Here is a 56,543-nt window from a genome sequence, read left to right as displayed (position 1 = left end):
TATCGTGCCTCAACAATTAATTAATATTCGTCCTGTAATTGCATCGATTAAAGAGTTCTTTGGTAGCTCTCAATTATCTCAATTCATGGACCAAACAAACCCACTAGCAGAATTAACGCACAAACGTCGTCTTTCTGCATTAGGACCTGGTGGTTTAACACGTGAACGCGCTGGTATGGAAGTGCGTGACGTTCACTATTCCCACTATGGCCGTATGTGTCCAATCGAGACTCCTGAGGGTCCAAACATTGGTTTAATTAACTCACTTTCATCATTTGCGAAAGTAAATAAATTTGGTTTCATTGAAACTCCATATCGCCGTGTTGATCCAGAAACAGGGCAAGTTACAGAACAAATCGACTACTTAACAGCTGATGAAGAAGATAACTACATCGTTGCACAAGCAAACTCACCATTAAATCCAGATGGTACATTTGCAAAAGAAGAAGTTTTAGGACGTTTCCGTGGTGATAACACAGTATTTAAAAGAGACCGTGTTGACTATATGGACGTATCTCCTAAACAAGTAGTTTCTGCTGCGACAGCATGTATTCCATTCTTAGAAAACGACGACTCAAACCGTGCGTTAATGGGTGCGAACATGCAACGTCAAGCTGTTCCGTTATTAAATCCTGAAGCGCCGTTCGTTGGTACTGGTATGGAACATGTCAACGCTCGTGATTCTGGTGCAGCTGTAGTAAATAAATACCACGGTATTGTAGAACATGTTGAAGCACGTTCTATTCATGTGCGTCGCATAGAAGAAATTGATGGTAAAGAAGTTAAAGGTGAGTTAACGAAGTATAAACTTCAAAAATTCACTCGTTCTAACCACGGTACTTCGATTAACCAACGTCCAATCGTAAAAGTTGGCGATCGTGTTAAACCGAAAGATATTTTAGCTGATGGACCATCTATGGAAAAAGGCGAACTTGCCCTTGGACGCAACGTTTTAGTTGCCTTCATGACATGGGAAGGTTTCAACTACGAAGACGCCGTTATTATGAACGAACGTCTAGTAAAAGATGATGTTTATACTTCTGTTCATATTGAAGAATATGAATCAGAATCTCGTGATACAAAACTTGGACCTGAAGAAATCACTCGCGATATTCCAAACGTTGGTGAAGATGCGCTTCGCAACCTAGATGACCGAGGAATTATCCGTATCGGTGCAGAAGTTCGCGACGGTGATATTCTTGTAGGTAAAGTAACTCCTAAAGGGGTAACAGAGCTAACTGCTGAAGAAAGATTGTTACATGCAATCTTTGGTGAAAAAGCTCGTGAAGTTCGTGATACTTCATTGCGTGTGCCTCATGGAGCGGGTGGTATCGTTCTTGATGTTAAAGTCTTCAATCGTGAAGATGGCGATGAGCTGCCTCCAGGTGTTAACCAATTAGTTCGTGTTTATATTGTTCAAAAACGTAAAATCCGGGTTGGGGACAAAATGGCCGGACGTCACGGTAACAAAGGGGTTATCTCTCGTATCTTACCAGAAGAAGATATGCCATTTATGCCAGACGGAACTCCTGTTGATATCATGTTAAATCCACTTGGGGTACCATCTCGTATGAATATCGGACAAGTTTTAGAGCTTCACTTAGGTATGGCTGCTCGTTACCTAGGCCTTCATATGGCTACACCAGTATTTGATGGAGCAAATGAAGAGGATGTTTGGGAAACAATGGAAGAAGCGGGTATGAACCGCGATGGTAAAACAATTCTTTATGATGGACGTTCTGGGGAACCATTCGACAACCGTGTATCTGTAGGTATCATGTACATGATCAAATTAGCACACATGGTTGACGATAAACTTCATGCTCGTTCAACTGGTCCATATTCACTTGTTACACAACAACCACTTGGAGGTAAAGCGCAATTCGGTGGTCAACGTTTCGGTGAGATGGAGGTTTGGGCACTTGAAGCTTATGGTGCTGCGTATACACTTCAAGAAATCTTAACAATTAAATCCGACGATGTTGTTGGTCGTGTGAAAACATACGAGGCAATTGTTAAGGGTGAAAGTGTTCCAGAACCAGGTGTTCCAGAGTCTTTCAAAGTATTAATTAAAGAGCTTCAATCATTAGGTTTAGATGTAAAAATGTTAACAATCAATGACGAAGAAGTTGAGCTTCGCGATCTTGATGATGAAGACGAACTTCAGCCAACAGATGCATTAAACATCTTACCTCCTAGTGATAAGGAAGAAGACGCAGTAGAAACTTTTGAATAATGTTTCATAAATTTGGGCAGGTATAAATATCTGCCTGCCCTTCTTTTTTTAAATATTTAAGCAAACCGTTACTTTAAAATTAATTGTTGAGCTTCGGAAAGTCGTTAGAGGACTTATACTAAAGGGAGGTAGGCTCCTTGATAGACGTTAATGAATTTGAATATATGAAAATTGGTTTAGCTTCACCTGATAAGATTCGTTCTTGGTCATATGGGGAAGTTAAAAAACCAGAAACAATCAACTATCGTACTTTAAAACCAGAAAAAGATGGTCTGTTCTGTGAACGCATTTTCGGACCTACAAAAGACTGGGAATGTCACTGCGGTAAATACAAACGTGTACGTTATAAAGGCGTAGTTTGTGACCGTTGTGGTGTTGAAGTAACACGTGCAAAAGTTCGTCGTGAACGTATGGGTCACATTGAATTAGCTGCTCCTGTATCACATATTTGGTACTTCAAAGGTATTCCAAGCCGCATGGGACTTATTCTTGATATGTCTCCACGTGCATTGGAAGAAGTAATTTACTTTGCTTCTTATGTAGTAATCGATTCAGGTGCTACATCGTTAGAAAAGAAACAACTTCTTTCTGAAAAAGAATATCGTGCATACCGTGAAAAATTCGGCAATGATTTTGAAGCTGCTATGGGTGCAGAAGCGATTAAAAAACTTCTAGAACAAATTGATTTAGAAGATGAAACAAATGTATTAAAAGAAGAGCTGAAAACTGCTCAAGGTCAACGTCGTACTCGTGCAATTAAACGTCTAGAAGTAATCGAGTCATTCCGTAACTCTGGCAACAAACCAGAATGGATGATTTTAGACGTACTGCCAGTTATTCCGCCAGAGCTGCGTCCAATGGTGCAATTAGATGGCGGACGTTTTGCAACTTCTGACTTGAACGACTTATATCGCCGTGTAATTAACCGTAACAATCGTTTAAAACGACTACTTGACCTTGGTGCACCAAGCATTATCGTACAAAACGAAAAACGTATGCTGCAAGAAGCGGTTGATGCTTTAATAGATAACGGCCGTCGTGGTCGTCCTGTTACAGGTCCTGGTAACCGTCCGTTAAAATCACTTTCACATATGTTAAAAGGGAAACAAGGCCGTTTCCGTCAAAACTTACTTGGTAAACGTGTTGACTATTCAGGTCGTTCCGTTATCGTAGTAGGTCCAAACTTAAAAATGTATCAATGCGGTCTTCCAAAAGAAATGGCTATCGAATTATTCAAGCCTTTCGTAATGAAAGAGCTTGTTGAACGTGGTCTTGCTCATAACATTAAAAGTGCAAAACGTAAAATTGAGCGTCTGCACAACGAAGTTTGGGACGTTTTAGAAGACGTAATTCGTGAGCATCCAGTGTTGTTAAACCGTGCACCGACATTACACCGTCTTGGTATTCAAGCATTTGAACCTACATTAGTAGAAGGTCGTGCAATTCGTCTTCACCCATTAGTATGTACAGCTTATAACGCTGACTTTGATGGTGACCAAATGGCGGTTCACGTTCCATTATCTGCAGAAGCGCAAGCAGAGGCCCGTCTATTAATGCTTGCTGCTCAAAACATCTTAAACCCTAAAGATGGTAAACCTGTTGTTACTCCATCTCAGGATATGGTATTAGGTAACTATTACTTAACTCTTGAGCGTCAAGGTGCTCGTGGGGAAGGCTCTGTTTTCTATGGTCCAGACGAAGTGCTAATTGCATACCAAACTGGTAAAGTGCATTTACACACTCGTATTGCGGTTAAAGCAAGTTCATTAAACAATCAAACGTTTACAGAAGAACAAAATAAAATGTTCTTATTAACTACAGTAGGTAAGGTAATTTTCAATGAAATTCTTCCTGAATCATTCCCTTACATTAATGAACCAACAGCAGTTAACCTTGAGCAAAAAACACCAGAGAAATACTTCACAACTTTAACGATTGATGAAGAAACATTAAAAGAAGTAGAGGCTTCTGAAGGGTACAATGCGCTTTCAGATGCTGAAAAGGTTGAAGCACAACGACAAGCAGTGTTGAAGAAACATTTTGCTTCTGTTGCTCCAATCAGTCCATTCCGTAAGAAATTCTTAGGAAACATCATTGCGGAAGTGTTTAAACGATTCCATATTACAGAAACGTCTAAAATGCTTGACCGTATGAAAGACCTAGGATTCAAATATTCTACAAAAGCTGGTATTACAGTTGCGATTTCAGATATCGTCGTATTACCGGAGAAAAATGAAATCTTAGACGAAGCACAGAAGAAAGTAGATAAAGTAATGGTTCAATTCCGTCGTGGTTTAATTACGGAAGAAGAACGTTACGACCGCGTAATCTCAAGCTGGTCTGCTGCAAAAGATGAAATTCAGTCTAAACTGATGGACTCTTTACCAGATACTAACCCAATCTTCATGATGAGTGACTCTGGTGCCCGTGGTAACGCATCAAACTTCACTCAACTTGCAGGTATGCGTGGTTTAATGGCCAACCCAGCTGGTCGTATCATCGAACTTCCAATTAAATCTTCATTCCGTGAAGGTTTAACTGTATTGGAATACTTCATCTCTACACACGGTGCTCGTAAAGGTTTAGCCGATACAGCTTTAAAAACTGCCGATTCTGGTTACTTAACTCGTCGTTTAGTAGACGTAGCACAAGATGTTATTGTACGCGAAGATGATTGTGGTACAGACCGTGGTTTAACGATTGGTGCTTTAATGGAAGGTACAGAAGTAATCGAAACATTGGAAGAACGTATTGTTGGCCGTCATACAAAGAAAACAATTCGTCACCCTGAAACAGGTGCGGTTATTTTAGAACGCGATCAATTAATCACTCAAGATATTGCACGTGAAATTGAAGACGCTGGTATTGCTGAAGTGACAATTCGTTCTGCATTCACATGTAATACAAAGCATGGCGTATGTAAAAAATGTTATGGTATTAACCTAGCAACAGGTGAAGAAGTAGAAGTTGGGGAAGCGGTAGGTATTATCGCAGCTCAATCGATCGGTGAGCCTGGTACACAATTAACAATGCGTACATTCCACACTGGTGGTGTTGCTGGTAACGATATTACACAAGGTCTTCCACGTATCCAAGAAATTTTTGAAGCTCGTAATCCAAAAGGGCAAGCGGTTATCTCAGAAATTTCAGGTGTTGTATCTGAAATCGAAGAAATTCGTGAAGGCTTAAAAGAAATTACAATTCAAGGTGAAATTGAAACACGTAAATATCAAGCACCTTATAATGCACGCTTAAAAGTACAACTTAACGATTCAATTAAACCTGGTCAGATTCTTACAGAGGGCTCTATTGATCCAAAACAATTATTAAAGGTTAAAGATGTTGCCACTGTTCAAGAATACTTATTAAAAGAAGTGCAAAAAGTATACCGTATGCAAGGGGTAGAAATTGGCGACAAACATATCGAAGTAATGGTACGCCAAATGCTTCGTAAAGTACGTGTAATCGAAGCAGGTGATACAGATGTACTACCAGGTTCATTACTAGATATTCACCAATTCTCAGAGGCGAACAAAGAAGCAATTCTAGGCGGTAAAAATCCTGCAACATGTCGTCCTGTAATCCTAGGTATTACAAAAGCATCTCTTGAAACAGAATCATTCTTATCTGCTGCATCATTCCAAGAAACAACTCGTGTGTTAACGGATGCTGCAATTAAAGGTAAACGTGATGAGCTTCTTGGTCTGAAGGAAAACGTAATTATCGGTAAACTAGTTCCTGCAGGTACTGGTATGCAACGCTACCGACAAATTCGTATTGAAGAAGACGCTGTAGAAGCTACAGAAGAATTTTCTTCTGCTGAATAATAATAGTAAAATCACTCGGGGGAGCATCCTTCTCCCGAGTGGATTTTATAAAAAATATTGACAGTTTAAATTGATAGTGATAATATACTAAAGGTTGATAGTTAACTGTCTGTGCTTCGGAGGATATGAAAATGTCTTATGAAAAAGTAAAACAGGCCAGTAAAACAATCATAGGTACAAAGCAAGCAGTGAAAGCAATCCGTGCTGGTCAAGTGACAGAGCTTTTTGTAGCACTTGATGCAGACAGTTGGGTAACCGATCCAGTCATTATTCTTGCAAAAGAAGTCGGCGTACCAGTGAGTCTCGTTGAGTCTAAAAAAGAACTTGGCAAAGCTTGTGGTATTCATGTTGGAGCTGCGGTTGTTGCAATCGCTGTAAGTTAGTTTTTGTGTGTGAAACACAAAGACTTTGTTTTTACCCTAAAAATGAACCACCTGGATGTGTGGTATTACAAGGAATAAATGAAGGGAGGAAAAACCGATGCCTACAATTAACCAATTGGTACGTAAGCCTCGTAAATCCAAAGTAACGAAATCAAATTCACCAGCGTTAAACAAGGGATATAACAGCTTTAAAAAATCTTTAACAAATGTTAATTCTCCTCAAAAACGTGGTGTTTGTACTCGTGTAGGTACTATGACACCTAAAAAACCAAACTCAGCGTTACGTAAATATGCTCGTGTACGCTTAACTAACCAAATCGAAGTTACAGCTTACATTCCTGGTGAAGGTCACAACCTACAAGAACACAGCGTAGTATTAATCCGCGGTGGACGTGTAAAAGACTTACCAGGGGTACGTTACCATATCGTTCGTGGTGCTCTTGATACTGCTGGTGTAAACGGCCGTATGCAATCACGTTCTCTATACGGTACAAAACGTCCAAAAGAGAAAAAATAATCTAGTTTCCTGAAATAACACATGCCTTTGTAATTCATATTTGTTTTTGAATTCATATGAAATGTGCGCACGATTCGAAAGTGAATATAGAATGCAAATGGCAACTTGATTAGATAAAAGAGATAATTACTTGAAAGGAGGAAAACACATGCCTCGTAAAGGTCCTGTTTCCAAACGTGACGTGTTACCAGATCCAATTTATAATTCAAAACTAGTAACTCGTTTAATCAATAAAATGATGATTGATGGTAAAAGAGGTACTTCTCAAAAGATCTTATACGGTGCGTTCGAATTAGTTAAAGAACGTTCTGGTCAAGATCCATTAGAAGTATTTGAAGCTGCATTAAATAACGTAATGCCAGTTCTTGAAGTACGTGCTCGCCGTGTTGGTGGTTCTAACTACCAAGTACCAGTTGAAGTACGTCCAGAACGTCGTATTACTTTAGGTCTTCGTTATTTAGTTAACTATTCTCGTCTTCGTGGTGAAAAAACTATGGAAGAACGTTTAGCTAACGAAATCTTAGACGCATCTAACAACACTGGTGCATCAGTTAAAAAACGCGAAGATATGCACAAAATGGCAGAAGCAAACAAAGCATTTGCACACTATCGTTGGTAATTTAAACTACGTGCTAGCTGCGTGCTAGTACGTAGATTTAAATATATAATCAACAAAAAAAGTCTATACCCAATATGGAAGGAGAAAATTTCCTATGAAACGCGAATTCTCACTAGAGAATACACGTAATATTGGGATCATGGCTCATATTGATGCTGGTAAAACAACAACAACTGAGCGTATCCTTTATTACACTGGTAAGATTCACAAAATCGGTGAAACTCATGAAGGTGCCTCTCAAATGGACTGGATGGAGCAAGAGCAAGAACGTGGTATCACTATCACTTCTGCTGCGACAACAGCTCAATGGAAAGGCAACCGAGTAAACATCATCGACACACCAGGACACGTAGACTTCACTGTTGAGGTTGAACGTTCATTACGTGTACTTGATGGAGCGGTAACAGTACTTGATGCTCAATCTGGTGTTGAGCCACAAACTGAAACTGTATGGCGTCAAGCTACAACTTATGGTGTTCCACGTATCGTTTTTGTTAACAAAATGGATAAAATTGGTGCGGACTTCTTGTACTCAGTGAAAACTCTTCACGATCGTTTACAAGCAAACGCTCACCCAATTCAATTACCAATCGGTGCTGAAGATGCATTCGAAGCAATTATCGATTTAGTTGAAATGAAGGCTACATTCTACGGAAACGACCTAGGTACTGATATCGAGGTTCGTGAAATTCCAGAAGAACACAAAGCACAAGCTGAAGAATACCGTGAAAAATTAATTGAAGCGGTTGCTGAATTAGATGAAGAGCTTATGGAAAAATACTTCGCTGGTGAAGAAATCACGAACGAAGAATTAAAAGCTGGTATCCGTAAAGCTACATTATCAGTACAATTCTACCCAGTTCTTTGTGGTACTGCATTTAAAAACAAAGGTGTTCAATTAATGCTTGATGCTGTAATTGACTATCTACCAGCTCCAACTGACGTAGAAGCAATTAAAGGTGTAGATCCTGATACAGGTGAAGAAATTGTTCGTCATTCTAGCGATGAAGAACCATTCTCTGCATTAGCATTTAAAGTTATGACTGACCCTTATGTTGGTAAACTAACTTTCTTCCGTGTGTACTCTGGTATTTTAGAATCAGGTTCATACGTACAAAACTCTACAAAAGGTAAGCGTGAACGTGTTGGACGTATCCTTCAAATGCACGCTAACTCTCGTGAAGAAATTACAAAAGTTTACGCGGGAGATATCGCAGCTGCTGTAGGTCTTAAAGATACTACAACTGGTGACACTCTTTGTGACGAGAAAAACCTTGTTATCTTAGAGTCTATGGAATTCCCAGAACCAGTTATTGATTTATCATTAGAACCAAAATCAAAAGCAGACCAAGATAAAATGAGTCAAGCTTTACAAAAGCTTCAAGAAGAAGATCCAACATTCCGTGCATATACAAACCAAGAAACTGGTCAAACAATCATTTCTGGTATGGGTGAACTTCACCTTGACATTATTGTTGACCGTATGAAACGTGAATTCAAAGTTGAAGCTAACGTAGGTGCTCCACAGGTTTCTTACCGTGAAACATTCCGCGGTTCAGCTCAAGTTGAAGGTAAATTTGTTCGCCAATCTGGTGGTCGTGGTCAATTCGGTCACGTTTGGATTGAATTCTCTCCAAACGAAGAAGGTAAAGGATTCGAATTCGAAAACGCAATCGTTGGTGGGGTTGTTCCTCGTGAATATATCCCAGCAGTTGAAGCTGGTCTTAAAGATGCACTTGAAAATGGTGTACTTGCTGGTTTCCCAGTAATCGATATCAAAGCGAAATTATTCGATGGATCATACCATGATGTTGACTCTAACGAAATGGCATTCAAAATCGCTGCTTCTATGGCACTTAAAAACGCAGTTTCTAAATGTAACCCTGTTCTTTTAGAGCCTGTGATGAAAGTAGAAGTAGTAATTCCTGAAGAATACCTTGGAGATATCATGGGTAACATTACTTCTCGTCGTGGACGTGTAGAAGGTATGGAAGCTCGTGGTAACGCACAAGTTGTTCGTGCAATGGTTCCACTTTCTGAAATGTTCGGATATGCGACTACATTACGTTCTGCTACTCAAGGTCGTGGTGTATTCTCAATGGTATTCGATCACTATGAAGAAGTGCCTAAATCAATTGCAGAAGATATCATCAAAAAAAATAAAGGTGAATAATTGAAATTTCATCTTGTATCAAGTATAAATAATTTGTAAGCTATGATTGACTGGCTGAGAAGGGCCCTTATCAGCCAGCAGTTGTAACATAAAAAAATAATAAAAACACATATTAGGAGGCTAACTCTAATGGCTAAAGAAAAATTTGACCGTTCGAAAACGCATGCTAACATTGGTACAATCGGACACGTTGACCATGGTAAAACTACATTAACTGCTGCAATCGCAACAGTTCTTTCAAAACGTCTTGGTGGGGAAGCAAAATCTTACGACCAAATCGATAACGCTCCAGAAGAAAAAGAACGCGGTATCACAATCAATACTTCTCACGTAGAGTATGAAACTGAAACTCGTCACTATGCACACGTTGACTGCCCAGGACACGCTGACTATGTTAAAAACATGATCACTGGTGCTGCTCAAATGGACGGCGGTATCTTAGTAGTATCTGCTGCTGACGGCCCAATGCCACAAACTCGTGAGCACATCCTTTTATCACGCCAAGTAGGTGTACCTTACTTAGTAGTATTCTTAAACAAATGTGATATGGTTGATGACGAAGAGTTATTAGAATTAGTAGAAATGGAAGTACGTGACTTACTTTCTGAATACGATTTCCCAGGTGACGATGTTCCTGTAATCAAAGGTTCTGCTCTTAAAGCTCTTGAAGGTGAACCAGAATGGGAAGAGAAAATCGTTGAATTAATGGATGCTGTAGATAACTACATCCCAACTCCAGAACGTGACACTGAAAAACCATTCATGATGCCAGTAGAGGACGTATTCTCTATCACTGGTCGTGGTACAGTTGCAACTGGTCGTGTAGAACGCGGTCAAGTTAAAGTTGGTGACGTTATCGAAATCATCGGTTTAGTAGAAGAACCAAAATCAACTACTGTAACTGGTGTTGAAATGTTCCGTAAATTATTAGATTATGCTGAAGCTGGTGACAACATCGGTGCTTTACTTCGTGGTGTTGCTCGTGAAGAAGTACAACGTGGACAAGTATTAGCTAAACCAGGCTCAATCACTCCACACACTACTTTCAAAGCTGAAGTTTACGTATTATCAAAAGAAGAAGGTGGACGTCACACTCCATTCTTCTCAAACTACCGTCCTCAGTTCTACTTCCGTACAACTGACGTAACTGGTGTTATTAACTTACCAGAAGGCGTAGAAATGGTTATGCCTGGTGACAACATCGAAATGAACGTTGAGTTAATCTCTCCAATCGCTCTTGAAGAAGGTACAAAATTCTCTATCCGTGAGGGTGGCCGTACTGTAGGAGCTGGAGTAGTAGCTTCTATCCAAAAATAATTTAGCTTTTAGCTTTCTAAACCAATTCGTGGGGACGCCTACGAATTGGTTTTTTTTCTTATAAAAGTGATCACCTTATTTCTTCCATCTATTTCTATTCAGGTGTTACAATTGGATTTGAGGGGTGATTTGATGAATACAAAAATTCTTTTAATAGAAGATGATCGATCAATTTTTGAAATGATTCAAGAACGTTTTGAAGGATGGGACATGCATGTAGTTGGACCACCTGATTTTCAAAAAGTGATGGATTATTTTATAGAAGAAGAGCCGCATTTAGTCATAATTGATATACAATTGCCTGCCTTTGATGGGTTTCATTGGTGCAGAGAGATACGTGCAGTTTCCAAAGTCCCTATTATATTTTTATCTTCACGTGATCATCCATTGGATATGGTTATGGCAATGCAGATGGGTGCTGATGATTTTGTTCAAAAACCATTTCATATGGAAGTTCTTTTAGCAAAGGTACAGGCTATTTTGCGTAGAACATATGATTATATCGAAGAACACAAGGAGCTGATTCGTTGGAACGGTGCTACAATCGATTACGGAAAAGGAATAATTAGTCTCGGAAGCAAAACCTGTGAATTAACAAAAAATGAACTATTTATTTTACGTATATTGTTGCAGCAAGTTGATAATATCGTTTCAAGAGATGAACTCATGCGAAAATTATGGGATGATGAACGATTCGTCAATGATAATACACTATCGGTCAATGTAAATCGATTGCGTATTAAGCTTGAAGAAATTGGATTGGAGAATGTAATCATTACTAAAAAAGGTCTTGGATATATGGCCATTACTTCATAGAGGTGAAATATGCTTATTTTATTCCTAAAAGAACGCAGCTCGTGGATAATATTCATTATTTCATTTCTTCTTTGCATCAATCTTTTCTTTTATCTTGATGAGGGATTTTCGGGAATATCAGTAAGCTATTTTAATATAGTCACTATTACTTTATTCACTTTATTCGTAGTATGGCGTTGTATAAAAGAAATATGGCTGCTTAAAAATTTCCTGGGAAATTTGTCGAATCGGGCTGATTTGTTATTTCCAGAAAACATATCGTTATCCCCCTTCCAAAGAAAATACATTGAGGAAATGCTTGAAATAATCGAAAAAAAAGAACTGATGTTAAATCAATCAAAGGTCCAACTTCAGGAGGATACAGAAGACTTGTTGGCTTGGGTACATGAAATGAAAACACCATTAACTGCAATGAAACTAGTAATTGAACAGGTAGAGGATGTAAAGGTACGCAAAAAGCTTGAAAATGAGTGGATGCGTATTCATTTATTATTGGACCAGCAGCTCCATAGCACAAGATTAGCTTCCATCGAGAAAGATAATCGACTTGAAAAAGTAGAATTACGTCCTATTGTTTATAAAGAAATAAAGGATTTTCAATCTTGGTGCTTAGAAAAGGGGATAGGTTTTGAAATTGACGACCTTGAAGAAGTTGTAGTATCGGATAAAAAGTGGCTGGCATTTATCGTTCGACAGATACTGTCCAATGCAATTAAATATAGTCATAATAACAGCGAAATTAAAATCTATACAGAAACCAATGAAAAGGGAACGCAACTTCACTTTCAGGATTATGGCGTAGGAATTCCCCAGGAAGATTTGCCGCGTATTTTTAATAAATCCTATACGGGTACAATTGGTAGAGAATCAGTTCAGTCTACAGGGATGGGACTTTACTTAGCCAAAAATGCCGCTCAAAAACTTGGAATTCAAATTTTAGTAAGGTCATCACCCAATGAAGGGGCATGTTTTACATTAAAGTTTCCCAATCGAAATGAATATCAAAATATATTAGGTAGATGACAAAATTGTCACCTACCATTTTATTTTGTCATCTAAATCGAAGGCAGTTACAGAACTACCACTGTACAATGTAATTGTAATGAAAGGAGCGGAAAATATGGCTGTTTTAGTTGGAAGAAAAATAAGAAAAACATATGGTAAAAAAACGAATTCGCAAGAAGTTTTAAAAGGCATTGATATAGAAGTAAATAAAGGGGAATTTGTCGGCATTATGGGTCCTTCTGGCTCTGGCAAGACGACTCTATTAAATGTCCTATGCTCAATTGACCACCCAACAGAAGGAATTATTGAAATTAACGGTCAAAATTTACGTTCAATGAAAGAAAAAGCGCTGGCAAACTTTAGACGAGAACAGCTTGGATTTATTTTTCAGGACTATAATTTGTTAGATACTTTAACGGTTAAGGAAAATATTCTATTGCCATTTTCGATTAGTAAACTGCCAAAAGCTGTTGCTGAAAGTCGTTTGAAAGAAATTGTTGAATTGCTTGGGATAAAAGATATTTTAAATAAATATCCAAATGAAGTGTCGGGAGGCCAGAAGCAAAGAACTTCCGCAGCAAGAGCCCTAATCTCAAATCCTTCTCTAGTATTTGCAGATGAGCCTACTGGAGCACTCGATTCAAAATCGGCTACCGCATTATTAACAAATTTAGAAAATATCAATAAGGAAAAATCTGTGACAATAATGATGGTAACGCACGATTCTGTTGCGGCAAGCTTTTGTTCTCGTGTGTTATTTTTGAAAGATGGTGTGATCTACACAGAATTATATAGAGGAGATAAAACGCGCCAACAATTTTTCCAGCAAATTTTAAATACGCAAAGTGTACTAGGCGGTGATGGCTATGACGCTTAGTAAATTAGTTTTAAGAAGCATGCGTAAAAATTTAAAGCATTACTACTTATACTTCTTTGCTTTAATTTTTAGTGTAACATTATGCTTTTCATTTACTACGCTAAGGTACAACCCGACTGTTCAGGAAGCACTTAAAGAAAGTGGTACAGCATCCGCAGGCTTTGGAGCAGGGGGTTATATTTTATATTTTATTGTTACGTTCTTTGTTCTGTATGCAAATCATTTGTTTATGAAGCGGCGAAGCAAAGAATTTGGTTTGTTTCAATTGATTGGAATGACAAAAGGGTTAGTTGTTAGATTGATTGCACTAGAAAATATTATTTTATTTGTCTTGGCCATTAGTCTTGGGATGATTATTGGATTTTTTAGCTCTCGTCTTTTTGCGATGATTTTAATAAAAATGTTGGAAGTTGATATGATTGTGCATTTATCGTTTTCTCAGGAGGCATTTAAACAATCTGTAATCATCTTTTCAATTTTGCTTGTCGTCATATTGCTGCAAATGACATGGTTAATACGTAGTGTTTCTTTATTATCGTTATTTACTGCAGCTAAGACAACAGATGAACGAGTGAAACGCTTTAGTATTTTCCATATGGTAATGGGGTTACTAGGGTTGCTTCTAATTGTTTATGGCTACTACCAATCTACACTTTTATTTGATGCAGGAAAAAGCGATTTATTTAATAACCTATTTTTGCATATGCTAATTATTCTTGGGACTACTATTTTAGGGACGTATTTTGTTTTCCGTTATTCGGTTGCTTTAATCATGAATATGCTGCGTGGAAGCAAGAAAGGGCATTTAAACATAACAGACGTATTAGCTGTAACTCCTATTATGCATCGCATGAAGGGGAATTCGAAGTCATTAACACTAATTACTGTTTTAACTGGATTGTCAGTGGGTATTACAAGCTTATCCTACATTTCCTACTATTCATCAGAAACAAATGCAAGGCAGTCTTCACCGTATGATTATATTTTATTGAATAATCAAGGAATTGAATTTTTGGATCGATTAACTCTAGAAAACATTGAATATGAGAAAGAAACGTATGATATTGCAAGTGTTATGCTAGATATAAAAGACTTGGTCGATGATAATTTGAAGAATAGTCCTTTATTTAGTGAGGAGACCACAACACCTGTTATTCCCTTAAGTCAATTTCAACAAGTAGAGCCTAGTATTCAATTGAAAGAGGGAGAAGCTTTTGTCACAAGCTATGTAAATATACTTTCTGAAATATTACCTTTAAAAAAAGAACAGAACATAGTAGTAAGTTTAGGCGGGAAAGATGTTTCATTGTTCATTAAGGATATTCGAGAAGATTACCTTTTATCAAGCCGTGCTATGTATGGTGGCCCAATATTAGTTGTACCAGATAAGTTATTTGAGGAAATTAATACAGCTAATGAACAGCATGAGATTTATTCACAAATAGGAATAAACCTCGTACATGAAGAGGATATGCCGAAAGCTGAAGAGATTTATAGCAGCCTTGCTGAAGAGAGACAGGTAGTCTTAAATGACAAAAATTACACCCAATCATCGTATGAACAACTAAGGGAAAATAATATTGCTATTTTTGGTTTAACCATTTTTATAACTGCATTTTTAGGATTAGCCTTTTTACTAACTACAGGCAGCATTCTTTACTTTAAACAGATGGCAGAAGCTGAAGAAGAAAAAGCTTCATATATGATTCTAAGAAAAATCGGTTTTTCATCTTCTCAGATTATGAAAGGGATATATGCTAAACAAGCATTTAATTTTGGTGTGCCTTTAATAATCGGCCTACTTCACAGTTATTTTGCAGTAAAATCTGGTTGGTGGCTATTTGGTACAGAGTTAGTAGCCCCACTCGTTATTACAATGTGCTTATATGTGATGATGTATGTTATATTTATGATTCTTTCAATCGGCTATTATAAAAGGGTTATAAGAGAGTCATTATAATAGAAGGAAATCGTTATAATTTTTCGAATGTAGGGAAAATTATAACGATTTTTATTTGCATTGACTTTTAAATTTAATGAAGTTACACTTTAACACGTTGTTAATTTAGCAGATGAAAGTGTGAGGTAAAACAATGAACGCGGTTTTAATAGCGGTAATCGTCATGTTGGTTTTAAGCTTGTTCAGAGTTAATGTAGTAATATCACTTATAATCGGTGGTATCGTCGGTGGTTTAACTGGTGGGATGACGATTACAGAAACAATTGCTGCATTTAATGAAGGGTTAGGCGGAGGTGCAAAAGTAGCACTTAGTTATGGTTTGCTAGGTGGGTTTGCTGTAGCCATCTCAAAAACGGGAATTCCTGATTTACTTATTTCACTCATTCTAAAGGTTGTTCGTAAAGAAGGAGATTCAAAAAATAAGGTATTGGCAAAAGGGCTTATCTTTTTCTTCCTATTATTAATGGCTATCTTCTCTCAAAACCTAATTCCAATTCATATTGCATTTATTCCACTTTTAGTTCCACCAATTTTAAAGATCTTAAATTTATTAGAAGTGGACCGTCGCTTAGTTGCTTGTATAATTACATTCGGTTTAATTACACCATATATCTTTTTACCATATGGGTTTGGGTTTATTTATCAAGAGATCGTTGCTACACAGATGGGGCTTCTTGGTTTAGAAATTGACATGTCTGAAATACCAAAAGCGATGGCTATCCCGGCACTAGGTATGGTGTTTGGTTTGGTATGTGCATTCTTCTTCTATCGTAAGCCAAGAACATATAAAATGGTTAACATTGAAAAAGATGCAATTGAAGTAACGATTAAAAAACGAAATATTATTTTTACTATTATTGCTCTAATTGCAGCAGTGCTGGTTCAAATTCCAACAGATTCAATGATTGTAGGTGCCCTTGCTGGTATAGGAGTACTGTATATTACAGGTGCTTTGAAATGGAAGGATGCAGATGTCATTCTTTCTGATGGGATGAGAATGATGGCGTTTGTTGGATTCGTTATTATTGCAGCAAATGGCTTTTCATCTGTTATCAATGCGACTGGAGATGTAGAGACTTTAGTTGAAAATACATTGAAGATATTAGATGGAAATGTAAGTTTAGCAGTTTTACTTATGCTGCTTATCGGATTGATTGTAACAATGGGTATCGGTTCTTCCTTTGCAACAATTCCAATTATCGCAGCTATATTTGTGCCGTTATCACTTGAACTAGGTCTTAGTCCGTTAGCGATTATTGCGTTGATAGGGACAGCGGGTGCACTTGGAGATGCTGGTTCCCCAGCTTCGGATTCTACTTTAGGACCAACATCAGGTTTAAACTCAGATGGTCAGCATAATCATATCTGGGATACATGTGTACCCACATTCATATTTTATAATATTCCATTAATCATATTTGGCTGGCTTGCCATCGTATTTGTTTTATAAAACGAACGCTTCCTTGGATGAGGGAGCGTTGTTTACATTTAAAAGGCAATCCAAACTCAAATTACCATGAACTTTTTCGAGAAATAGTTTGAAAGAATGAATAATTTCTTTTATACTAATAAACGGTTCAAAACTTATTCTAGAAAAATGTCTTATAAAATGACAACAATTTAAAAGAATATAGCAAAAACGCTTGCTAATTCTTTTTTTATTGTATATAATGTTGAATGTTGGTCTTTGACTGCGATGAAGCGGGAGGTTGCCGACACACCCGGCCGCTTTGCCATGGCGAGCGTGTGGGAAATTTCCGTGGAGAATGTCTAGAAAATAGGCGAGAAGGAGGGAAAATAATGGCAAAACAAAAGATTCGTATCCGTTTAAAAGCGTATGATCACCGTGTTTTAGATCAATCTGCTGAGAAAATTGTGGAAACTGCTAAACGTTCAGGTGCAAGTGTATCAGGTCCGATTCCGTTACCAACTGAAAAGTCTGTGTACACAATTCTTCGTGCGGTTCACAAGTACAAAGATTCTCGTGAACAATTCGAAATGCGTACGCATAAACGTTTAATCGACATCATTAACCCAACACCACAAACTGTTGATGCGTTAATGAAACTTGATTTACCATCTGGCGTTGATATCGAAATCAAACTTTAATGGTAAAAACAAATAGAACTTTTTAATAATCACAGGAGGTGTGACAAATGACTAAAGGAATCTTAGGTAGAAAAATCGGTATGACTCAAGTTTTCGCTGAGAATGGCGATTTAATCCCAGTAACAGTTATCGAAGCTGCTCCAAACGTAGTGCTTCAAAAGAAAACTGTTGAAACTGATGGCTACGAAGCGATCCAAGTTGGTTTTGAAGATAAGCGCGTTAAGCTTTCAAACAAACCAGAGCAAGGTCACGTAGCAAAAGCGAATACTGCTCCTAAGCGCTTCATTCGTGAATTCCGCAACGTAAACGTTGAAGAATACGAAGTTGGTCAAGAAGTCAAAGTAGAAATTTTCGCAGAAGGCGATGTAGTAGATGTAACAGGTGTTACTAAAGGTAAAGGTTTCCAAGGTGTAATTAAACGCCACGGACAATCTCGTGGTCCTATGGCTCACGGTTCTCGTTACCACCGTCGTCCTGGTTCAATGGGTCCAGTAGCTCCGAACCGCGTATTCAAACAAAAAGCTTTACCTGGTCAAACTGGTGGCAATGTAGTTACGATCCAAAACTTAGAAATCGTAAAAGTTGATGCAGAACGTAACTTACTACTAGTTAAAGGTAATGTTCCTGGTTCTAAAAAAGCATTAGTTACAGTTAAGTCTGCTGTAAAATCTAAATAATTTCTCGAAGAAAGGAGGAAACAGGAATGACAAAGGTATCTGTACTTAGTCAAACAGGTGCTTCAGTTGGCGAAATCGAATTAAACGATGCAGTTTTCGGAATTGAGCCAAACGAAGCAGTATTATTCGACGCAGTAATCGCTCAACGCGCTTCTCTACGTCAAGGTAATCATAAAGTAAAAAACCGCTCTGAAGTTTCTGGTGGTGGACGTAAACCATGGCGTCAAAAAGGAACTGGCCGTGCACGTCAAGGTTCTATCCGCTCTCCACAATGGCGCGGTGGTGGTGTCGTATTCGGACCAACTCCACGCAGCTACAGCTATAAATTACCGAAGAAAGTTCGTCGCTTAGCTCTTAAATCAGCTTTATCAGCTAAAGTTGTAGAACAAAACTTCGTAGTTCTTGATGCATTACAATTAGATGCACCAAAAACTAAAGATTTCGTAGCGATCTTAAATAACTTAAACATTGATTCAAAAGCTTTATTCGTAACAGCTGAGCTAAATGAAAACGTAGCATTATCTGCTCGTAACATCCCTGGTGTAACTGTTTTAACAGCTGCAGGAATCAACGTTCTTGATCTATTAGGTCACGACAAAGTTGTTTTCACAAAAGCTGCAGTAGAAAAAGTTGAGGAGGTGCTTGGATAATGGAAGCACGTGATATCATTAAACGTCCGGTCATTACTGAGCGTTCTTCAGAACTTTTGGCTGACAAAAAATACACTTTCGAAGTTGATGTTCGCGCAAACAAAACTCAAGTTAAAGATGCTGTAGAAGCTATCTTTGATGTAAAAGTTGAAAAAGTGAACATTATGAATTACAAAGGTAAATTTAAACGCGTTGGTAAATTCGGTGGTTATACAAACAAACGCCGTAAAGCAATCGTTAAATTAACTGCTGATAGTAAAGAAATCGAAATTTTTGAGATCTAATATCTTAGAAGATATAAAGTGAACAATTAAGAAGGAGGGAAAACAAATGGCGATTAAAAAGTATAAACCAACCTCAAATGGTCGTCGTAACATGACGTCATCTGACTTTGCGGAAATTACTACTAATAAACCTGAAAAGTCTTTATTAGAACCAATCAAACGCAAAGCTGGTCGCAACAACCAAGGTAAAATTACTGTTCGTCATCATGGTGGCGGTCATAAGAAGCAATATCGCGTAATCGACTTCAAACGTCTTAAAGATGGAATTCCAGGACGCGTTGCTACTATTGAATATGATCCAAACCGCTCTGCGAATATCGCATTAATTAACTACGCTGACGGTGAAAAACGTTACATCTTAGCTCCAAAAGGATTAGAAGTTGGTCAAACAATCGAATCTGGTCCAGATGCAGACATTAAAGTAGGTAACGCATTACCATTAGCAAACATTCCAATGGGTACTACAATCCATAACATCGAGTTAAAACCTGGTAAAGGTGGACAATTGGTACGTTCTGCTGGTACTTCTGCACAAGTACTTGGTCGTGAAGGCAAATACGTAATCATCCGTCTACAATCTGGTGAAGTTCGCTTAGTATTAGCAACTTGCCGTGCTACTATCGGTCAAGTTGGTAACGAACAACACGAACTTATCCACATTGGTAAAGCAGGTCGTTCTCGTTGGTTAGGTAAACGCCCAACTGTTCGTGGTTCTGTAATGAACCCTAACGATCACCCACACGGTGGTGGTGAAGGACGTTCTCCAATCGGACGTAAATCTCCAATGACACCTTGGGGTAAACCAGCTCTTGGTTATAAAACTCGCAAGAAGAAAAACAAAACTAATAAGTTAATCATTCGTAGTCGCAAAAAATAATGTGATAAAACTACGGTTCGGTATTCCGGCCGTGGTGGAGTCACGGAGGGAGGTTCCTAAATGGGTCGCAGCTTGAAAAAAGGACCTTTTGTGGATGATCACTTAATGAAAAAGGTTGAAGCACAACAAGGTTCTGAGAAAAAACAAGTTATTAAAACTTGGTCTCGCCGTTCTACTATCTTCCCGAATTTCATCGGACTAACGATCGCAGTATATGATGGACGCAAACATGTTCCTGTATACGTGACAGAAGATATGGTAGGTCATAAATTAGGCGAGTTCGCACCAACACGTACTTACAAAGGTCACGGTGCGGATGACAAGAAAACAAGACGCTAATTTTGAGAGGAGGTAAATCCTAATGACACAAGCTAAAGCTATCGCTCGCACAGTGCGCATCGCTCCTCGTAAAGTTCGCCTAGTAGTAGACTTAATCCGAGGCAAGCAAGTTGGTGAAGCAGTTGCAATTTTACGTCATACTCCAAAAGCGGCGTCTCCAGTCGTTGAGAAAGTATTAAAATCTGCAGTTGCTAACGCTGAGCACAACTATGAATTAGATGTAAACAACCTAGTTGTTTCTGAGATCTTTGTAGATGAAGGTCCAACATTAAAACGTTTCCGTCCACGTGCACAAGGACGTGCAAGCGCAATTAATAAACGCACAAGCCACATTACTGTAGTGGTATCTGAGAAGAAGGAGGGTTAATCCGTGGGTCAAAAAGTACATCCAATAGGACTGCGAGTTGGTATTATTCGTGACTGGGAGTCAAAATGGTACGCTGAAAAAGAATATGCGACTTTACTTCACGAAGATATTAAAATTCGTAAATATATCGAATCTGCTTTAAAAGATGCATCAGTTTCTAAAGTAGAAATCGAGCGCGCTGCAAATCGCGTAAACATTACAATTCACACTGCGAAACCAGGTATGGTAATCGGTAAAGGCGGTACAGAAGTAGAAAACTTACGTAAATACCTTAACGATTTAACTGGTAAACGTGTACACATTAACATCGTAGAAATTAAAAAAGCTGATCTTGATGCTCGTTTAGTAGCTGAAAACATCGCTCGTCAACTTGAGAACCGCGTATCATTCCGCCGTGCTCAAAAACAAGCAATCCAACGCACAATCCGTGCTGGTGCAAAAGGAATTAAAACACAAGTATCTGGTCGTTTAGGTGGCGCTGATATCGCGCGTGCTGAACATTACAGCGAAGGAACTGTTCCACTTCATACTCTTCGTGCTGACATTGACTATGCTCATGCAGAAGCTGACACTACTTATGGTAAATTAGGTGTTAAAGTATGGATTTACCGTGGTGAAGTCCTTCCTACGAAGAAGAACTCTGTGGAAGGAGGCAAATAATTATGTTATTACCAAAACGCGTTAAATATCGTCGTGAACACCGTGGTAACATGCGTGGTGAAGCGAAAGGCGGTAAAGAAGTAGCTTTTGGTGAATGGGGCTTACAAGCAACAACTGCAAGCTGGATCACTAACCGTCAAATCGAAGCTGCCCGTATCGCAATGACACGTTACATGAAACGTGGCGGTAAAGTTTGGATTAAAATTTTCCCACATAAACCTTACACTAAAAAGCCTCTAGAGGTACGTATGGGTTCTGGTAAAGGTTCTCCAGAAGGTTGGGTAGCAGTAGTAAAACCAGGAAAAGTAATGTTTGAAGTTGCAGGTGTATCTGAAGAGATAGCACGCGAAGCACTTCGTTTAGCATCACACAAACTTCCTGTTAAATGTAAAATTGTGAAACGTCAAGAAACTGGTGGTGAATCTAATGAAAGCTAATGAAATCCGTGACCTTGCCACTTCTGAAATTGAATTAAAAGTGAAATCACTGAAAGAAGAGCTTTTCAACCTTCGCTTCCAATTGGCGACTGGTCAATTAGAAAACACAGCTCGCATTCGCGAAGTTCGTAAAGCGATTGCGCGCATGAAAACTGTGATTCGTGAAAGAGAAATCAGCGCAAATAACTGATAAGGAGGTTTGAAAGAATGACTGAGCGTAACCAACGCAAAGTTTACACAGGCCGTGTCGTTTCAGATAAAATGGACAAAACAGTTACTGTTCTTGTTGAAACTTATAAGAAACACAAATTATACGGAAAACGTGTAAAATACTCTAAAAAATTCAAGGCTCATGATGAGTTAAATGAAGCGAAAATCGGTGATATCGTACGTATCATGGAAACTCGCCCGCTATCAGCTACTAAGCGTTTCCGCCTAGTGGAAATCGTAGAAAAAGCGGTTATTATTTAATACATTTCGGAAACATTCATATTCCGAAGGGAGGTAACCTAAGTGATCCAACAAGAAACTCGTATGAAAGTTGCTGACAACTCAGGTGCACGTGAAGTTTTAACAATTAAAGTGCTTGGTGGTTCTGGCCGTAAAACTGCTAACATCGGTGATATCGTAGTTTGTACAGTTAAGAAAGCAACACCAGGAGGCGTTGTCAAGAAAGGTGACGTTGTTAAGGCTGTTGTCGTTCGCACAAAATCTGGCGTTCGCCGTAAAGATGGTACTTATATTAAATTTGACGAAAATGCTTGCGTAATCATCAAAGACGATAAGTCACCACGCGGAACTCGTATTTTCGGGCCTGTTGCACGTGAATTACGTGATAGCAACTTCATGAAAATCGTTTCATTAGCTCCAGAAGTTCTTTAATTTCATGATAGTACCAATCAAGGAGGTGCGACACATAATGCATGTTAAAAAGGGCGACAAAGTAAAAGTTATTACTGGTAAAGATAAAGGTAAAGTTGGCGTTGTTCTAGCTGCTTACCCAAAACAAGACCGTGTTCTTGTTGAAGGTGTAAACATCGTGAAAAAGCACGTTAAACCTAACCAGTTAAACCCACAAGGTGGAATCGTAAGCCAAGAAGCTGCAATCCACGTATCGAACGTAATGCTAATCGATCCTAAATCTGGCGAGCCGACTCGTGTAGGTTACAAAATCGAAGATGGCAAAAAAGTTCGTGTTGCAAAAAAATCAGGTGCAGTAATCGACTAATAAGTAAATTGAGAAGGGAGGTACGAACATGAGCCGCCTAAAAGAAAAATATTTAAAAGAAGTTTCTCCTGCTCTAATGAGCAAATTTAATTATAAATCAGTAATGCAAGTGCCTAAAGTTGAAAAAATCGTTATCAACATGGGTGTTGGTGATGCAGTACAAAACTCTAAAGCATTAGATGCTGCTGTAGAAGAATTAACAATCATCACTGGTCAAAAACCAGTAGTAACAAGAGCGAAAAAATCGATTGCAGGTTTCCGTCTTCGTGAAGGAATGCCTATCGGTGCAAAAGTTACACTACGTGGTGAACGTATGTATGAATTCTTGGATAAATTAATTGCTATCGCACTTCCACGTGTACGTGACTTCCGTGGTGTTTCTAAAAACGCATTTGATGGTCGCGGAAACTACACATTAGGTGTTAAAGAACAATTAATTTTCCCTGAGATCGATTACGATAAAGTTTCAAAAGTACGCGGTATGGACATCGTGATCGTAACAACTGCGAATTCTGATGAAGAAGCTCGCGAGTTATTGACACAATTCGGTATGCCGTTCCAAAAGTAATAAAACAAGGAGGGCGAAAACGTGGCTAAAAAATCAATGGTCATTAAACAACAACGTAAGCAAAAGTTTAAAGTTCAAGAATATACACGTTGTGAACGCTGTGGTCGTCCACATTCTGTATATCGTAAATTTAAACTTTGCCGTATTTGTTTCCGTGAACTTGCATATAAGGGACAAATTCCTGGCGTTAAAAAAGCTAGCTGGTAATCCCCTAAATTGGGAAGGAGGTAAAATTTATGACAATGACAGATCCAATTGCAGATATGCTTACACGCATTCGTAATGCTAACATGGTTCGTCACGAAAAGTTAGAAGTACCCGCTTCCAACTTAAAGAAAGAAATCGCTGAAATTTTAAAGCGTGAAGGTTTCGTTCGTGATGTTGAGTATGTTGAAGATAATAAGCAAGGTATCATCCGTATCTTCTTAAAATATGGAAAAGATAACGAACGTGTTATCACTGGTTTAAAACGTATTTCAAAACCAGGTTTACGCGTATATGCTAAAACAAACGAAGTACCAAAAGTACTAAATGGTTTAGGTATCGCTTTAGTATCAACTTCTCAAGGTGTATTAACTGACAAAGAAGCACGTGCTAAAAAAGTTGGCGGAGAAATCTTAGCTTACATTTGGTAATAAGTAATAAATGAATGGAGGTGCAACTAAATGTCTCGTGTAGGTAAAAAACCAATTGAGGTTCCAGCTAACGTTACTGTGACTGTTGCTGATGACAACACAGTTACTGTTAAAGGACCAAAAGGCGAATTAACTCGTCAATTCAACAAAGATATGAAAATTGAGCAAGAAGGCAACATCATCACAGTTGTTCGTCCTTCTGAATCAAAAGAACACCGTACTATCCATGGTACAACTCGTGCCTTACTAGCAAACATGGTAACTGGTGTTTCTGAAGGATTCTCTCGTTCTCTAGAACTTATCGGTGTAGGTTACCGTGCGCAACTACAAGGTAAAAAACTTGTTCTTAACGTTGGTTACTCTCACCCAGTAGAGTTCACACCAGAAGAAGGTCTAGAAATCGAAGTTCCTTCAAACACAAAAGTAGTCGTTAAAGGCATTAGTAAAGAACGCGTTGGTGCTTTTGCATCTAACATCCGTGACGTTCGTCCACCAGAGCCATATAAAGGTAAAGGTATCCGCTATGAAGGCGAATTCGTACGTCGTAAAGAAGGTAAAACAGGTAAATAATGCTGCATAAAGCGTTAGAAAGGAGTGACCTCTGTGATTACGAAACAAGATAAAAATCAAGTTCGTAAAAAACGTCATGCGCGTGTTCGTTCTAAAATTTCGGGTACTGCTGAGCGTCCACGTTTAAACGTATTCCGTTCAAACAAGAACATCTATGCGCAAATTATTGACGATGTTGCAGGCGTAACACTTGTTAGTGCATCAACTCAAGAAAAAGATTTCGAGGGTGCAGGTAGCAATGTAGAAGCTGCGGCAAAAATTGGTGAAACAATCGCTAAACGCGCTGCGGAAAAAAATATTACTGCTGTTGTATTTGACCGTGGTGGTTACTTATATCATGGACGTGTGAAAGCTTTAGCTGAAGCTGCACGTGAAAACGGCTTAGAATTTTAATAAGAAGGAGGGACATACTTCATGAGTCGCATTGACGCAAACAAACTTGAACTTGAAGAACGCGTAGTTACTATTAACCGCGTAGCTAAAGTTGTTAAAGGTGGACGTCGCTTCCGCTTTACAGCACTAGTTGTTGTAGGTGATAAAAACGGTCATGTAGGTTTCGGTACTGGTAAAGCTCAAGAGGTTCCAGATGCTATCCGCAAAGCTGTTGAAGACGCGAAGAAAAACTTAATCGAAGTGCCACGTGTTGGTGGAACAACTCCACATGATGTAGTTGGTCACTTTGGAGCAGGTAAAATCTTAGTAAAACCTGCTGCTCCAGGTACTGGAGTTATCGCTGGTGGTCCTGTACGTGCCGTACTTGAACTTGCTGGTATTACTGATATTCTTTCAAAATCTCTAGGTTCAAACACACCTATTAACATGGTGCGTGCAACTATTGCAGGTTTAACTGAACTAAAACGCGCAGAGGACGTTGCAAAACTTCGCGGTAAATCAGTGGAAGAACTATTAGGATAAGGGGGGAATTATAATGGCTAATAAATTAGAAATCACCCTTACTAAATCGTTGATCGGTACAAAGCCACAACAACGTAAAATTGTTGAAGCTTTAGGTTTACGTAAAGTTAATCATACTGTAGAACAAGCTGACAACGCAGCTATCCGCGGTATGTTAGATAAAGTAGCTCACTTAGTTACTGTAAAAGAAAATTAATTTTCAAACATTGAACAAGGAGGTGCCACCCATATGAAACTTCATGAGTTAAAACCAGCAGAAGGATCTCGTAAAGAGCGTAACCGTGTTGGTCGTGGTATCGGTTCTGGTAACGGTAAAACTGCAGGTAAAGGTCATAAAGGTCAAAACGCTCGTTCTGGCGGCGGCGTTCGTCCTGGATTTGAGGGGGGTCAAAACCCACTATTCCGTCGTTTACCAAAACGCGGCTTTACGAACATCAACCGTAAAGAATACGCTATCGTTAACCTTGATGCATTAAATCGTTTCGAAGATGGTGCAGAAGTAACACCTGCATTATTATTAGAAACTGGTATTGTGAGCAACGAAAAAGCAGGAGTTAAGATTCTAGGTAATGGAACACTTAACAAAAAGCTTAACGTTAAAGCTCAAAAGTTCTCTGCTTCGGCTAAAGAAGCAATTGAGAACGCTGGCGGAACTACTGAGGTGATTTAATGTTTCAAACAATCTCAAACTTTATGCGCGTTCGAGATATAAGAAATAAAATCATTTTCACGCTTTTGATGTTAATCGTTTTTCGTATTGGAACTTTTATTCCAGTACCAAATGTTGACGCTGATGTATTAAAGGTTGCCGATCAATTCAATTTAATTGGTTTCCTTAATACATTTGGCGGTGGTGCTTTGTCAAACTTCTCAATCTTTGCATTGGGTATTATGCCTTACATCACGGCCTCTATTATTGTTCAGTTACTACAAATGGATGTTGTTCCGAAGTTTGCAGAATGGGCAAAACAAGGTGACGTAGGTCGACGTAAATTGGCTCAAGTCACTCGTTATTTAACAGTTGTTTTAGCCTTCATTCAAGCTTTCGCTATGTCTTTTGGTTTTAACCAAATGTACGGTGGTACGTTAATTACTGATACAAGTATAATGTCGTACGTAACAATTGCGATCGTTTTAACTGCAGGTACATCCTTCCTTTTATGGTTAGGTGAACAAATTACTGCTCACGGTGTTGGAAATGGTATATCAGTAGTCATTTTTGCAGGGATCGTTGCTGCAATTCCAACATCAGTGAACCAAATCTATGCACAACAAATCGAGGATGCTGGAGATCAACTTTTCATTCGAATCGCTATCCTAGTATTACTTGCTTTAGTTATGCTAGCTGTTGTAGTTGGAGTTATCTACATTCAACAAGCGTTGCGTAAAATTCCAATTCAATATGCAAAACGAGTTGCGGGTCGTAATCAACAAGTTGGTGGACAACAAACTCATTTACCGTTAAAAGTAAATGCTGCTGGGGTTATTCCAGTAATCTTTGCAATTGCGTTCATTGTTACACCTCAAACTTTAGCTACGTTCTTCGGCCAAAACAGTGTCACTAGCTTCATTCAAAGCACGTTTGATTATACAAAACCTGTTGGAATGATAATTTATATTGCATTGATAATTCTATTTACGTATTTCTATGCATTTATTCAAGTGAATCCTGAAAACTTGGCTGACAACTTGAAAAAACAAGGTGCTTATATTCCTGGTATTCGTCCAGGTAATGACACTCAAAGTTACTTAACAAAAGTATTGTATCGTTTAACATTTGTTGGTGCTATATTCTTAGTAGTCATTTCTGTGCTGCCAATTCTATTCATTAATTTCATGAACCTACCTGCTTCGGCTCAAATTGGTGGTACTAGTGTAATTATCGTAGTTGGTGTTGCTTTAGAAACGATGAAACAGCTTGAAGCACAACTAGTAAAACGTCATTACAAAGGCTTTATGAAATAATTGCGGGTTTTAGGAAACGTTTAAGTTTCCTAAGCCAGCTAGCTTTAGGGGGAGTAATTCCGTATGAATATCGTTTTAATGGGTTTGCCTGGTGCTGGTAAAGGCACACAAGCAGACAAAATTGTTGAGAAGTACGAAATCCCTCATATTTCTACAGGCGATATGTTCCGTGCAGCAATTAAAGATGGCACAGAATTAGGTTTACAAGCTAAATCGTATATGGATCAAGGTGCTTTAGTACCTGATGAAGTAACGATTGGCATCGTTCGTGAACGACTTGCTCAAAAAGATTGTGAAAAAGGCTTCTTATTAGACGGATTCCCGCGTACAGTTCCTCAAGCTGAAGCGTTAGACAGCATCTTAGTCGAACTTGGGAAGAAAATTGAACATACAATTAATATTCAAGTTGAAAAAGATGAACTTATTGCACGTCTAAGTGGTCGTCGTATTTGTAAAGTTTGCGGTGCATCTTATCATGTGATTTTTAACCCTCCTAAAGTGGAAGGTAAATGTGATAAAGATGGCGGCGAATTATATACTCGTGCGGACGATAATCCTGAAACGGTGGCAAACCGTCTGGAAGTAAATATGAATCAAGCTCAGCCTTTACTTGATTTTTATGAAGCTAAAGGTGTTTTAACAAATATTGATGGTCAGCAAGATATTGACAAAGTATTTGCTGATTTAAACGCTCTATTACTACAGGGCAGCCGCAGCTGATACCCGGCATTAGGCGAAAGTCAAACTGCTTTTCGCGGGAGATTGCGGGTGCAACAAAAAAACAATAATTTTTGAGAGTTGCAAAAGCATAATGTGCCCGGTATACATTGAAAACAAAAGAATATAATTTTATATTTATTTTGTGATTAGTGTAATGGGTTTCGTGGAAGCATCTGTGTAACGGGTATGAATCTCTCATTCAAGACATTCCGGCTATCGTGAATAACATAAGGAAGGCAAGTTTCCTTAACCGGATCTAGTCCATTCCCTGGATTGTGTGAAGCGAAACCAGACGAGCGTCTTTCGAACATCTCTCATACAATCCAAGCATATGTTGATGGAGTTGCTTCTTATTTGGAAGAAAACAGTTGCATAGATTCTCTGTTTCGTGTATGTTAGAGAATCGGAAATTGCATATAGAAGGGAGACAGGATTGATGGCGAAAGACGATGTAATTGAAGTCGAAGGAACAGTTGTTGAGACTTTGCCAAACGCGATGTTTAAGGTAGAATTAGAAAATGGGCACACGGTGCTTGCACACGTATCTGGAAAGATCCGTATGCACTTTATCCGAATTTTACCTGGAGATAAGGTTACTATCGAGTTATCTCCTTATGATTTAACTCGCGGTCGTATCACATACCGTTTTAAATAATCTTTTGCACTCCGGACTATTAAGGAGGTTAGGTTAGATGAAAGTGAGACCATCTGTGAAACCGATCTGCGAAAAATGTAAAGTAATTCGCCGACGCGGTAAAGTAATGGTAATCTGTGAAAATCCTAAGCATAAACAAAAACAAGGATAATTAAAAGGAGGTGCGCTAAAGAATGGCACGTATTGCTGGTGTTGATATTCCTCGTGACAAACGCGTGGTAATTTCATTAACTTACATCTACGGAATTGGTAAAACTACATCTCAAAAAGTATTAGCTGCTGCTGGTGTTTCTGAAGATACTCGCGTACGCGATCTTACTGAAGATGAATTAAACAAAATCCGTGAACAATTAGATAAATACAAAGTTGAGGGTGACTTACGTCGTGAAGTTTCACTTAACATTAAACGCTTGATGGAAATCGGTTCTTTCCGTGGTATCCGTCACCGTCGTGGTTTACCTGTTCGTGGTCAAAATACGAAAAACAATGCGCGTACGCGTAAAGGTCCTCGTAAAACTGTAGCGAACAAGAAAAAATAATAAGTAAAGGGGGTTCCTTCTTAACATGGCTCGTAAACAACAAACTCGTAAACGTCGTGTGAAAAAGAATATTGAATCTGGTATTGCACACATTCGTTCTACATTTAACAATACAATCGTAACGATTACAGATATGCAAGGTAACGCAGTATCTTGGTCTAGTGCTGGTGCGCTTGGTTTCAAAGGCTCACGTAAATCTACTCCATACGCTGCTCAAATGGCTGCTGAGGCTGCTGCAAAAGCATCCCTTGAACATGGTCTGAAGACGTTGGAAGTAACTGTTAAAGGTCCTGGTGCTGGTCGTGAAGCTGCTATCCGTGCACTTCAAGCTGCTGGTTTAGAAGTAACTGCAATCAAAGATGTTACTCCAGTTCCACATAACGGTTGCCGTCCGCCAAAACGTCGTCGTGTGTAATGGGTGCATCTCAAATTTCTTTTGAGTTCATCATTGCTTGTACAGAATAAAATCTTGTGCAATTTTATAAAGTCAACGATTTTTGACTATTATGATGGTATGAACCTATACATTCGATGTTTTGAAGGAGGGTAAATTGAATGATCGAAATTGAAAAACCAAAGATTGAAACTGTTGAGATCAGCGAAGATTCCAAATATGGCAAGTTTGTTGTAGAACCGCTTGAACGCGGATATGGAAACACTTTGGGTAATTCTTTACGTCGTATCCTTCTGTCTTCATTACCAGGAGCTGCTGTTACATCTATCCAAATTGATGGTGTATTACACGAATTTTCAACTGTAGAAGGTGTAGTAGAAGACGTTGCTTCAATTATTTTGAATATCAAAAAACTTGCACTGAAAATCTACTCTGATGAAGAAAAAGTTATTGAGATTGATGTGAAAGGTGATGCAACAGTTACAGCTGCTGACATTACGCATGACAGTGACGTTGAAATACTAAATCCAGATCTTTATATTGCAACAATCGCTAAAAATGGTCATTTACGTATGCGTATGTATGCTCGACGTGGCCGTGGTTACACTCCTGCTGATCAAAACAAACGTGAGGATCTTCCTATCGGCGTGATCCCGATCGACTCTATTTACACTCCAGTTTCACGCGTTAATTTTCAAGTGGAGAACACTCGTGTTGGACAGAATTCTGATTTCGACAAGTTATCACTTGATGTGTGGACAGATGGTAGCATCGGTCCAAAAGAGGCGATTTCGCTCGGAGCAAAAATTTTGACTGAGCACCTTAATATCTTCGTAGGCTTAACGAATGAAGCACAAACTGCTGAAATCATGGTCGAAAAAGAAGAGGATCAAAAAGAAAAAGTTTTAGAGATGACGATTGAAGAACTAGATCTTTCTGTTCGTTCTTACAACTGCTTAAAACGCGCTGGTATCAATACGGTATTAGAACTTGCGAATAAGTCTGAAGACGACATGATGAAAGTACGTAATCTTGGTCGTAAGTCGCTAGAAGAAGTAAAAGCAAAATTAGAAGAGCTTGGTTTAGGATTACGCAAAGAAGACTAAGCAAGTGAATGAATCTATATAGATCAGAAATAAAGGAGGGAACGTCCATGGGTTACAGAAAACTTGGTCGTACAAGTTCTCAACGTAAAGCGTTATTACGTGATTTAGCTACAGATTTAATCATCAACGAACGCATTGAAACAACTGAAGCACGTGCTAAAGAATTACGTTCTGTAGTTGAAAAAATGATTACTTTAGGTAAACGTGGAGACTTACATGCTCGTCGTCAAGCGGCTGCATTTATCCGTCGTGAAGTAGTAACAACTACTGACGCAGAAGGTAACGAAACAACTTCATTTGCACTTCAAAAGTTATTTGATGATGTTGCACCACGTTACGCTGATCGTCAAGGTGGTTACACTCGTATCCTTAAAGTAGGACCTCGCCGTGGAGACGGTGCACCTGTAGTTGTTATTGAATTAGTATAATTTGATTATATTATCAAATAAACTACTGGTAAAAGAGGGTGTCCGGTTCACCGGTTGAACCCGGACCCCTCTCTTTTTATAAGCATTAAAATGATTTATACGACAATAAAATGGCTTGAGCGTTATAATGAGCGAGCACTATGCGTGCGGCGTCTCGTCTAGCTCTCCGCACCTCATTCATAAGAACACGGAAATGAGCAGCCGTGTTCTTGTTTCTAAATGTAATTAGCGCATTTCTCTGAATGAGGTGCGCGCTTTTTTATTCTCTTAAAAATGGCAAAGTATACCAACTTCATAGTTTGCCTAAAAGTTAATACATATACAAAAATAAAGTACGTTTCTAAAACTAATCGGTTAGTTCATTTGTAAACGTACCTTATTTTTATATATGTAGAATCATTGTCTAATACATCAAAAATGGTAGCAATGAACATAAAAACAGTGTAAGTTAGTTAGTAGAGTGAGTTTGAGAGGAGCTAGGCAAGTGACAGAGATTTTATCATTTAACAACGTAAGTTACTCTTATAGTCCAGAAATTCCGGATGCCCGCAAAGCTGTTCAAAATGTATCCTTCTCCATCCAAAAAGGGGAATGGATTGCAATCGTCGGTCATAATGGTTCTGGAAAATCAACTATGGTTAAAATGGTAAGCGGATTACTTTTCCCTCAAGAAGGAGAAGTCCGTTTTATGAAAGATGTATTAACTGAAGAAAATCTTTGGAAAACGAGATCAAATATCGGAATGGTATTCCAAAATCCTGATAACCAATTCGTTGGCGCAACAGTACAGGACGACGTTGCATTTGCATTAGAAAATAACGGTGTGCCTTTTGAAGATATGGTAAAACGCGTTCATACTTCGCTTGAGCAAGTAAAGATGGACAAGTTTTTAAACCATGAACCCCATCATTTATCTGGTGGTCAGAAGCAGCGTGTTGCAATAGCTGGTGCAATTGCTATGCGGCCTAAACTACTTATTCTAGATGAGGCTACATCTATGCTCGATCCGCAAGGTAGAGATGAAGTATTAAAAACTGTTCGTGCTTTACGTGAAGAAATCGGTTTAACTGTGCTTTCCATTACACATGATGTGGAGGAGGCACTTTATGCAGACCGTATTTTATTTATGAATGACGGAAAAAAATATGCTGAAGGTACACCAGAGGAAATATTTGCTCTAGGGGACAAGCTTGTTGAATTCGGTTTAGAACTGCCCTTTGCAATGAGAATGACAAAGCTTTTCCAATCAAAGGGTGTACAACTAGCAGGAGAACATATGACAGAAGAAGAGTTGGTGAATGATTTATGGACATCAAACTTCAACAAGTAAGTTACGCTTATTCAATGGGTACACCTTTTGAAAAGTTTGCCTTATTTGATGTAGATTTAGCAATTCCGTCGAAAACGTATCAAGCGATAATAGGGCATACTGGATCGGGTAAATCAACCATATTACAGCACTTTAATGGTCTTTTAAAACCGTCAAAAGGACAAGTACATATTGGAGAACGTGTGATTGAGGCTGGGAAAAAGGCGAGGGAGTTAAAACCTATACGCCAAAAAGTTGGAATAGTCTTTCAGTTTCCAGAGCATCAATTGTTTGAAGAAACTGTTTTAAAAGATATTATGTTTGGCCCAATGAACTTTGGTGTGTCTGAACAGGAAGCTGAACAACGTGCAAGGGAGCTTATTAAATTAGTAGGTCTTCCTGAAGGAGTACTAAATAAATCTCCATTTGACTTATCTGGGGGGCAAATGCGACGTGTTGCGATTGCTGGGGTCCTTGCTATGGATCCTGAAGTAATTGTATTGGACGAGCCGACAGCAGGTTTAGATCCACGTGGTCAACGTGAAATTATGGATATGTTTTATCAGCTCCATAAAGAACGGGGATTGACGACAATACTTGTTACACACAGCATGGAAGATGCAGCGCGGTATGCAGATAATATAGCTATAATGCATGAAGGACATTGCGTGTTAAGTGGAACACCTAGAGAAATTTTTGCGGATGGCAAGACGCTCGAAAATTATCGTTTAGAGTTGCCACATATTGTTCGTTTCCAACAAAAGATTGAAAGAATGCTAAATCGGAAATTATCAAAAATCTGTTTAACAGAAGAAGAGTTGGCCGAAGAAGTTGCCCGCGCACTGAGAGAGGGGCGTGATGTGCAATGATGGAAAAAATGATTTTTGGTCGTTATATTCCTGGGGATTCTTTTGTCCATAGGCTAGACCCTCGTTCGAAATTGATTTTTGTATTTGCTTTTATCATAATAGTCTTTTTAGCTAACAATGTGGCCACATATGCTTTAATATTAGCGTTCACATTATTTGTCATCTTTATGTCTAAAATACGTTTGTATTTTTTAATTAACGGATTAAAGCCTGTCATTATATTATTAGTTTTCACGTTCCTTATTCATATAATCTTTACAAGAGAAGGCGATATTCTCTTTGAGCTTGGTTTCTTTAAAGTGTATGAGGAAGGTTTAAGACAAGGGATCTTTATTTCTATTCGTTTCTTAGTGCTAGTATTTATGACATCTATTCTAACGTTAACTACTTCACCTATTTCGATTACAGATGGGATTGAAGTTTTATTAAATCCGTTAAAGAAGCTCAAAATGCCTGTTCACGAATTAGCATTAATGATGTCAATTGCACTTCGTTTTATTCCAACATTAATGGATGAGACGGATAAGATTATGAAGGCGCAAATGGCACGCGGCTCTGATTTAAGTGCAGGACCACTAAAAGATCGTCTTAAAGCAGTTGTACCTCTTCTTGTACCTCTATTTGTAAGTGCATTTAAACGAGCTGAGGATTTAGCTACTGCTATGGAAGTCCGTGGCTACCGTGGAGGAGAAGGTAGAACACGATACCGCCAGCTTAAATGGGATTGGCGGGATTCATTAAGCATCGTCTTGCTGGTAGCAATGACTGCTGTATTAGTATTCTTCCGCAGCTAATACGAGGTGAAGGTATGAGACGTTTAAAAGCAACGATTAGTTATGATGGTACGCTTTTTGCTGGATATCAAGTTCAGCCTGGAGAACGTACTGTGCAGCTTGAACTAGAGAATGTATTAACAAAAATGCATAAAGGATCAAAAGTGAGGGTAACTGCTAGTGGGCGTACTGATGCACGCGTCCATGCAACAGGACAAGTCATTCATTTTGATACGAATCTTACAATACCACTCGACCGTTACAAAAAAGCGTTAAATGTGCAGCTGCCTCGTGATATTCGTGTTTTAGAGGTTGAAGAGGCAGCTAGTGATTTTCATGCAAGATTTAGTGTAAGCGGCAAACGCTATCGTTACATTTGGAATTGCGAGGAAGTACAAAGTCCTTTTCGTAGACAATACACAGTTGATACGAATGGTATTAAACCAGATTTAGAAAAAATGCGAGATGCTGCTCAGTTTATTATCGGTACGCATGATTTTTCATGTTTTTGCGCGGCCAACACAAGTGTTATTGATAAAGTACGCACCGTTCGTAATTTAATATTTGAGTGGCATGGAGAAGAGCTGCACATGGTAATTGAGGGAAATGGCTTTTTATATAACATGGTGCGAATCATTGCTGGCACACTTTGGGAAGTGGGGATCGGTAAACGTGAACCGGGTGATTTACTAGACATCGTTGCATCGATGGATCGCGGAAAAGCTGGCAAAACCGCGCCAGCACACGGTTTGTATCTTGAAAAAGTATACTATTAATGGGCTAATGGATTAGTGTTTGTTTGTCACTAAATAAAAAACAACTTTTCCAGGTGTGCACTTTTTCACTTGACTTCTTTTGTAATTTATTATATTATGACATATGGTATTTTCATTACCAACCACAAATAAGCCCCGAAACTTATAAGTGTATACTAATGAAAAATAACGGTAATCGAATCGATTAGGAGGATATATAAATGCGTACAACATTCTTGGCTAAAGGTCACGAAGTAGAGCGTAAATGGTTAGTTGTTGACGCAGAAGGCCAAACACTTGGACGTTTAGCTTCTGAAGTAGCTTCTATCTTACGCGGTAAACATAAACCAACATTCACACCAAACGTTGACACAGGTGATCACGTAATCATCATCAACGCAGAAAAAATTCAATTAACTGGTAACAAATTAGAAGGTAAAATTTACTACCGTCACACTCAATTCGCTGGTGGTTTAAAACAACGTACAGCTGGTGAAATGAAAGAAAAATACCCAACACAAATGCTTGAATTAGCAGTAAAAGGTATGCTTCCTAAAAACTCTTTAGGTCGTAAAATGTTCGGTAAACTTCACGTTTACGCTGGAGCAGAACATCCACATGCAGCACAAAAACCAGAAAGCTATACGCTTCGCGGATAATTAATTAGAGGAGGATATACACTTGGCACAAGTTCAATATATCGGCACTGGTCGCCGTAAAAGCTCAGTAGCTCGCGTACGTCTAGTACCAGGCGAAGGCAAAATCGTTATCAACAACCGTAACATCGAAGACTACTTACCATTCGAAACTTTACACTTAATCATCAACCAACCTTTAGAAGCTACTCAAACTAAAGGTAGCTACGATGTATTCGTAAACGTAAACGGTGGTGGATTCACTGGTCAAGCTGGTGCAATCCGTCACGGTATCGCTCGTGCGTTACTACAAGTTGACCCAGATTTCCGTCCAGCACTTAAATCTGCAGGTTTACTAACTCGTGACCCACGTATGAAAGAACGTAAAAAATACGGTCTTAAAGGTGCTCGTCGTGCGCCTCAATTCTCAAAACGTTAATATTACGTTATATCAACGTTTTAAAACCCTTTCTCGGATTGCCGAGAAAGGGTTTTTTTGTGGTTCACAAAGGATAAAATGCTTTGTGAGAAACCATGTTATTTTCAGTGGCGTTAAATTCGAGCCGCATTCATAATGTCTTGAATTTTTTCAACTAAGTTAAGTATGAGAAATCCATTACCTTCAGAACTTTTACGTTTTCCTATTGGTAAAGTTCGTTTAATAAGCTGTGCATAAATTTCTGTTTCACTAAAAGGTCTACCAAACTCTCTTTCACTTAAATTAATAAGCAATGCTATAGCGCCAGCGATGTGAGGGGTAGCCATTGATGTGCCGGAAAGAGAAGCGTATTTGTGTCCTAAGTAAGTAGAAACAACTTCTACTCCAGGAGCAACAATATCTATTTCTTCATTGTTATTTGTAAACGGAGCAAGCCTTAAGTTATGATCAACGGCTCCAACTTGAATGACTTCATTATATTTTCCAGGATAAGAATACTCAAATGTATCTTCAATATTATCCCCTTCGTTTCCAGCTGCGACAACAACAGATATATCTTGGCTAACTGCGTTTTGTATGGCTTTATGCAATTCTGGAACATCTTCAGGACCACCAAGTGACATTGAGATTACGCGTACTCGTTCTCCTTGTGGTCCACGCCATTCTACTGCATAGTTAATAGCGTTGATAATCCACTCATAATCTCCCGTTCCTTGTCCAGTTAATACTTTCAAACTTAAAATTTTAGCTTTAGGAGCTACACCAACAACGCCTTCATTATTTAAACTAGCGGCTATCGTTCCTGAGACATGGGTTCCATGTCCATTGTTATCTTCAAATATATTAGGGTCTCCATCATAATCGGAAGTAAAATTTCGTCCGTCGATAATTTGATCTTTGAGGTCGGGATGGTCGGTTTCAATACCAGTATCAATTACTGCAATTACAATGCCTTCACCTTGATTACTATCTTCCCAAATCGAGGGTGCTTGAATTAAATCTACCCCTTTTGGTGTTTCGTTTGCCATTTCTACAATCGACTCAATAGTGTAAGGGATTAATTTGACTTGTAACGGCTTATGAATCATTTTCATCCTCCTTCAAATTAAAATATGGAAGTTACCAATTGGTAATGACTTCCTATTTTATAAGTTCAACATAAAGTTTTGTATTCCTTCTTTCGTATATAAATTTTACATTCCATCTAAGGGGTAGGTTTATTTCAGAGAAGATAAACTTTCATTAAAAAATTCCCCCTTAATTTAGTACCCAAAAATAACTACTACTTACGGGTCATTTATTTTTAGGTGCTGTTTAGTATATAGTAAAAGATAAAATATAAGTTAATGTATATAATGTAAATACCTAGTAGTAACTCTTTAATTAAAGAAATTATTTTTGGGTTTTGTTATGACGACAATATCTATCTAATGCTGGGAGAAAATTATGAGGGAAAATCAAAAGATATTAAAAATAGTAAAGAACATAATATTTTTGATGCTTCTATTAATTGGGGTTTTATTAGTATTCCATAATACAATAGAAAATCGACTTGTTTCAATGGGAACAGATTCAATTAAAATAGATACAATAAGTGCAAGTGAGATAGAAAAAAATAATGAAAAGAATACTTCGTTTAACTTTGAAGAGGTAGAAGAATTAGATTTAAAGACAATTCTTAAAGCGAATTTAAATAAGGATGATATATCCGTCATCGGAGCTATAAGCATTCCAAGTGTTAATTTGAATTTGCCTATCGGGAAAGGAACTTCTAGTTATACACTAGCATTAACAGCAGGAACAATGAAAGAGAACCAAGCAATGGGAGAAGGCAATTATGCTTTAGCAGGGCATCATATGGATCGCGAAGATTTACTTTTTAGCCCTTTATTTCAAGTTGAAAAGGGTGCAGCAGTTTATCTAACAGATTTAAAGTATGTTTATGAATATCAGGTAGACGAGCAAAGAACAATCGAGGCAACAGCAATTGAAGTACTTGATGAGATAGAAGGAAAGAAAATCTTAACTTTAATTACATGCGATAATGATGGTAACGCTAGATTACTGACAAGGGCTCATTTCGTAAAAAAAATACCGATTAAAGAGGCGACAAGTAAAGTAATAGAGGCTTTTCAAATAGAGTTGAATAATAAATAAAAGAGGATCGAAAACGAAACACATCAACATTACGAGTTGATGTGTTTTATTTTTAAGAAAAAATTCAAAACCTCTGGATATATCTTTCGAATTTTTAAGACATTATTTTAGATAAAATCTCATTCATATCATTTATATTTTCACGGACCTTTACAGCACTTAAGTAATCAATTTTATCATGATAGGACTCAGCTTGCTCTCTTTGCTCATCTATAGACAAATTCTCATATGCTTCAATTCGGTTCCCTGTTGATTTTTTATAATCCTCCATTAAATTTGTTTCTAATTCCTGTACCTTATTATTAATTTCACTTAAAGTTTTAGTCATAGCAAGTGCTTCATTTTTGAGCTCTTCATTTGTGTTATTCGAGAATGCCGCGGCCTTTCTTTTTTGCTCGCTTAACCCACTTTTAATAGATTGAAGCATTTCGTTATATTCAGAATCTACTACCATATGATCAAGAACTTGTAGTGTATTATCTATTAGTATTTCCAATCTTTTTTTGGCGTCTTCCATATAGATTCCCACCTTTATATACATTTGTATTGATAATATGTACAAAAAACAGCGAGATATTCGGGTGGAATAACACGCTTATTTATAAACAGAATTTTTTAAGGTTTATTTAGATGGAGAAGTGAAAATTTAAATGGTAAAATAAAGGAAATTTTACAAGTGTGTCTGGAGGATTATGATGGTAAAATCTATAAAAGGCCAATTCTTTTTATCGATAGCAGTTGCTCTGGGTTTTATAATTAATTCTTTTAACTATACGGACTTTTCATTTCGGGGAGAATTTAATCTTCCTAGACTGTTATTTTATTTAGTAATGATTATTTCAGTTTATAATGCAGGGATGCTAACACAGCAATATATGCAATCAAGAAAAGAAAAATCAAAATAAAAAATGACCGTAGTTATAATAAACAGGATAATCACTTTGTTCAGATTCACTTGGTAAAATATTTTCGTGTGTTTAGCGTTAGAATAAATAACTTCGAAACATGTTTTCCCTCTTTCAGGACATCATAAAAATAAAGGAGGGACAATTATGGGGAGAAGAAATAGAAATAAAATTTTAATACCAGAAGCAAGACAGGCGCTGGATCAATTAAAGGCCAAAGTTGCTGGCACGGCTAATCCTGAACAGGCTAAATTTGAGGTTGCCCAAGAAATCGGTATACCGTTAAAAGAAGGCTATAATGGAAAGCTTACTTCTGAAGAAGCTGGCAAGGTCGGTGGACAATTAGGTGGTAATATGGTTAAGGAGCTTGTAAAGATGGCTCAAGAAAACTTAACTAAAAAACAATCATGAAAAAGAAACTCATTTTTAAGTTTTTGCACATATAAGGCTCTCAATGCATTTGCTTTGGGGCTTTTTTTATTTTGTAAAACGAAAAAAGTCAATAAGGCTGAAGAAATTTTATTATTCCTCCAGCCTGATACATATTCAAAACGATTTATAAATAAATTTTCCCCGTACCAATAATTATTGCTGGACCTCCAACTTTTATTTTTTGAATGGCATTTTTAGACTTGTGAATTGTTATATCAATGTAGCTTGGGCGCCCCATTTCAAATCCTTGTTCACTTCTAATTTGGTAGACGCCGTCCGCATTGCTAGGAATAACACCATATTTTATTAAATAAGCTCCTAATGGTCCACTTGCACCTCCAGTTGCCGGATCTTCAGCTATACCCATTGCAGGTGCAAACATTCGACTATGAACCTGCGAAACTTCCTCTACCGTTTCAGTAGTAAATGTAAAAATATGCTGACGATTTGGATGTGTATTAAAATGTTCCTGCCATACATCTGTACGGAAATTTATTTTCTTCATTGCAGCTAATGATTTAATTGGAATAAACAAAAAAGGTACGCCTGAGGAAACAGAAATTATAGGCAATGTTTGAGCAATTTCTTCTTTTTCCAATGATAAAAGCTGTGAAATTAAATCTATATCCGTAAAGGTTTCTCCAAACTCTGCAATCGGTTGTTCCATCTCGCTCTTAATAATATTATTATTTTCCTTATAAACAGTAACTGGAATGTCTCCAACTCCTTCTTCTAAAACCCATTCATTGGAGCCGTCGTTTGTAGAAACAATCCCTTTTGTAGCTAATACATAAGCTGTTCCTATTGTTGGATGTCCTGCCATAGGAAGCTCTAACTTCGGAGTGAAAATGCGTAATTTTTTAGTGTTATTAGGAACACTAGGTGGAAATACGAATGTTGTTTCAGATAAATTTAATTCATTAGCAATTAATTGCATCATTTCTGTCGTAAGACCTTCTGCGTTTTCAAAAACAGCAAGTGGATTGCCTCCGAATCTTTTATTTGTAAATACATCGACTAACGTATACACATATTCTTTCAAATACCTTCCCCCCAGTTTTAAAATTTTAGACTGTACTTACAAATTTATAAGTATGTATTTATTATACAGTTTTGTAAAAGGAAATATGGTAATTTAGAGTAACATGAATTAAAGGGATGCCCAGTTAAACTAGGCATCCCTTTGAAATTAAAAAGAGCAATGGTTCACTTAGGGCACACAAACTGCTTACAAATGTGGGATAGGAAGAACAATCTAAATTCCCTTAAATGGATTTTTCCACTCCATTAAAACTCCATAATTAAGTGATTCCTCATCATCCAAGTAATTCTCTACTACAGTTAAGGGTAAGCGACCGCATCTTAATAAAAAAGAAATTACGGGGTCATGCAGCTCCCCTCGAACAACTGCGTCGATATATTCGTTAGCTGTCATGTTGTTAGCATGTTTGTAGTATCCAGGCATTCGTCCGCCGCCAAGCAAGCGGTCTAATCCTTTTTCAATTATTACATGATACATGGATTGCATCATAATTTTCCCAAGTCCTAGAGATCGGAAAGCAGGCCGAACGCTTATATCTACAATATAAAGTGTATTGCCATTTGGATCGTGGTTTGTAATATAGCCGTGGTCGGTTGCTTCTGCCCAAGTATGTTCAGGGTGTGCAGGGTCAAAGTGAACACAAACCCCTGTCAATGAGCTAACGACCTTCCCGTCAATTTCAATGCATAAAGCACCTTCGGGGAAAAGTGTTACATGATTTGTTAGCTGTTTTTTATTCCACCATAATTCTGATGGAAAAGGAGGTGGGAAACATTCCGCTTGTATCTCGATTAAGTCATCGAAATCATCTGTTGAATAGTTGCGGATAATAATTGGTACTGGTTTTCCGTTATCAAATAATAGCTGCTCACTCCGATACATGTGCTTCTCCCCCTAAACAAAAATTTCTATTCCCAATCTGTGTATAAATCAACTCTTCGATCACGCCAAGTAGTTACAGAGCCTTTTTCTCGCACTTTATAAAGCAGCTCAAGATCTAAATCTGCTGTAATAATCATATCGTTGTTAATTTCCCCTTCAGCTAAAAGACCCTTAGGAGGGAAAGGTACATCATTAGGAGTAATAATTGCAGCTTGCCCAAAGTTTGCACGCATAAAATCAACAGTAGGAAGAGCTCCTACAGTACCTGTTAAGACAACATATACTTGATTTTCGATCGCGCGGGCATGACTTGTATAACGTACACGATGGAAACCGTGGCGGTCATCTGTGCACGATGGACAGAAGATGACATCTGTTCCTTTTGCTTTTGCCATACGAACGATTTCTGGGAATTCAATGTCATAACAAGTAAGAATTGCAATTTTCCCTTTGTCTGTATCGAATATTTCTAAACCTTCACCGCGAGACATATTCCATTCATGGACTTCTGTAGGAGTAATATGAAGTTTCGCCTGTGTTCCGATTCGACCGTCCGGGTAAAATAAATGGGCGGTGTTGCGCAATTTTCCATTTACCTCGACAACATGCGTACCCGCAATAATATAAATATTATACTTTTTAGCAAATGAAACGAATAATTCTTGATATTGCTCTGTATAGGAAGGTAAATCATTAATTGTTAGAGCTTTGCCGTCTTTGCCTTTAATCGATAGTAATTGTGTTGTAAAAAACTCAGGGAATAAAATGAACTCTGTATCAAACTCTAAAGCTGCCTTTATATAATGCTCACATTGGTGAGCAAATTCCTCGAAAGACTGAATTGAATGTAGATGATATTGTACTGCTGAAACACGAAACTTCATACACAACCCTCTTTTTTAAGATTTTTTTGATAGTTATATTATAGGAGATTTTCTGCTTAAATGAAGTATTTAAACTTCTCTTCTCCATGCATAAAAGTTTTTAATGAAAGTTTATTGTAAATTTGTATACTTATGTATACAATTGTATGCAGAGGGCGGTGCATTTTTATGATTAGCAAACAGAATGGTCAATTAGGTGAAGTGGCTTTTTCTGAACATGATCAAGGAATCGGTAAGCGAGGAAGAGGAAGTCATGGAGCCAAAACATTTAGACGTGGAAGAGTGTTAGCTTTTTATCAGCAGCTAGTTATTAAGCGGGATACACTAAAGAAACAATTGGCATGCCCAGAATATCAAACAATACAGCAAGTAATTGCAGGTGAACTAAAAGCAACTGAGGACATCATAAATGACTTCAAAGCAGCCTTTGAATTACAAGAGGTTTCTAATGAAATATCAGACTTAAATAAGCATGACAAGTCTAATCAATAACTGTAGACTTTCAATAACTAATTTACATGGATTCAAATAACTTTTACTATCGTATCAACAGAAAGAAGGTACATCATGCAAGCCATATTCTCCTTAAAGAAATATATGAAACCATATATGGTCTTTGCAATTATCGCTCCATTAATGATGGTGCTTGAAGTAGCGATGGATTTAATTCAACCGACAATTATGCAGCATATTATTGATAATGGTATTGCAAAAGACAATATGCCATACGTAATTAAAATGTTTGGACTGATTATTCTATGTGCAGTGATGGGATTAATAGGCGGTGCTGGTTGTTCCATTTATGCTTCAAAGACAGCCATTAATTTTGCGGCGGATATTCGCCAAGATTTATATGAGACAATTACGTATTTTTCAAATAGTAATAAAGATCATTTTACGATTGGGAAGCTCATTACAAACATTACGAGTGATGTGGAAATGTTGCAGCGAGCACTTACGATGCTATTAAAGATTTTTGTACGCGGTCCATTCACTTTTATTGGTGCCATTGTCATCGTATTTATTACAGCCCGTGAACTATTTCCAATTTTATTAGTTGTTGTGCCAATCCTGGCAATATCCATTTATTTTTTCACAAAATTATCTGGAAAGCTATTTTTAAAAGTACAAGAAGCGATAGATGCCGTAAACACAAGAGTACAAGAAAATTTAGCCGGCATCCGTGTCATTAAAGCTTATAACCGCAAAAAACATCAAATCGAGCAATTTACAACGGTAAATGAAACATTAATGAAGCGGAATATTCACGCAGATCAAATCATTGGCATTCTAATGCCTTTAACTGCATTTGTCGTTAATATGGGCATTATTGCAGCTCTATGGATGGGTGCTTTCAAGATAGGGAATGAAACAATTGAGGTAGGGGTAATTTTAGCATTTATTAACTATTTAATGATGATTATGGGTGGGTTAATGAGTTCTTCTAATGTATTAATGCAAATTGCCCGTGCAGTACCAAGTGCCAAACGCATTGTCGAGGTGCTTGAAGAAAAATCTGAAATTAAAAATATTGAAAACCCAATGAGTACCCCTATTAAAGGTGCTGTTGAGTTTGAAAATGTTAGTTTTGCTTATAACAAAAATAATGAACCAGTGTTAAAGAATATTTCCTTTAAAGCGAATCCAGGAGAGACTATCGGTATTGTTGGCATGACTGGTAGTGGGAAATCAACTATTGTTCAATTAATACCAAGAATGTTTGAAGCGGATCAAGGGGTTATTAAAATCGATGGCCAACCTATTCGTCACTATGATTTACATACATTACGAAGTTCAATTGGCTTTGCTCCTCAAAAGGCAACTTTATTTTCCAGAACAATTGAAGCGAATGTGAAATACGGGAATGACGAGGCAACAATGGACGAATTAATAGAAGCATTAGAATCTTCCTGTGCATTAGAATTTGTTGAAAAGTTTGATGATAAACAACAGCATCATATCACGCAAGGTGCAACCAACCTATCAGGCGGACAGAAGCAGCGTCTTGCAATGGCCCGTGCATTTATTCGCAAGCCGGCAATATTAATTTTAGACGATACAACATCTGCTGTAGATAGTTTTTCAGAGAGAAGAATACAAAATGCCATCGCAAACAATTTTAAGGAAAGTACGAAGTTTATTGTGTCATCGAAAATTTCATCGATTCGTCATGCGGATAAAATATTGGTGTTGGATGATGGCAGTATCGTAGGGCAAGGGACCCATGAAGAACTACTTGAAACAAATAGGGTATATCAAGAAATTGTTTCAACACAGCTGGTAAGAGGAGGGATTTTAAATGAATAAATCACCAGAAAAATCACCTGGACCTCCTCCAATTGGAAAACACCCCGGTCCAAGATTTAATGGTCCAGCAGAAAAAGCAAAAAATCAAAAAGCGACACTTAAACGAATTTGGTTATATTTAAAAAACCAAAAAATAGGAATCATCAGCTCTATTTTCTTTGTAGTTTTTTCATCTATTTTAAACTTATTAGGTCCGTTATTAATTGGAATTATTATCGATGAACATATTTTAAAGTTTGATATTGATGGAACTATAAGAATGATTTTGATACTTGCAGGAATATATATTGTATCTGCAATATTTATGTGGCTGCAAACTTTTGTGATGATTCGTGTATCACAAAAAACCATTCATCAGCTTCGACAACATTTATTTGAGAAGTTCCAATCACTTCCTTTATCAACTTTCGATAAACGTCAACAGGGCGATTTAATGAGTCGGATGACAAATGATATTGAAAATTTAAATGCTGCACTATCACAAAGTGTTATTCAAATCATTTCAACAATATTATCAGTAGTGGGAACTGCAATTGCAATGTTTTATTTAAACTGGGTATTAGCGGTAGTAACACTACTTGTTATTCCAATTATAATTTGGTCTACGAAACAAATTATTAAACGAAGTAGTAAGAATTACGTTCAGCGTCAAAAAGATTTAGGGAATTTAAATGGTTTTATTGAGGAAACGATATCGAATTCCCATATTACAACATTATTCGGAAAAGAAGAGCAGACGATTGCTCAATTTAAACAAGCAAATGAAAAACTAAGAGCATCTGCTTTAAGTGCAGATATTACTTCGGGATTCCTTGGACCAATCAACAACTTCATTAATAACTTCGGGATTGGGTTAATAATTGGTGTAGGGGCTTTAATGGTATTAGGCAACTTTGGGGTTTCAATTGGGGTGATTGCTTCCTTTGTTACTTATTCAAGACAATTCTTCCGTCCAATTAACCAATTGTCGAATTTATTAAATACATTCCAATCTGCTATCGCAGGAGTAGAACGTGTATTTGAAATATTAGATGAAAAAGAAGAAGCAGCAGATGTTGCGGGAGCAATTGCCAAGAAACGTTATAATGGGGATGTCGAGTTTCGTAATGTCCAATTTTATTATCAAAACGATAAACCAATTCTTCATAACCTTTCATTCCATGCTAGGGCAGGAGAAACGATTGCCCTTGTTGGTCCGACGGGTTCAGGGAAAACAACAATAATACAACTGCTTAATCGTTTTTATGATGCCAAAAGCGGTGAAATATTAATTGATGGAGAAAATATTAAACAGTACCAAATGGAAAACTTACGTGATCATATTGGCATAGTACTGCAAGATACGTATCTTTTCTCGGGGACAGTTCGAGAAAATATCCGTTACGGTAAGCTGGATGCGACAGATGAAGAAGTCGAAAAAGCTGCGAAAATCGCCTACGCCCACAATTTTATAAAATACTTGCCGCAATCATATGACACGATGCTTGTTTCAGGCGGACTGAATTTAAGTCAGGGTCAACGCCAGTTAATCGCAATTGCACGGGCAATATTGGAAGACCCTGATATATTAATACTAGATGAAGCTACTTCAAGCGTTGATACAATGACAGAAGTACACATTCAAAAAGGGTTAAATAATTTAATGAAGGGTCGTACAAGCTTTGTTATTGCACATCGTTTAAAAACAATTGAAAATGCGGATCAAATATTAGTTATTAAAGATGGAGTAATATTAGAGAAAGGCAACCATGAAACATTAATGATGCAAAAGGGCTTTTACGAAAATCTGCAAAACCAATTGCAGCTTCAATAATCTTTTAAGCTGTCCACTTTTATAAGAAGGTGGATAGCTTTTTGATTTTGAAAAAAACGATGAAACCGTTCTAAATAGTTTAATGATTGAACATACTATATTTGTTTTTATGTAATTTGAACTTTACGCATACAAAACCAACTTCAAGCGTATAGTAGTTCAAAAGGTTGCTAAAGGCGGTGTAATAGTTTTGAAGCGGTGGATCGCTCTAGGAGTTATTTTGTTATGTTGTTTACTTGTTGTATTTTATGAGACAAGCGCATCCGATCGACGTTTCTTTTTACCAGAACCATTAGGTGGAGTGAAAATAGTCGTTGATGCTGGCCATGGAGGAATTGATGGGGGAGCTTCATCGGGAGAAGTTATTGAAAAAGATGTAACGCTTGCAATTGCTAAAAAGGTGGAACGCCAATTAAAGCGTATGGGAGCGGAAGTAGTCATGACCCGAACAACAGATGAGGATGTACTAGCTGAACATGCTCCAAGTGAAGAATTTGCTACATTAAGAGAAAGAAAAAAGCAAGATATCTTTTTAAGAGCTAATCTTGTGAAGTCCAATGAACCAGATATTTTCATTACCATTCACGCAAATGCCATTCCTGAAGAAAAATGGCGAGGGGCACAAGTTTTTTATCATAAAGATGGACACGCCAATAGTGAATTGTTAGCAAAGTCTGTTCAATCCTCTATTAAAGAAACTTTGCAAAATACGGATCGTGAAGCATTGGCCATTAAGCAAATCTATCTTTTAAAGAAAACAGAGGTTCCTTCAGTATTAGTCGAAACAGGGTTCTTAAGCAATAACGAAGAACGTAAATTATTATCCGATGAAGACTATCAAGAGAAAATGGCAAATGCAATTGTGGAAGGTATTGAAAACTATGTAAACTTGGAATTCGAATAATGAAAAACATTTTTTGATTTTTAAAGTTATTTTAGTTTATGGTACAAGCCTTATAATGTCAGGGTTTCTAAGTATTATTAAGCAGTTATTATTTATAAAAAAATATTATTTGATAAAACCATTCACGACTTCTTGTGAATGGTTTTTTAATTTTGTATATGAATTATTTATCAAATGTAAAAGTTATAAATCTAGTAATAATATATGTAAAAAGTTCCATAACCAATCGTTTTTGTCATAATTTTATGGTTGAATAAGTGTAGTTCTTTGAAAGGGGTTAAGGTATGGGATACATCGAATTGATGGATATTTCAAAGTCATACAACAAACAAAGTAATGTATTGAATGGTATTGACTTGAACATAGAGAAAGGTGAATTTTTCGTCTTAGTTGGGCCTTCTGGTTCAGGGAAAAGTACATTACTTCGGATGATTGCAGGGCTAGAAGAAATTTCAGGAGGGACATTAAAAATTAATGAGAAGATCGTGAACCATCTTCCTCCAAAGGATCGCAATCTGTCGATGGTTTTCCAAAACTATGCACTATATCCTCACTTAACAGTTGAACAAAATATATTATTTGGACTAAATGCAAGAAAAATAGATAAACAAGTGCAAAAGAAAAGATTAGAAGAAACAGCGAAACTAATGGGTTTAAGCGACTTGTTAAAACGCAAGCCTCGTGAACTATCTGGCGGGCAAAGACAACGTGTTGCTTTAGCACGCGCGGTAGTTAGTGAGGCACCACTGTGCTTAATGGACGAGCCGTTATCAAATTTAGATGCCAAATTACGTGCCAATATGAGAATTGAAATTCGACGTCTTCAAAAGCAGTTAGGTTTAACAATGATTTATGTTACACATGACCAAGTTGAGGCAATGACGATGGGTGATCGAATTATGGTGCTAAATGATGGAGTTATTCAGCAAGTTGGTGAACCAATTACGCTTTATAACAAGCCATCAAATTTATTCGTAGCTTCTTTCATTGGTTCTCCAAAAATGAATTTAGGAAAAGCAGTTTTAACAGACGACCATCTTATTATTGAAGAAGAACTCAAAATACCTATTAACTCAACTCAAATAGAAACAAATATTAAAAATAAAAACTTAATTATTGGCATCCGAGCTGAGAATTTGCCTTTGGGGTCAAATGGTGAAGAAACCTATGAAATAGAGGTTGTGAACGTCGAACAACTAGGAAATGAAACATTAGTATCTTTTGAAGTCGGATCAGAACTGTGGACGGCGAAATGGCTTGGTCAATGGTTAGGAAAAGTGGGGGATAAGGTACCGGTTCATATTTCAATCGAAAATATACATTTCTTCGATGCGCATACAGGAAACTTAATTCAAGCTGCTTCCAATACGAATAAACAAGAGGTTGTGAAGATATGAGTATGAGTAATCCTACACTTGAATCATTGGAAAATGAAATTAGTGAAATTAATTTCGAGCAAATCAAAAAGAAACAACGTTTGAAGAGTTTTGCTAAAGGGATGTTGTTTTTACTTCCATCCATTGTATTATTCGGAGCATTTTTGTTTTATCCGCTGTTCAAAACGATTTATCTTAGTTTCTTTTTAACAAATGCACAAGGTGAAACGACTGTGTTTGTTGGACTGCAAAACTATATTGATATGTTTGCTTCTCCAGTATTTCAACAAAGTATGAAGTCAACATTCTTATTTGTTTTATATACTGTTCCAACTACAGTTGTTATTGCACTGTTCTTGGCAGTGCTTGCAAATGAAAAACTTAAAGGGATTGGATTATTCCGTACGATTTTTTCTTCGACGATGGGAATCTCAGTTGCGGCAGCTTCTGTATTTTGGTTATACATGTTTCATCCTTCGATTGGCTTTTTAAATAAAATGCTCGAAATATTTGGGATTGACGCTATTGGTTGGTTGACTGATCCAAAATGGGCATTACTTGCAGTTTCTGCAACAACGATTTGGATGAATCTAGGATTTACATTCTTAATTTTACTAGGCGGTCTTCAATCCATAGATTCCTATTTATATGAAAGTGCAGATATTGACGGTGCGAGTTATTTTTATAAATTGCGAAGAATCACAATTCCAATGTTATCTCCAACACTCTTTTTTGTCATTACAGTCACAATTATTAATGCGTTCCAAACATTTGGACAAATCGATATTTTAACTCAAGGCGGCCCACAAAATACGACGAATTTAATCGTTTACTCAATTTATCGTGAGGCTTTTGCAAATTATCAATTTGGTACTGCCAGCGCTCAGTCAATCGTCTTATTTATCATTATTCTCGTTATGACGGTACTACAGTTCAAACTTGGTGAAAGGAAGGTTCATTATCAATGACCGTGCCAATCAGCAGAAAAATTCTATTTTATATATTGCTGATGATTTCAGCACTTGTGATATTCGCACCAGTCATAATGGCCTTCGTTATGAGCTTTATGGACAACAAAGACATTATGACTGGAAGTTTGCCGCAGACATTATCCTTTGACAATTATGTCAAGGCATTTGAAAAGTTTCCGCTGCTGAAGTATTTGTTTAATAGTTTAGTAGTCGCACTTGTTATTACGTTTGGACAATTGGTTTTATCTAGTTTAGCGGCTTATGCCTTTGTATTTTTAGAGTTTAAAGGCAGAGACTTTTTATTCTTTTTATTTATCGCAACGATGATGGTGCCATTTGAAGCATCTATTATTCCAAATTTCCATATCATCCGTGATCTAGGATGGATTGATAAATATCTAGGATTAACAGTGCCATTTTTTGCAATGGCATTTGGAACTTTCTTACTTCGACAAAACTATAAGCAAATTCCGAAAGAGTTAAGAGAAGCAAGTCTAATTGAAGGAATGGGCGATTTTAAGTTCTTTTTAAAGGTTGTACTGCCTGTTTCAAAAACAAGTTTAGTTACTTTGGGTGCTTATGGCTTTTTAACATCTTGGAACATGTATCTATGGCCGCTGCTTTCAACAACAAATGATACAGTCAGAACAGTTCAAATCGGGTTAAAGCAACTACAAAATCAAGAGCAGCTAAATGATTGGGGGATGATTATGGCGGGTGCCATTATTGTCATTATCCCAACCTTAGTGTTGTTGTTCCTCGGACAAAAGAAATTGCAAAAAGGCTTAACTGAAGGAGCAATTAAATAAGGAATACAATGGTTTATACCTTTTCTCTTCATTCGTCAAATGGATAAAAGGATAAATAATAGATCAATGAACTAAAAAGGAGTAGGAAAAATGAAAAAACAATTTTTACTAACGTCTTTAATGATGTTGCTTGTTGTGATTTTAGCGGCATGTAACTCAAATGAAAGTTCATCAACAACAGAAACGAATTCATCGAATAACTCGGAATCTACGGGAGATACTGAATCAAAGGAAAAGCAAATCGTAACATTTTGGCACTCAATGAGTGGTGCTGGTCAAGAAACGTTGAACGCAATCGTTGAAGATTACAATAACTCTCAAGATGACATTCAAGTAAATGCTGAATTCCAAGGGACATATGACGAGTCATTAACAAAATTTAATGCCGTGGCAGGAAGTGACAGTGCGCCAACAATGATTCAAACTTTTGAAATCGGAACAAGATCTATGATTAATAGCGGTCAAATTGTGCCGATTCAAGAATTTGTTGATGCAGATGGCTATGATATGAGCGGTCTGGAAGAAAATATCACGAACTACTATTCATTAGATGGTAAATTCTATTCAATGCCGTTTAACTCTTCTACACCAGTTATGTACTACAATAAAGATGCATTTAAAGAAGCTGGACTTGATCCAGAAGCTCCACCGGAAACTTTTGAAGAGGTAGAAGCTGCAGGAAAAGCGATTGTTGAATCGAACCCAGACATGAAAGGTTTTGCTTTACAAGCGTATGGTTGGTTATGGGAGCAATTACTGGCAAACCAAGGTGCGTTATTATTAAATAATGACAATGGACGTACAGGTACGCCTACAGAAATTGGTTGGACAGAAGAAGAAGGCAAGTCGATCTTTGAGTGGGTAAAACGTATGGTAGACGCTGGTACTTTTGCGAACTATGGTACAAACAGCGATAATATGATGGCTGGTTTCTTAGCTGGAGATGTAGCAATGTTCCTACAATCTTCTGCTAGTTCACGAGATGTAATTGACAATGCACCATTTGAAGTAGGAATTGCTTTTTTACCGCATCCAGAAAATAAAGAACGTCAAGGGGTAGTTATTGGCGGTGCCAGCCTTTGGATGATCGACGGCAAACCTGAAGCAGAACAAAAAGCAGCTTGGGAGTTTATGAAATACCTTCAAACACCAGAGGTACAAGCGAAGTGGCATATCGGAACAGGGTACTTTGCAATTAACCCAGCTGCATATGATGAGCAAATTGTAAAAGATGCATATGCTGAAAAACCACAATTACAAGTTACAGTTGATCAGCTGCAAGCAACTAAACCTTCTTATGCAACACAAGGTGCACTAATGGACATGCTTCCAGAGGGACGTAAAGTTATGGAAACTGCTTTGGAAAAAGTCTACAATGGCGGGGATGTTGATGAGGCCTACAATACAGCAGTAGAGCAATTTAATGCAGCAATCGAAAAAGCAAATGCTGCCCGCGGTGAATAATAAGGTTGAATAAATAATAATATTTAGTTAAGGAATAAAGCGTTGAATATTGCGCTTTATTCTTTTTCTATTTAAATAGAGCTTAATGGGTATTATACATATAGCAACTTGGATAGATATGGAGTGTAAATAAATATGAAGCTGCTTAAAATATGGATTGTATTTTTTATTTTGGTGCTCCTTGGATTAATAGTTTTTGGTATTAGAGAAAATGAAGCATTGCCTGGAATTATAGACAAGCCTAAAATATTTGCTCATAGAGGTGCAATTAATAGCTTCAATGAAAGTACCATCACGTCATATAAAATTGCAGCAAAAAATGGCGTGGATGCTTTAGAACTGGATCTGCGAATGACAAAAGATAATGTGTTAATTATCATGCATGATGAAACAATTGACCGAACAACAAATGGTAAAGGAAAAGTAAATGACTTATCTTTAGAAGAAATTAAAAAATATGAAACAATAGGCAAATATAATGGAAAAACGACAAAAGAAGATATTCCGACGTTGGAAGAATTATTTCAAACTTTTGGAGATACACAAAGATACTATATAGAAACTCGATTAGTAAATGGAGAAGCTATTATGGAGGAGCCGTTAGTCCAATTGCTGAAGAACTATAATTTATTAAAGAAAGAAAAAGTCGCTATTCAATCCTTTTCTGAAAAAAGTTTGGAAAAGATGGCAAAACTAGCTCCTGACTTACGTTTAACTTTGCTTTTCAAAAAAGGCAAATTCGATTTAAATAAAGCGTTAAGCGTTGATTATCCCGTTATTGGTTTAGAATCCTCTGATGCAAGCATAAAAACAATTAATGCTTTGCATAAACAAGGAAAAGAAGTACATGTGTTTTTTCATAATGTAGAATCGATAGAAGCACAACAAGAAAAAATGAGAGAATTAAATGTAGATGGTTACTTTACAGATAATATTTCTTTTACTAAGAAGTTATTAAATCGGTAATTTAATGCGGGAATGTGAAAAATGATGTAGTAGAATGTTTCATTAAAGCATTCAACGATCACTGTGTTATACTAAAATTGAAGCAAATATAGGGGAGTGTTTCGAGTGATAAACGAACAACAAGTACGTGAAATATTAGGGCAGTTACAAGATCCTTTTTTACATAGAACGTTTGCTGAAACAAATGCGGTAACAAACGTATCCATTAAAGAAGAAAAAAATCATGTTAGTGTAAAAGTAGCAATTGCAAAAACGAATACACCTGAACAAATGCAATTACAAATGAAAATTGTAGAAATTTTAAAAGAAGCTGGTGCTGCAACGGTGGGCATTCGTTTTGAGGAATTGTCTCCAGACGTATTAGAAAGTTTCCGTGGCAAAGCAACAGAATCAGAGGTGCATGATTTACTTTCTCCATTATCTACAGTTCAATTTATTGCAATTGCTTCTGGTAAAGGTGGAGTAGGGAAATCTACAGTTTCGGTTAACTTAGCGGTTGCGCTTGCAAGACTTGGCAAAAAAGTCGGTCTAATTGATGCTGATATTTATGGATTTAGTGTACCTGATATGATGGGCATTCAAGAAATGCCAGTAGTAAAAGATGAGCGAATTTATCCTGTCGAACGTAAAGGTGTAAAAGTTATCTCAATGGGATTCTTTGTTGAAAATAATGCGCCGATTGTTTGGCGTGGACCTATGCTTGGGAAAGTATTAGATCAATTTTTCCGTGATGTAGAATGGGGAGATATTGATTATTTACTATTAGATTTACCACCAGGAACAGGTGATATAGCGTTAGATATTCACCAAATGCTGCCATCTTCAAAAGAAATTATTGTTACGACTCCTCATCCAACAGCTGCTTTTGTTGCTGCTCGCGCCGGTGCAATGGCGTTGCAAACAAATCATGATATTCTTGGCGTTATTGAAAATATGGCATGGTTTGAATCTAAAACAACTGGTGAACGTGAATTTGTATTTGGTCAAGGAGGGGGACCAAAGCTTGCTGATGAATTGCGTACCGATTTATTAGGACAAATTCCGCTTGGACAACCTGACTGGTCAAATGAAGATTTTGCCCCTTCTATTTATGAAGAAGATCATCCAACCGGAAAAATTTATTTAGAAATGGCACAAAAAGTAGTCAATAAATTAGCGAAATAGTATTTTGAAAAATAATAGCGGACTGCCTTAATGCAGTCCGCTTTTTAAATGGAGATATAAATGCTTATATCTAAGCTCCGCCACCGCCGCCTTCACCGCCGCCAGCTTCACCGCCGCCACCTTCTTCACCACCGCCGGACTCACCGCCGCCGCCTTCGCCGCCTTGTCCTCCTGCTTCAGTTGCTTGTCCGCTTTTCTTAATTAATTCTTGCCATTTAGTCTGTAATAGTGGATTTTCTATTGTCTCCATTACGATTTTTTCCATCTCTTTACGCATGGTAGCACTTTTTAATATTGTTTCAAGTTCCTTCTGCATATCAGATTGTCCAAAAAATGATACTAAATCTTCTTGGTAAGAGGAATCCTTTATTAAAGCTTTCATAATTTCTGTTTGCTGCTCTTTCATGCTATTTGCTATATTCTCTTTAAACTTAGGGTCTTCAAAAGTCTTTTTCCAAAAATCACTTGCTTCCTCAGATAATAATGTATCATTAATTGCAGTCTGAATTTCATCGTGCTCTAAGACGATTAAATCACGGAAGCTAGGATCTTCTAAAAGTTGGCGGATAGCTTTTCTCCCATCTTCCGTTTGAATCGAATCGATCATTATTTTTTTTACTTCTTCATAAGAAAGCTGCTGATTATTTGCTTCTGTACAGCTTGCTAACAACATCACGACGAATAGCACAGAAAGTATACGGTTTAACATTTTTATCAGTCCTTTCTTTAAAGGCTCTTTCAATTATTGTTCGCAATCTTGCTCATAATATGTATACGATTATGACATCGATGGCTTTTTTAAACGGCGATTGTTAAAATGTAAACGTATATATAAAAAAATGGGGGACTTTAAGTCGTGACGATACGAAATTGGATAAAATTTTTCTTTATGTGCCTAATTATTGGCGGTGTTATTACTGGTGCTGCTGGAATTATTGTTCGTTGGAATTTCTTTGGATCTTATTTAGCTGCAGGTGAAATTGGCGAGTTTATTGCAGCATTCGCATGGATGATTTTCTTAGGATTTACCATGAGTGTAATTGCGCAAGCAGGCTTTTTTGCATATCTAACTTTACACCAAGTAGGAATTGGGATTTTTAAAACACTCACTTTATGGAATTGGGTTCAAGTTTTATTGATACTTATTGTAGTTTTCGATTTAGTTATATTTCGATTTGCCCCAGCCGCACAGAGTTTTTCAGATTGGCTATTTTATGGTGGTTTATTGATTTTCTTAATTTTTGGAGCAATTGCTACAGCGATGAAAAAAGTTCAATTAACAGGGAAAAAGCATGTACTAATTTCATCATTGTTCTTTATGATAGTCATTACTTCACTTGAGTGGATCATCGCATTAATGGGCCGTCAAGAAAATATTGATACATATGTTGCTTTATTATTGTTCCCATTAGTCGCAGTAAATGCATACCAATTACTGGCATTGCCAAAATATAATGCAAAATCAGATGAAGACCGCAAAAAATTAGAAGAGCGCCGCAAGATGCGTAAATTAGCTAATGAAGGAAAAAGTTCGAAAGCCTAATTAAGTTTGGAAGTTTAATAAATAAGTCAAAACCACCAGTATAACTGGTGGTTTGCTCTTCGCGTGAAACGCTGGGTTACTGGCTCCTGTCTAAAGACATTCTGAAAGGTCCGCCAACCGCACTTCGCTTCCTCACTTTGCCGCTAAAGCGGCTTTTTTATTTCTTTCTTCGATTGATTTCTTCTCCTGTGAAAGGGTCAATGAATTCTTTCATTGTCATTTGATCTTCCAGGATATCTTCTTGTAATTGATTTTTGATATATTCTTGTATTGTTTTTTTATTTCTTCCTA

Annotated in this window: 68 protein-coding genes (2 of these 68 running past the window's edge); 61 read left to right on the top strand and 7 right to left on the bottom strand. The window is 37.5% G+C overall.

All coding sequences use genetic code 11. The features are described from left to right. The 47 genes from rpoB to rpsI all read left to right on the top strand — a co-directional run. Positions 1-2,236 carry the 3' portion of a DNA-directed RNA polymerase subunit beta gene (gene rpoB, locus MKY04_RS21410; RefSeq protein ID WP_346235100.1) on the top strand. 1,331 nt of this gene lie to the left of the window's left edge, so 2,236 of the gene's 3,567 nt are visible here — the last part of the coding sequence; its start codon lies beyond the left edge, outside the window; it ends in the stop codon at positions 2,234-2,236. Between the two features lie 137 nt (positions 2,237-2,373). Next, on the top strand, positions 2,374-6,063 hold the full coding sequence (gene rpoC / locus MKY04_RS21405) for a DNA-directed RNA polymerase subunit beta' (RefSeq protein ID WP_126292329.1): 3,690 nt from the start codon (positions 2,374-2,376) through the stop codon (positions 6,061-6,063). A 131-nt stretch (positions 6,064-6,194) separates the two neighbouring features. Then, entirely contained in the window at positions 6,195-6,446 is a 252-nt protein-coding gene (locus MKY04_RS21400; protein ID WP_126292382.1) for a 50S ribosomal protein L7ae-like protein, read from the top strand. A 97-nt stretch (positions 6,447-6,543) separates the two neighbouring features. Further along, a complete protein-coding gene (gene rpsL / locus MKY04_RS21395) occupies positions 6,544-6,963 on the top strand; it encodes a 30S ribosomal protein S12 (protein WP_121214180.1) in 420 nt (139 codons plus the stop codon). A gap of 148 nt (positions 6,964-7,111) precedes the next feature. Further along, entirely contained in the window at positions 7,112-7,582 is a 471-nt protein-coding gene (rpsG, locus tag MKY04_RS21390) for a 30S ribosomal protein S7 (RefSeq protein WP_126292328.1), read from the top strand. Between the two features lie 94 nt (positions 7,583-7,676). Beyond that, positions 7,677-9,755, top strand: coding sequence for an elongation factor G (gene fusA / locus MKY04_RS21385; RefSeq protein WP_126292327.1), 2,079 nt, complete (start codon positions 7,677-7,679; stop codon positions 9,753-9,755). Between the two features lie 129 nt (positions 9,756-9,884). Beyond that, positions 9,885-11,072 (top strand): elongation factor Tu, encoded by a 1,188-nt coding sequence (gene tuf, locus MKY04_RS21380; protein ID WP_126292326.1) that lies wholly within the window; start codon positions 9,885-9,887, stop codon positions 11,070-11,072. 132 nt (positions 11,073-11,204) lie between these two features. Next, positions 11,205-11,888, top strand: a complete 684-nt coding sequence (locus MKY04_RS21375; RefSeq protein WP_126292325.1) for a response regulator transcription factor — start codon at positions 11,205-11,207, stop codon at positions 11,886-11,888. A 294-nt stretch (positions 11,889-12,182) separates the two neighbouring features. Continuing rightward, positions 12,183-12,911 carry a sensor histidine kinase gene (locus MKY04_RS21370; RefSeq protein ID WP_346235099.1) on the top strand — a complete coding sequence of 243 codons (729 nt, stop codon included), beginning with the start codon at positions 12,183-12,185 and terminating at the stop codon, positions 12,909-12,911. Positions 12,912-13,008: 97 nt separating this feature from the next. Continuing rightward, positions 13,009-13,770 carry an ABC transporter ATP-binding protein gene (locus MKY04_RS21365; RefSeq protein WP_126292381.1) on the top strand — a complete coding sequence of 254 codons (762 nt, stop codon included), beginning with the start codon at positions 13,009-13,011 and terminating at the stop codon, positions 13,768-13,770. Further along, positions 13,760-15,730, top strand: coding sequence for an ABC transporter permease (locus tag MKY04_RS21360; RefSeq protein ID WP_346235098.1), 1,971 nt, complete (start codon positions 13,760-13,762; stop codon positions 15,728-15,730). The genes MKY04_RS21365 and MKY04_RS21360 overlap by 11 nt, the downstream gene beginning before the upstream one ends. A 133-nt stretch (positions 15,731-15,863) precedes the next feature. Next, positions 15,864-17,180: a Na+/H+ antiporter family protein gene (locus MKY04_RS21355; RefSeq protein WP_126292322.1), complete on the top strand. Its 1,317-nt coding sequence runs from the start codon at positions 15,864-15,866 to the stop codon at positions 17,178-17,180. 350 nt (positions 17,181-17,530) lie between these two features. Next, a complete protein-coding gene (gene rpsJ / locus MKY04_RS21350) occupies positions 17,531-17,839 on the top strand; it encodes a 30S ribosomal protein S10 (RefSeq protein WP_036172433.1) in 309 nt (102 codons plus the stop codon). Between the two features lie 47 nt (positions 17,840-17,886). Beyond that, the gene (rplC, locus tag MKY04_RS21345) at positions 17,887-18,516 is read left to right on the top strand and encodes a 50S ribosomal protein L3 (RefSeq protein WP_126292321.1); all 630 of its coding nucleotides are present in this window, start codon (positions 17,887-17,889) and stop codon (positions 18,514-18,516) included. A 26-nt stretch (positions 18,517-18,542) separates the two neighbouring features. Next, entirely contained in the window at positions 18,543-19,166 is a 624-nt protein-coding gene (gene rplD / locus MKY04_RS21340; protein ID WP_126292320.1) for a 50S ribosomal protein L4, read from the top strand. Next, entirely contained in the window at positions 19,166-19,450 is a 285-nt protein-coding gene (gene rplW, locus MKY04_RS21335) for a 50S ribosomal protein L23 (RefSeq protein WP_126292319.1), read from the top strand. The genes rplD and rplW overlap by 1 nt, the downstream gene beginning before the upstream one ends. Positions 19,451-19,496: 46 nt before the next feature. Continuing rightward, on the top strand, positions 19,497-20,327 hold the full coding sequence (rplB, locus tag MKY04_RS21330) for a 50S ribosomal protein L2 (RefSeq protein ID WP_126292318.1): 831 nt from the start codon (positions 19,497-19,499) through the stop codon (positions 20,325-20,327). Positions 20,328-20,387: 60 nt separating this feature from the next. Beyond that, complete coding sequence (gene rpsS, locus MKY04_RS21325; RefSeq protein ID WP_126292317.1) at positions 20,388-20,666, top strand: 30S ribosomal protein S19; 279 nt, start codon at positions 20,388-20,390, stop codon at positions 20,664-20,666. A 22-nt stretch (positions 20,667-20,688) separates the two neighbouring features. Continuing rightward, positions 20,689-21,033 (top strand): 50S ribosomal protein L22, encoded by a 345-nt coding sequence (rplV, locus tag MKY04_RS21320; protein WP_036183146.1) that lies wholly within the window; start codon positions 20,689-20,691, stop codon positions 21,031-21,033. A gap of 3 nt (positions 21,034-21,036) precedes the next feature. Then, positions 21,037-21,693, top strand: a complete 657-nt coding sequence (rpsC, locus tag MKY04_RS21315; RefSeq protein ID WP_126292316.1) for a 30S ribosomal protein S3 — start codon at positions 21,037-21,039, stop codon at positions 21,691-21,693. Between the two features lie 2 nt (positions 21,694-21,695). Beyond that, the gene (gene rplP / locus MKY04_RS21310; RefSeq protein ID WP_126292315.1) at positions 21,696-22,130 is read left to right on the top strand and encodes a 50S ribosomal protein L16; all 435 of its coding nucleotides are present in this window, start codon (positions 21,696-21,698) and stop codon (positions 22,128-22,130) included. Further along, a complete protein-coding gene (rpmC, locus tag MKY04_RS21305) occupies positions 22,120-22,320 on the top strand; it encodes a 50S ribosomal protein L29 (protein ID WP_004233646.1) in 201 nt (66 codons plus the stop codon). Before rplP ends, rpmC begins: the two co-directional genes overlap by 11 nt. Positions 22,321-22,337: 17 nt before the next feature. Further along, entirely contained in the window at positions 22,338-22,601 is a 264-nt protein-coding gene (gene rpsQ, locus MKY04_RS21300) for a 30S ribosomal protein S17 (protein WP_036172453.1), read from the top strand. Between the two features lie 42 nt (positions 22,602-22,643). Beyond that, the gene (gene rplN, locus MKY04_RS21295) at positions 22,644-23,012 is read left to right on the top strand and encodes a 50S ribosomal protein L14 (protein WP_126292314.1); all 369 of its coding nucleotides are present in this window, start codon (positions 22,644-22,646) and stop codon (positions 23,010-23,012) included. A gap of 37 nt (positions 23,013-23,049) precedes the next feature. Beyond that, entirely contained in the window at positions 23,050-23,358 is a 309-nt protein-coding gene (gene rplX, locus MKY04_RS21290) for a 50S ribosomal protein L24 (protein ID WP_126292313.1), read from the top strand. A gap of 28 nt (positions 23,359-23,386) precedes the next feature. Further along, complete coding sequence (gene rplE / locus MKY04_RS21285) at positions 23,387-23,926, top strand: 50S ribosomal protein L5 (RefSeq protein ID WP_126292312.1); 540 nt, start codon at positions 23,387-23,389, stop codon at positions 23,924-23,926. 21 nt (positions 23,927-23,947) lie between these two features. Then, complete coding sequence (locus tag MKY04_RS21280; RefSeq protein ID WP_097073484.1) at positions 23,948-24,133, top strand: type Z 30S ribosomal protein S14; 186 nt, start codon at positions 23,948-23,950, stop codon at positions 24,131-24,133. 29 nt (positions 24,134-24,162) lie between these two features. Continuing rightward, positions 24,163-24,561: a 30S ribosomal protein S8 gene (rpsH, locus tag MKY04_RS21275; RefSeq protein ID WP_122971283.1), complete on the top strand. Its 399-nt coding sequence runs from the start codon at positions 24,163-24,165 to the stop codon at positions 24,559-24,561. Between the two features lie 30 nt (positions 24,562-24,591). Continuing rightward, entirely contained in the window at positions 24,592-25,131 is a 540-nt protein-coding gene (gene rplF, locus MKY04_RS21270; RefSeq protein WP_126292311.1) for a 50S ribosomal protein L6, read from the top strand. 33 nt (positions 25,132-25,164) lie between these two features. Next, on the top strand, positions 25,165-25,524 hold the full coding sequence (gene rplR, locus MKY04_RS21265) for a 50S ribosomal protein L18 (RefSeq protein ID WP_126292310.1): 360 nt from the start codon (positions 25,165-25,167) through the stop codon (positions 25,522-25,524). A gap of 21 nt (positions 25,525-25,545) precedes the next feature. Further along, positions 25,546-26,046 carry a 30S ribosomal protein S5 gene (gene rpsE / locus MKY04_RS21260; protein ID WP_122971286.1) on the top strand — a complete coding sequence of 167 codons (501 nt, stop codon included), beginning with the start codon at positions 25,546-25,548 and terminating at the stop codon, positions 26,044-26,046. 13 nt (positions 26,047-26,059) lie between these two features. Further along, complete coding sequence (gene rpmD / locus MKY04_RS21255; RefSeq protein WP_126292309.1) at positions 26,060-26,242, top strand: 50S ribosomal protein L30; 183 nt, start codon at positions 26,060-26,062, stop codon at positions 26,240-26,242. 33 nt (positions 26,243-26,275) lie between these two features. Next, positions 26,276-26,716, top strand: a complete 441-nt coding sequence (rplO, locus tag MKY04_RS21250) for a 50S ribosomal protein L15 (protein WP_126292308.1) — start codon at positions 26,276-26,278, stop codon at positions 26,714-26,716. Beyond that, the gene (secY, locus tag MKY04_RS21245; RefSeq protein ID WP_346235097.1) at positions 26,716-28,011 is read left to right on the top strand and encodes a preprotein translocase subunit SecY; all 1,296 of its coding nucleotides are present in this window, start codon (positions 26,716-26,718) and stop codon (positions 28,009-28,011) included. Before rplO ends, secY begins: the two co-directional genes overlap by 1 nt. Positions 28,012-28,074: 63 nt before the next feature. Further along, entirely contained in the window at positions 28,075-28,731 is a 657-nt protein-coding gene (locus MKY04_RS21240; protein WP_126292306.1) for an adenylate kinase, read from the top strand. A gap of 436 nt (positions 28,732-29,167) precedes the next feature. Further along, complete coding sequence (gene infA / locus MKY04_RS21235; protein WP_016839390.1) at positions 29,168-29,386, top strand: translation initiation factor IF-1; 219 nt, start codon at positions 29,168-29,170, stop codon at positions 29,384-29,386. A gap of 37 nt (positions 29,387-29,423) precedes the next feature. Continuing rightward, positions 29,424-29,537 (top strand): 50S ribosomal protein L36, encoded by a 114-nt coding sequence (rpmJ, locus tag MKY04_RS21230; RefSeq protein ID WP_000868344.1) that lies wholly within the window; start codon positions 29,424-29,426, stop codon positions 29,535-29,537. A 22-nt stretch (positions 29,538-29,559) separates the two neighbouring features. Then, on the top strand, positions 29,560-29,925 hold the full coding sequence (gene rpsM, locus MKY04_RS21225; RefSeq protein WP_126292305.1) for a 30S ribosomal protein S13: 366 nt from the start codon (positions 29,560-29,562) through the stop codon (positions 29,923-29,925). 25 nt (positions 29,926-29,950) lie between these two features. After that, a complete protein-coding gene (rpsK, locus tag MKY04_RS21220) occupies positions 29,951-30,340 on the top strand; it encodes a 30S ribosomal protein S11 (protein WP_036172483.1) in 390 nt (129 codons plus the stop codon). Between the two features lie 140 nt (positions 30,341-30,480). Continuing rightward, positions 30,481-31,425 (top strand): DNA-directed RNA polymerase subunit alpha, encoded by a 945-nt coding sequence (locus MKY04_RS21215; RefSeq protein WP_122971292.1) that lies wholly within the window; start codon positions 30,481-30,483, stop codon positions 31,423-31,425. Positions 31,426-31,472: 47 nt separating this feature from the next. Further along, positions 31,473-31,853: a 50S ribosomal protein L17 gene (rplQ, locus tag MKY04_RS21210; RefSeq protein ID WP_126292304.1), complete on the top strand. Its 381-nt coding sequence runs from the start codon at positions 31,473-31,475 to the stop codon at positions 31,851-31,853. A 484-nt stretch (positions 31,854-32,337) separates the two neighbouring features. After that, entirely contained in the window at positions 32,338-33,183 is an 846-nt protein-coding gene (locus tag MKY04_RS21205; protein ID WP_346235096.1) for an energy-coupling factor ABC transporter ATP-binding protein, read from the top strand. Then, entirely contained in the window at positions 33,159-34,031 is an 873-nt protein-coding gene (locus MKY04_RS21200) for an energy-coupling factor ABC transporter ATP-binding protein (RefSeq protein WP_346235095.1), read from the top strand. Before MKY04_RS21205 ends, MKY04_RS21200 begins: the two co-directional genes overlap by 25 nt. Beyond that, positions 34,028-34,825 carry an energy-coupling factor transporter transmembrane protein EcfT gene (locus MKY04_RS21195; RefSeq protein ID WP_346235094.1) on the top strand — a complete coding sequence of 266 codons (798 nt, stop codon included), beginning with the start codon at positions 34,028-34,030 and terminating at the stop codon, positions 34,823-34,825. Before MKY04_RS21200 ends, MKY04_RS21195 begins: the two co-directional genes overlap by 4 nt. Positions 34,826-34,839: 14 nt before the next feature. Further along, positions 34,840-35,580 carry a tRNA pseudouridine(38-40) synthase TruA gene (gene truA / locus MKY04_RS21190; RefSeq protein WP_346235093.1) on the top strand — a complete coding sequence of 247 codons (741 nt, stop codon included), beginning with the start codon at positions 34,840-34,842 and terminating at the stop codon, positions 35,578-35,580. A 200-nt stretch (positions 35,581-35,780) separates the two neighbouring features. After that, complete coding sequence (gene rplM / locus MKY04_RS21185; protein WP_126292299.1) at positions 35,781-36,218, top strand: 50S ribosomal protein L13; 438 nt, start codon at positions 35,781-35,783, stop codon at positions 36,216-36,218. Positions 36,219-36,240: 22 nt separating this feature from the next. Continuing rightward, positions 36,241-36,633 (top strand): 30S ribosomal protein S9, encoded by a 393-nt coding sequence (rpsI, locus tag MKY04_RS21180; protein ID WP_106781794.1) that lies wholly within the window; start codon positions 36,241-36,243, stop codon positions 36,631-36,633. A 113-nt stretch (positions 36,634-36,746) separates the two neighbouring features. Here rpsI and MKY04_RS21175 read toward each other — a convergent pair whose 3' ends face one another. Further along, positions 36,747-37,721 (bottom strand): S8 family peptidase, encoded by a 975-nt coding sequence (locus MKY04_RS21175; RefSeq protein WP_126292284.1) that lies wholly within the window; start codon positions 37,719-37,721, stop codon positions 36,747-36,749. A gap of 358 nt (positions 37,722-38,079) precedes the next feature. Here MKY04_RS21175 and MKY04_RS21170 point away from each other — a divergent pair, with 358 nt between their 5' ends. Continuing rightward, a complete protein-coding gene (locus tag MKY04_RS21170) occupies positions 38,080-38,790 on the top strand; it encodes a class A sortase (protein WP_126292283.1) in 711 nt (236 codons plus the stop codon). Positions 38,791-38,884: 94 nt separating this feature from the next. Here the strand turns inward: MKY04_RS21170 and MKY04_RS21165 are convergent, their stop codons facing one another. Next, positions 38,885-39,307, bottom strand: coding sequence for a hypothetical protein (locus MKY04_RS21165; protein WP_126292282.1), 423 nt, complete (start codon positions 39,305-39,307; stop codon positions 38,885-38,887). A 178-nt stretch (positions 39,308-39,485) separates the two neighbouring features. Here MKY04_RS21165 and MKY04_RS21160 point away from each other — a divergent pair, with 178 nt between their 5' ends. Then, complete coding sequence (locus tag MKY04_RS21160) at positions 39,486-39,695, top strand: hypothetical protein (RefSeq protein ID WP_126292281.1); 210 nt, start codon at positions 39,486-39,488, stop codon at positions 39,693-39,695. Between the two features lie 147 nt (positions 39,696-39,842). Beyond that, positions 39,843-40,106: an alpha/beta-type small acid-soluble spore protein gene (locus tag MKY04_RS21155; RefSeq protein ID WP_126292280.1), complete on the top strand. Its 264-nt coding sequence runs from the start codon at positions 39,843-39,845 to the stop codon at positions 40,104-40,106. A gap of 145 nt (positions 40,107-40,251) precedes the next feature. On the opposite strand, the gene MKY04_RS21150 is transcribed toward MKY04_RS21155, so the two are convergent. From MKY04_RS21150 to MKY04_RS21140, 3 genes are all read right to left on the bottom strand, one after another. Continuing rightward, positions 40,252-41,169: a PhzF family phenazine biosynthesis protein gene (locus MKY04_RS21150; RefSeq protein ID WP_126292279.1), complete on the bottom strand. Its 918-nt coding sequence runs from the start codon at positions 41,167-41,169 to the stop codon at positions 40,252-40,254. A gap of 213 nt (positions 41,170-41,382) precedes the next feature. Further along, positions 41,383-42,051, bottom strand: a complete 669-nt coding sequence (locus MKY04_RS21145) for a GNAT family N-acetyltransferase (protein WP_126292278.1) — start codon at positions 42,049-42,051, stop codon at positions 41,383-41,385. Positions 42,052-42,077: 26 nt separating this feature from the next. Beyond that, positions 42,078-42,935 carry a carbon-nitrogen hydrolase family protein gene (locus MKY04_RS21140; RefSeq protein WP_346235092.1) on the bottom strand — a complete coding sequence of 286 codons (858 nt, stop codon included), beginning with the start codon at positions 42,933-42,935 and terminating at the stop codon, positions 42,078-42,080. A gap of 168 nt (positions 42,936-43,103) precedes the next feature. Here MKY04_RS21140 and MKY04_RS21135 point away from each other — a divergent pair, with 168 nt between their 5' ends. The 10 genes from MKY04_RS21135 (at position 43,104) to MKY04_RS21090 (ending at position 54,709) form a co-directional block, all read left to right on the top strand. After that, on the top strand, positions 43,104-43,427 hold the full coding sequence (locus MKY04_RS21135; protein WP_126292276.1) for a 2-keto-3-deoxygluconate kinase: 324 nt from the start codon (positions 43,104-43,106) through the stop codon (positions 43,425-43,427). Positions 43,428-43,502: 75 nt separating this feature from the next. Further along, positions 43,503-45,242 (top strand): ABC transporter ATP-binding protein, encoded by a 1,740-nt coding sequence (locus MKY04_RS21130; RefSeq protein ID WP_346235091.1) that lies wholly within the window; start codon positions 43,503-43,505, stop codon positions 45,240-45,242. Further along, a complete protein-coding gene (locus tag MKY04_RS21125; protein ID WP_126292274.1) occupies positions 45,235-47,055 on the top strand; it encodes an ABC transporter ATP-binding protein in 1,821 nt (606 codons plus the stop codon). Before MKY04_RS21130 ends, MKY04_RS21125 begins: the two co-directional genes overlap by 8 nt. Positions 47,056-47,245: 190 nt before the next feature. Beyond that, a complete protein-coding gene (gene cwlD / locus MKY04_RS21120; RefSeq protein ID WP_126292273.1) occupies positions 47,246-47,959 on the top strand; it encodes an N-acetylmuramoyl-L-alanine amidase CwlD in 714 nt (237 codons plus the stop codon). 284 nt (positions 47,960-48,243) lie between these two features. Further along, complete coding sequence (locus tag MKY04_RS21115) at positions 48,244-49,356, top strand: ABC transporter ATP-binding protein (RefSeq protein WP_126292272.1); 1,113 nt, start codon at positions 48,244-48,246, stop codon at positions 49,354-49,356. A gap of 2 nt (positions 49,357-49,358) precedes the next feature. Further along, positions 49,359-50,303, top strand: coding sequence for a carbohydrate ABC transporter permease (locus tag MKY04_RS21110; protein WP_126292271.1), 945 nt, complete (start codon positions 49,359-49,361; stop codon positions 50,301-50,303). Then, positions 50,300-51,115, top strand: coding sequence for a carbohydrate ABC transporter permease (locus MKY04_RS21105; protein ID WP_126292270.1), 816 nt, complete (start codon positions 50,300-50,302; stop codon positions 51,113-51,115). Before MKY04_RS21110 ends, MKY04_RS21105 begins: the two co-directional genes overlap by 4 nt. Before the next feature lie 90 nt (positions 51,116-51,205). Further along, positions 51,206-52,579 carry an ABC transporter substrate-binding protein gene (locus tag MKY04_RS21100; protein WP_126292269.1) on the top strand — a complete coding sequence of 458 codons (1,374 nt, stop codon included), beginning with the start codon at positions 51,206-51,208 and terminating at the stop codon, positions 52,577-52,579. Positions 52,580-52,714: 135 nt separating this feature from the next. After that, complete coding sequence (locus MKY04_RS21095; RefSeq protein ID WP_346235090.1) at positions 52,715-53,545, top strand: glycerophosphodiester phosphodiesterase; 831 nt, start codon at positions 52,715-52,717, stop codon at positions 53,543-53,545. Between the two features lie 105 nt (positions 53,546-53,650). After that, entirely contained in the window at positions 53,651-54,709 is a 1,059-nt protein-coding gene (locus MKY04_RS21090) for an Mrp/NBP35 family ATP-binding protein (protein WP_126292267.1), read from the top strand. Positions 54,710-54,779: 70 nt separating this feature from the next. Here the strand turns inward: MKY04_RS21090 and gerD are convergent, their stop codons facing one another. Continuing rightward, positions 54,780-55,418, bottom strand: coding sequence for a spore germination lipoprotein GerD (gerD, locus tag MKY04_RS21085; RefSeq protein WP_346235089.1), 639 nt, complete (start codon positions 55,416-55,418; stop codon positions 54,780-54,782). A gap of 147 nt (positions 55,419-55,565) precedes the next feature. Here gerD and MKY04_RS21080 point away from each other — a divergent pair, with 147 nt between their 5' ends. Continuing rightward, on the top strand, positions 55,566-56,252 hold the full coding sequence (locus tag MKY04_RS21080) for a KinB-signaling pathway activation protein (protein WP_126296384.1): 687 nt from the start codon (positions 55,566-55,568) through the stop codon (positions 56,250-56,252). Positions 56,253-56,409: 157 nt separating this feature from the next. On the opposite strand, the gene tnpA is transcribed toward MKY04_RS21080, so the two are convergent. Then, positions 56,410-56,543, bottom strand: partial view of an IS200/IS605 family transposase gene (gene tnpA, locus MKY04_RS21075; protein ID WP_346234657.1) — the final stretch only. Its footprint extends 340 nt past the window's final position; 134 of the gene's 474 nt are visible here — the last part of the coding sequence; its start codon lies off the right edge, out of view; its stop codon occupies positions 56,410-56,412.

Source organism: Lysinibacillus telephonicus (assembly GCF_039654155.1).
Lineage (GTDB): Bacteria > Bacillota > Bacilli > Bacillales_A > Planococcaceae > Ureibacillus > Ureibacillus telephonicus.
The sequence above is the reverse complement of the archived record's forward strand: the minus strand, read 5'-3'. Positions and strand labels throughout refer to the sequence as shown.

What these genes read in the sequence shown, in the direction of transcription:
- rplC (WP_126292321.1), top strand. Translation starts at nt 17,887, where the DNA reads ATGACTAAAGGAATCTTAGGTAGAAAAATCGGTATGACTCAAGTTTTC.
- MKY04_RS21375 (WP_126292325.1), top strand. Translation starts at nt 11,205, where the DNA reads ATGAATACAAAAATTCTTTTAATAGAAGATGATCGATCAATTTTTGAA.
- MKY04_RS21130 (WP_346235091.1), top strand. Translation starts at nt 43,503, where the DNA reads ATGCAAGCCATATTCTCCTTAAAGAAATATATGAAACCATATATGGTC.
- rplQ (WP_126292304.1), top strand. Translation starts at nt 31,473, where the DNA reads ATGGGTTACAGAAAACTTGGTCGTACAAGTTCTCAACGTAAAGCGTTA.
- rplD (WP_126292320.1), top strand. Translation starts at nt 18,543, where the DNA reads ATGACAAAGGTATCTGTACTTAGTCAAACAGGTGCTTCAGTTGGCGAA.
- rpsJ (WP_036172433.1), top strand. Translation starts at nt 17,531, where the DNA reads ATGGCAAAACAAAAGATTCGTATCCGTTTAAAAGCGTATGATCACCGT.
- secY (WP_346235097.1), top strand. Translation starts at nt 26,716, where the DNA reads ATGTTTCAAACAATCTCAAACTTTATGCGCGTTCGAGATATAAGAAAT.
- rplV (WP_036183146.1), top strand. Translation starts at nt 20,689, where the DNA reads ATGACACAAGCTAAAGCTATCGCTCGCACAGTGCGCATCGCTCCTCGT.
- rplE (WP_126292312.1), top strand. Translation starts at nt 23,387, where the DNA reads ATGAGCCGCCTAAAAGAAAAATATTTAAAAGAAGTTTCTCCTGCTCTA.
- rpsM (WP_126292305.1), top strand. Translation starts at nt 29,560, where the DNA reads ATGGCACGTATTGCTGGTGTTGATATTCCTCGTGACAAACGCGTGGTA.
- MKY04_RS21145 (WP_126292278.1), bottom strand. Translation starts at nt 42,051, where the DNA reads ATGTATCGGAGTGAGCAGCTATTATTTGATAACGGAAAACCAGTACCA.
- MKY04_RS21200 (WP_346235095.1), top strand. Translation starts at nt 33,159, where the DNA reads ATGGACATCAAACTTCAACAAGTAAGTTACGCTTATTCAATGGGTACA.
- MKY04_RS21215 (WP_122971292.1), top strand. Translation starts at nt 30,481, where the DNA reads ATGATCGAAATTGAAAAACCAAAGATTGAAACTGTTGAGATCAGCGAA.
- MKY04_RS21125 (WP_126292274.1), top strand. Translation starts at nt 45,235, where the DNA reads ATGAATAAATCACCAGAAAAATCACCTGGACCTCCTCCAATTGGAAAA.
- MKY04_RS21400 (WP_126292382.1), top strand. Translation starts at nt 6,195, where the DNA reads ATGTCTTATGAAAAAGTAAAACAGGCCAGTAAAACAATCATAGGTACA.
- rplO (WP_126292308.1), top strand. Translation starts at nt 26,276, where the DNA reads ATGAAACTTCATGAGTTAAAACCAGCAGAAGGATCTCGTAAAGAGCGT.
- MKY04_RS21100 (WP_126292269.1), top strand. Translation starts at nt 51,206, where the DNA reads ATGAAAAAACAATTTTTACTAACGTCTTTAATGATGTTGCTTGTTGTG.
- rpsE (WP_122971286.1), top strand. Translation starts at nt 25,546, where the DNA reads ATGAGTCGCATTGACGCAAACAAACTTGAACTTGAAGAACGCGTAGTT.
- rplM (WP_126292299.1), top strand. Translation starts at nt 35,781, where the DNA reads ATGCGTACAACATTCTTGGCTAAAGGTCACGAAGTAGAGCGTAAATGG.
- MKY04_RS21370 (WP_346235099.1), top strand. Translation starts at nt 12,183, where the DNA reads ATGCTTGAAATAATCGAAAAAAAAGAACTGATGTTAAATCAATCAAAG.
- rplP (WP_126292315.1), top strand. Translation starts at nt 21,696, where the DNA reads ATGTTATTACCAAAACGCGTTAAATATCGTCGTGAACACCGTGGTAAC.
- fusA (WP_126292327.1), top strand. Translation starts at nt 7,677, where the DNA reads ATGAAACGCGAATTCTCACTAGAGAATACACGTAATATTGGGATCATG.
- MKY04_RS21365 (WP_126292381.1), top strand. Translation starts at nt 13,009, where the DNA reads ATGGCTGTTTTAGTTGGAAGAAAAATAAGAAAAACATATGGTAAAAAA.
- rpsK (WP_036172483.1), top strand. Translation starts at nt 29,951, where the DNA reads ATGGCTCGTAAACAACAAACTCGTAAACGTCGTGTGAAAAAGAATATT.
- truA (WP_346235093.1), top strand. Translation starts at nt 34,840, where the DNA reads ATGAGACGTTTAAAAGCAACGATTAGTTATGATGGTACGCTTTTTGCT.
- rpsQ (WP_036172453.1), top strand. Translation starts at nt 22,338, where the DNA reads ATGACTGAGCGTAACCAACGCAAAGTTTACACAGGCCGTGTCGTTTCA.
- MKY04_RS21135 (WP_126292276.1), top strand. Translation starts at nt 43,104, where the DNA reads ATGATTAGCAAACAGAATGGTCAATTAGGTGAAGTGGCTTTTTCTGAA.
- MKY04_RS21170 (WP_126292283.1), top strand. Translation starts at nt 38,080, where the DNA reads ATGAGGGAAAATCAAAAGATATTAAAAATAGTAAAGAACATAATATTT.
- rplF (WP_126292311.1), top strand. Translation starts at nt 24,592, where the DNA reads ATGTCTCGTGTAGGTAAAAAACCAATTGAGGTTCCAGCTAACGTTACT.
- MKY04_RS21355 (WP_126292322.1), top strand. Translation starts at nt 15,864, where the DNA reads ATGAACGCGGTTTTAATAGCGGTAATCGTCATGTTGGTTTTAAGCTTG.
- MKY04_RS21095 (WP_346235090.1), top strand. Translation starts at nt 52,715, where the DNA reads ATGAAGCTGCTTAAAATATGGATTGTATTTTTTATTTTGGTGCTCCTT.
- MKY04_RS21115 (WP_126292272.1), top strand. Translation starts at nt 48,244, where the DNA reads ATGGGATACATCGAATTGATGGATATTTCAAAGTCATACAACAAACAA.
- MKY04_RS21240 (WP_126292306.1), top strand. Translation starts at nt 28,075, where the DNA reads ATGAATATCGTTTTAATGGGTTTGCCTGGTGCTGGTAAAGGCACACAA.
- MKY04_RS21110 (WP_126292271.1), top strand. Translation starts at nt 49,359, where the DNA reads ATGAGTAATCCTACACTTGAATCATTGGAAAATGAAATTAGTGAAATT.
- MKY04_RS21175 (WP_126292284.1), bottom strand. Translation starts at nt 37,721, where the DNA reads ATGATTCATAAGCCGTTACAAGTCAAATTAATCCCTTACACTATTGAG.
- MKY04_RS21165 (WP_126292282.1), bottom strand. Translation starts at nt 39,307, where the DNA reads ATGGAAGACGCCAAAAAAAGATTGGAAATACTAATAGATAATACACTA.
- MKY04_RS21140 (WP_346235092.1), bottom strand. Translation starts at nt 42,935, where the DNA reads ATGAAGTTTCGTGTTTCAGCAGTACAATATCATCTACATTCAATTCAG.
- rplX (WP_126292313.1), top strand. Translation starts at nt 23,050, where the DNA reads ATGCATGTTAAAAAGGGCGACAAAGTAAAAGTTATTACTGGTAAAGAT.
- gerD (WP_346235089.1), bottom strand. Translation starts at nt 55,418, where the DNA reads ATGTTAAACCGTATACTTTCTGTGCTATTCGTCGTGATGTTGTTAGCA.
- rpsS (WP_126292317.1), top strand. Translation starts at nt 20,388, where the DNA reads ATGGGTCGCAGCTTGAAAAAAGGACCTTTTGTGGATGATCACTTAATG.
- MKY04_RS21360 (WP_346235098.1), top strand. Translation starts at nt 13,760, where the DNA reads ATGACGCTTAGTAAATTAGTTTTAAGAAGCATGCGTAAAAATTTAAAG.
- tuf (WP_126292326.1), top strand. Translation starts at nt 9,885, where the DNA reads ATGGCTAAAGAAAAATTTGACCGTTCGAAAACGCATGCTAACATTGGT.
- rplB (WP_126292318.1), top strand. Translation starts at nt 19,497, where the DNA reads ATGGCGATTAAAAAGTATAAACCAACCTCAAATGGTCGTCGTAACATG.
- MKY04_RS21160 (WP_126292281.1), top strand. Translation starts at nt 39,486, where the DNA reads ATGGTAAAATCTATAAAAGGCCAATTCTTTTTATCGATAGCAGTTGCT.
- rpsG (WP_126292328.1), top strand. Translation starts at nt 7,112, where the DNA reads ATGCCTCGTAAAGGTCCTGTTTCCAAACGTGACGTGTTACCAGATCCA.
- rpsH (WP_122971283.1), top strand. Translation starts at nt 24,163, where the DNA reads ATGACAATGACAGATCCAATTGCAGATATGCTTACACGCATTCGTAAT.
- MKY04_RS21195 (WP_346235094.1), top strand. Translation starts at nt 34,028, where the DNA reads ATGATGGAAAAAATGATTTTTGGTCGTTATATTCCTGGGGATTCTTTT.
- rpsL (WP_121214180.1), top strand. Translation starts at nt 6,544, where the DNA reads ATGCCTACAATTAACCAATTGGTACGTAAGCCTCGTAAATCCAAAGTA.
- rpmJ (WP_000868344.1), top strand. Translation starts at nt 29,424, where the DNA reads ATGAAAGTGAGACCATCTGTGAAACCGATCTGCGAAAAATGTAAAGTA.
- rpmD (WP_126292309.1), top strand. Translation starts at nt 26,060, where the DNA reads ATGGCTAATAAATTAGAAATCACCCTTACTAAATCGTTGATCGGTACA.
- rplW (WP_126292319.1), top strand. Translation starts at nt 19,166, where the DNA reads ATGGAAGCACGTGATATCATTAAACGTCCGGTCATTACTGAGCGTTCT.
- MKY04_RS21105 (WP_126292270.1), top strand. Translation starts at nt 50,300, where the DNA reads ATGACCGTGCCAATCAGCAGAAAAATTCTATTTTATATATTGCTGATG.
- infA (WP_016839390.1), top strand. Translation starts at nt 29,168, where the DNA reads ATGGCGAAAGACGATGTAATTGAAGTCGAAGGAACAGTTGTTGAGACT.
- MKY04_RS21155 (WP_126292280.1), top strand. Translation starts at nt 39,843, where the DNA reads ATGGGGAGAAGAAATAGAAATAAAATTTTAATACCAGAAGCAAGACAG.
- rpmC (WP_004233646.1), top strand. Translation starts at nt 22,120, where the DNA reads ATGAAAGCTAATGAAATCCGTGACCTTGCCACTTCTGAAATTGAATTA.